The sequence below is a fragment of the Mycoplasma sp. AC157 genome, from assembly GCF_054343415.1.
Genome location: NZ_JBTGVE010000008.1, coordinates 1 through 40953, shown reverse-complemented (window position 1 = coordinate 40953; position 40953 = coordinate 1). Strand labels below are relative to the sequence as shown.

The 40953-nt window shown below is 23.5% G+C and carries 34 protein-coding genes and 2 tRNA genes; 12 read left to right on the top strand and 24 right to left on the bottom strand.

All coding sequences use genetic code 4. The features are described 5' to 3' along the window. Positions 1-273 precede the first annotated feature (273 nt). The gene (locus ACXX84_RS02135) at positions 274-1470 is read left to right on the top strand and encodes a phosphopentomutase (protein WP_436359133.1); all 1197 of its coding nucleotides are present in this window, start codon (positions 274-276) and stop codon (positions 1468-1470) included. A gap of 30 nt (positions 1471-1500) precedes the next feature. On the opposite strand, the gene ACXX84_RS02130 is transcribed toward ACXX84_RS02135, so the two are convergent. The 3 genes from ACXX84_RS02130 to ACXX84_RS02120 are packed head-to-tail and all read right to left on the bottom strand — an operon-like array spanning position 1501 to position 3023. Beyond that, positions 1501-1767, bottom strand: a complete 267-nt coding sequence (locus ACXX84_RS02130) for a DivIVA domain-containing protein (RefSeq protein WP_436359137.1) — start codon at positions 1765-1767, stop codon at positions 1501-1503. After that, positions 1760-2506, bottom strand: coding sequence for a TrmH family RNA methyltransferase (locus tag ACXX84_RS02125; protein WP_436359139.1), 747 nt, complete (start codon positions 2504-2506; stop codon positions 1760-1762). The genes ACXX84_RS02130 and ACXX84_RS02125 overlap by 8 nt, the downstream gene beginning before the upstream one ends. Next, on the bottom strand, positions 2496-3023 hold the full coding sequence (locus ACXX84_RS02120; RefSeq protein ID WP_436359140.1) for a tRNA (cytidine(34)-2'-O)-methyltransferase: 528 nt from the start codon (positions 3021-3023) through the stop codon (positions 2496-2498). The genes ACXX84_RS02125 and ACXX84_RS02120 overlap by 11 nt, the downstream gene beginning before the upstream one ends. Positions 3024-3167: 144 nt before the next feature. Here ACXX84_RS02120 and ACXX84_RS02115 point away from each other — a divergent pair, with 144 nt between their 5' ends. The 3 genes from ACXX84_RS02115 to ACXX84_RS02105 all read left to right on the top strand — a co-directional run bounded on the left by ACXX84_RS02115 (position 3168) and on the right by ACXX84_RS02105 (position 9585). Next, entirely contained in the window at positions 3168-7352 is a 4185-nt protein-coding gene (locus tag ACXX84_RS02115) for a hypothetical protein (RefSeq protein ID WP_458572808.1), read from the top strand. Between the two features lie 68 nt (positions 7353-7420). Continuing rightward, a complete protein-coding gene (locus tag ACXX84_RS02110) occupies positions 7421-8125 on the top strand; it encodes a pseudouridine synthase (RefSeq protein ID WP_436359142.1) in 705 nt (234 codons plus the stop codon). An 11-nt stretch (positions 8126-8136) separates the two neighbouring features. Continuing rightward, a complete protein-coding gene (locus ACXX84_RS02105) occupies positions 8137-9585 on the top strand; it encodes a DEAD/DEAH box helicase (RefSeq protein WP_458557668.1) in 1449 nt (482 codons plus the stop codon). 47 nt (positions 9586-9632) lie between these two features. On the opposite strand, the gene ACXX84_RS02100 is transcribed toward ACXX84_RS02105, so the two are convergent. Next, positions 9633-10502 carry a DegV family protein gene (locus ACXX84_RS02100; RefSeq protein ID WP_458557667.1) on the bottom strand — a complete coding sequence of 290 codons (870 nt, stop codon included), beginning with the start codon at positions 10500-10502 and terminating at the stop codon, positions 9633-9635. 70 nt (positions 10503-10572) lie between these two features. Here ACXX84_RS02100 and tyrS point away from each other — a divergent pair, with 70 nt between their 5' ends. Continuing rightward, positions 10573-11811 carry a tyrosine--tRNA ligase gene (gene tyrS / locus ACXX84_RS02095; protein ID WP_436359147.1) on the top strand — a complete coding sequence of 413 codons (1239 nt, stop codon included), beginning with the start codon at positions 10573-10575 and terminating at the stop codon, positions 11809-11811. Between the two features lie 7 nt (positions 11812-11818). Next, on the top strand, positions 11819-13948 hold the full coding sequence (locus ACXX84_RS02090; RefSeq protein WP_458559402.1) for a Tex-like N-terminal domain-containing protein: 2130 nt from the start codon (positions 11819-11821) through the stop codon (positions 13946-13948). 31 nt (positions 13949-13979) lie between these two features. Here ACXX84_RS02090 and ACXX84_RS02085 read toward each other — a convergent pair whose 3' ends face one another. The 19 genes from ACXX84_RS02085 to ACXX84_RS01995 all read right to left on the bottom strand — a co-directional run bounded on the left by ACXX84_RS02085 (position 13980) and on the right by ACXX84_RS01995 (position 32892). Next, the gene (locus tag ACXX84_RS02085; protein WP_458561078.1) at positions 13980-15179 is read right to left on the bottom strand and encodes a hypothetical protein; all 1200 of its coding nucleotides are present in this window, start codon (positions 15177-15179) and stop codon (positions 13980-13982) included. A 90-nt stretch (positions 15180-15269) separates the two neighbouring features. Beyond that, positions 15270-17090, bottom strand: coding sequence for a M3 family oligoendopeptidase (locus tag ACXX84_RS02080; protein ID WP_458572807.1), 1821 nt, complete (start codon positions 17088-17090; stop codon positions 15270-15272). After that, the gene (ptsP, locus tag ACXX84_RS02075; RefSeq protein WP_458561076.1) at positions 17077-18807 is read right to left on the bottom strand and encodes a phosphoenolpyruvate--protein phosphotransferase; all 1731 of its coding nucleotides are present in this window, start codon (positions 18805-18807) and stop codon (positions 17077-17079) included. Before ptsP ends, ACXX84_RS02080 begins: the two co-directional genes overlap by 14 nt. Positions 18808-18925: 118 nt before the next feature. After that, on the bottom strand, positions 18926-19189 hold the full coding sequence (locus ACXX84_RS02070; protein WP_436359152.1) for an HPr family phosphocarrier protein: 264 nt from the start codon (positions 19187-19189) through the stop codon (positions 18926-18928). 64 nt (positions 19190-19253) lie between these two features. Then, on the bottom strand, positions 19254-19823 hold the full coding sequence (locus tag ACXX84_RS02065) for a ribonuclease HII (RefSeq protein ID WP_458561080.1): 570 nt from the start codon (positions 19821-19823) through the stop codon (positions 19254-19256). Positions 19824-19875: 52 nt separating this feature from the next. Then, the gene (locus tag ACXX84_RS02060) at positions 19876-20427 is read right to left on the bottom strand and encodes an inorganic diphosphatase (protein WP_436359153.1); all 552 of its coding nucleotides are present in this window, start codon (positions 20425-20427) and stop codon (positions 19876-19878) included. Positions 20428-20456: 29 nt separating this feature from the next. Continuing rightward, positions 20457-21161: a PQ-loop domain-containing transporter gene (locus ACXX84_RS02055; RefSeq protein ID WP_436359154.1), complete on the bottom strand. Its 705-nt coding sequence runs from the start codon at positions 21159-21161 to the stop codon at positions 20457-20459. A 2-nt stretch (positions 21162-21163) separates the two neighbouring features. Further along, complete coding sequence (locus ACXX84_RS02050) at positions 21164-22561, bottom strand: MSC_0618 family F1-like ATPase beta subunit (RefSeq protein WP_458561074.1); 1398 nt, start codon at positions 22559-22561, stop codon at positions 21164-21166. A 1-nt stretch (position 22562) separates the two neighbouring features. Continuing rightward, entirely contained in the window at positions 22563-24080 is a 1518-nt protein-coding gene (locus tag ACXX84_RS02045; protein ID WP_458572806.1) for an MSC_0619 family F1-like ATPase alpha subunit, read from the bottom strand. A gap of 1 nt (position 24081) precedes the next feature. Continuing rightward, positions 24082-26430: a hypothetical protein gene (locus tag ACXX84_RS02040; RefSeq protein ID WP_458572805.1), complete on the bottom strand. Its 2349-nt coding sequence runs from the start codon at positions 26428-26430 to the stop codon at positions 24082-24084. Beyond that, positions 26414-26944: a hypothetical protein gene (locus tag ACXX84_RS02035; RefSeq protein WP_458559409.1), complete on the bottom strand. Its 531-nt coding sequence runs from the start codon at positions 26942-26944 to the stop codon at positions 26414-26416. Before ACXX84_RS02035 ends, ACXX84_RS02040 begins: the two co-directional genes overlap by 17 nt. Further along, the gene (locus tag ACXX84_RS02030) at positions 26934-27788 is read right to left on the bottom strand and encodes an MSC_0622 family F1-like ATPase gamma subunit (RefSeq protein WP_458559410.1); all 855 of its coding nucleotides are present in this window, start codon (positions 27786-27788) and stop codon (positions 26934-26936) included. Before ACXX84_RS02030 ends, ACXX84_RS02035 begins: the two co-directional genes overlap by 11 nt. Further along, positions 27778-28299, bottom strand: a complete 522-nt coding sequence (locus ACXX84_RS02025) for an MSC_0623 family F1-like ATPase-associated protein (protein ID WP_458559411.1) — start codon at positions 28297-28299, stop codon at positions 27778-27780. Before ACXX84_RS02025 ends, ACXX84_RS02030 begins: the two co-directional genes overlap by 11 nt. Positions 28300-29693: 1394 nt before the next feature. Continuing rightward, positions 29694-30947 (bottom strand): serine hydroxymethyltransferase, encoded by a 1254-nt coding sequence (gene glyA / locus ACXX84_RS02020; protein WP_458559413.1) that lies wholly within the window; start codon positions 30945-30947, stop codon positions 29694-29696. A gap of 125 nt (positions 30948-31072) precedes the next feature. After that, positions 31073-31267 (bottom strand): 50S ribosomal protein L32, encoded by a 195-nt coding sequence (rpmF, locus tag ACXX84_RS02015; protein WP_436359163.1) that lies wholly within the window; start codon positions 31265-31267, stop codon positions 31073-31075. Between the two features lie 86 nt (positions 31268-31353). Next, a complete protein-coding gene (locus ACXX84_RS02010; protein WP_458557616.1) occupies positions 31354-31779 on the bottom strand; it encodes a Dps family protein in 426 nt (141 codons plus the stop codon). A gap of 1 nt (position 31780) precedes the next feature. Beyond that, a complete protein-coding gene (locus tag ACXX84_RS02005; protein ID WP_458557615.1) occupies positions 31781-32554 on the bottom strand; it encodes a DeoR/GlpR family DNA-binding transcription regulator in 774 nt (257 codons plus the stop codon). A gap of 159 nt (positions 32555-32713) precedes the next feature. Continuing rightward, positions 32714-32799, bottom strand: a tRNA-Leu gene (locus tag ACXX84_RS02000). A gap of 2 nt (positions 32800-32801) precedes the next feature. Continuing rightward, positions 32802-32892 (bottom strand) — tRNA-Ser (locus ACXX84_RS01995). Positions 32893-33224: 332 nt separating this feature from the next. Between ACXX84_RS01995 and ACXX84_RS01990 the strand changes: the two genes are divergently transcribed. From ACXX84_RS01990 to ACXX84_RS01965, 6 genes are all read left to right on the top strand, one after another. Further along, positions 33225-34775: a hypothetical protein gene (locus ACXX84_RS01990; protein WP_458572804.1), complete on the top strand. Its 1551-nt coding sequence runs from the start codon at positions 33225-33227 to the stop codon at positions 34773-34775. 67 nt (positions 34776-34842) lie between these two features. Further along, complete coding sequence (ybeY, locus tag ACXX84_RS01985) at positions 34843-35298, top strand: rRNA maturation RNase YbeY (protein WP_458561071.1); 456 nt, start codon at positions 34843-34845, stop codon at positions 35296-35298. After that, positions 35298-35687, top strand: coding sequence for a cytidine deaminase (gene cdd, locus ACXX84_RS01980; protein ID WP_436359168.1), 390 nt, complete (start codon positions 35298-35300; stop codon positions 35685-35687). The genes ybeY and cdd overlap by 1 nt, the downstream gene beginning before the upstream one ends. Beyond that, positions 35687-36556, top strand: a complete 870-nt coding sequence (gene era / locus ACXX84_RS01975; RefSeq protein ID WP_458557613.1) for a GTPase Era — start codon at positions 35687-35689, stop codon at positions 36554-36556. Before cdd ends, era begins: the two co-directional genes overlap by 1 nt. 119 nt (positions 36557-36675) lie before the next feature. After that, positions 36676-39354 carry an N-6 DNA methylase gene (locus ACXX84_RS01970; RefSeq protein WP_458572803.1) on the top strand — a complete coding sequence of 893 codons (2679 nt, stop codon included), beginning with the start codon at positions 36676-36678 and terminating at the stop codon, positions 39352-39354. A gap of 10 nt (positions 39355-39364) precedes the next feature. After that, positions 39365-40585 carry a restriction endonuclease subunit S gene (locus ACXX84_RS01965; protein ID WP_458572802.1) on the top strand — a complete coding sequence of 407 codons (1221 nt, stop codon included), beginning with the start codon at positions 39365-39367 and terminating at the stop codon, positions 40583-40585. 186 nt (positions 40586-40771) lie between these two features. Here ACXX84_RS01965 and ACXX84_RS01960 read toward each other — a convergent pair. After that, positions 40772-40953, bottom strand: a 182-nt coding sequence (locus tag ACXX84_RS01960; RefSeq protein ID WP_458572801.1) for a hypothetical protein, incomplete at its 5' end; no start/stop codon positions are given.

Here is a 40953-nt window from a genome sequence, read left to right as displayed (position 1 = left end):
CATCCTCTTTTAACACGATGATGTATGAATTAAGAAAAATTAAAGTTACAAAATTTACAACAAGATATATAAGAAAAAATTCCCTTACTAAAAAGCAAAAGGAAATTTTCAATTTACTTGAAATAGATGTTAAAACAATGATCAAATATATAGATGAATTAAACAATAAAATTAACTAAGTATAGAAATTTAGTAAAAATTTAGGTTTAAAAAACAAAATAGTAATATAATTTAAAGGTAAAGTTAATTTAAAATTTTTATAAAAGGAAAAAAATGCAAAAAAAATTTAAAAGAATTTTTATGATCGTCACTGATTCATTGGGAATTGGTGATGATGGAAGACAAAAAGAGTTTGGTGATCAAGGTGCTGATACTCTATTCCATGTAAGTGAAAGTAATTTATTAGAAATTCCTACTTGAAAAAAATTAGGTATTGGAGAAATTACTAAACTTCATAATTATGGCAAAAAAAATAAAAATCATTTAGCATATATGGCAAGAATAGTAGAAAAATCTAATGCTAAAGACACTTTGGCTGGTCATTGAGAAATGATGGGAATTGAAACTAAAGTTCCTAATCCACAATTTGTGGAAAAAGGATTTCCACAAGAACTAATTAGCAAATTAGAAAAAGCTTTTGATGGTAGAAAAATCATCGGAAACAGGGAAGCTAGTGGAACAGTAATTTTAGCTGAATTAGGAAATGAAGAAATTGAAAAAGGTCACATCATTGTTTATACTTCTCCTGATTCAACATTACAAATTTGTGGTCATGAAAAATATACAGGACTTGAAAATTTATATAGATATGCAAAAGCAGCAAGAGAAATCTGTTCTTCTAATCCTGAATGAAATGTTGCTAGAGTAATAGCAAGACCATATGTTGGAGAAAATGGAGAATTTACAAGAACTTTTAATCGTCATGATTATGCTAATAAGCCACCAAAACAAACAATTTTAAATCAATTGCAAGCTAAAGGTATAAAAACAATTGCTGTTGGTAAAATTAATGATATTTTTGTTGGTCAAGGAATTGATGAAGTATTTCCACCAGCAAGTGATAACGAAAATATGGATGTAGCAATTGAAATTGCTTCTAAAAATACTGAAAATGAGTTTATCTTTGTTAATTTAGTTGAATTTGATTCACACTATGGACACAGAAGAAATCTTGAAGGATATGCTCATAATATTAATTCATTTGATATAAAATTAACAAAATTAATTAATGCAATGAATGAAGATGATTTATTAATAATTACATCAGATCACGGTAATGACCCTTCATTCCCAGGAAGTAATCACACAAGAGAAGCATTACCACTAACAATCTTTTCTAAATCATTTAAAGGTTCAGAAAGAAATCTTGGAATTTTAAGTGGTTTGGGAACTTCTGGAAATATTATAGCTAGAAATTTTGATTTAGAATTAGTTGAAACTGGTGAAGATATTTTTGACAAACTTATATAAATAAAATAAAAGGAACTATTGCAGTTCCTTTTATTCTTTTGGTTTTTTATCGCTAATTCCAGAAATATTTTTTAAATTATTAATTTCTAATTGAAGTATTTCAATTTGTTCTTGAAGTTCATTTTTTTCATTTTTTAAATTATTAATTTCTGTTTCAAGATTGTTTTGATTTTCGATGAAACTATCAAATTCTTCGTTAATTTGATCTAAAAATCAATCAACTTGTTCTGGATTGTATCCATTTAAAACTATGTCAAATTGTTGATTTAAAATTTTTTCTTTAATTCTTTTAATCATTGTTTTCCTTAAAGTGATTTAAAATTATACCATTTGCTATTGCTACATTTAATGATTCAAAATCAATTTTTATATAAATATTTTCATTTATAAAATTTTGAATTTCAGAACTTATTCCATTTCCTTCGTTTCCAAAAATTATTGCTATTTTTTCTTTATTTTTCTTTATATTAGATAATTCTACACTTTCTTTTTTTAACACCGTTCCATAAATTCAATACTTATTTTTGAGTTGATTTAAATAAAAAACTAAATCATTTGTTTGAATAATGTTTAAATAGAAAAATGCTCCTTGGGATGATCTTACAACCTTTTCATTATAAATATCTACACCTTTTACTATAATATCTTTAAAACCAAAAGCTTGACAATTTCTTAAAATGGTCCCTAAATTACCTGGATCTTGTATATTATCTAAAATAACAATTTTAGAAGAAAAATCATAATTATTAGTATTTTTTTTGCAAACAGCAATAATGTTTTGTGGTGTATCGGTAAAAGAAAGTTTTTTTATTATTTCTTCTGTAACTAAAAAAGATTTTATTTTTAATTTTGTAGAAAATTTTTCATATACTTCTTGTTGTGAAGTTACTATTTCTTCAATGAGATTTTGTTTTAGTGCTTCTTCTATTATTTTAGGATTTTCTATTAAATATAAGTTACTTTTATCTCTATATTTCTTTATTTTTAATTTGTTTAAATCAATAATTTTTTGATTTTTTAGCGAATTAATTATCATTAGAAATAAAATCTTTTCCCTTTTGAACTTCAAATAAAGAAAGGTTTTTAAAGTCTAATTGTCTCATCACTTCATATGCAACAAGAATTACAGAATTAGCTAGATTTATTGATCTGTTTTCAGCAACCATGGGTATTCTTAAACAAGATTGTAAATCTTTTTGTAATATTTTTTTAGGAATTCCTGTAGATTCAGTTCCGAACATTAAAAAAATATCTTGACCATTTTGATCAATTTCTTTAAAATTGACATCACTATATGTTTTTTGTCCATATCTTGTTATGTAATAAATTTTTTGATTTTTATATTTTTGATTAAATTCTTCATAATTATTATGAATTTCATGTCTAATATCACTTAGTCTTTTACCTGCTGCTGGTCTTTTTAATCATTTTGGTTCTAAAATAAAAGCTATGGGTCTGATTATATGTAATTTTGCTCCAAGAGCAAAACAAGTTCTTATTATATTTCCTGTGTTTGGACTTATTTCAGGTTGGTATAGGATAATATTGAGCATTTTTACCTCTTTAATTAATAATTTATTTATTATTAATTATACTAAATTGTATTTTATAAAAAAATTTTTATAACTATTTTAATTTTTAAATCATTTTAATTAAGAAAATGTATAATTAAAATATATAAATATTTGAGGAGAATTATGAAAAAGAAAATTTGAGCAATAAGTCCAATCATTTTATCAAGTACTTCTATATTAATAGTTTCATGTAATCAAACTAATGAAAGTAATACAGATACAATAAACAAACCTATTAATAAAGAAGAACTAAAAGATTATAAAATTTCAAATATAAAGGAAAATAGCATTAATTTGACTTTAAAAATAGAAAATTTAGATCAAAATAAAAACTACAATTTAAGTTTTAAATTTAAAAACGGATATTTAAAACAATTTCCAATAAATTCTAGTAAACTTCAATTTTCTTTTATTTTCAATAAATTAGAAAGCAATACTGAATATCAAATTTCAGAAATTTTTTTAAATGACTTAAATATTTTAAAGAATAAAACAATTTCTTTTAAAACCTTACACCAAACAAAACCATCAGATGAAATTAAAATTAAAGAAAAACCTGAATTTGATTTTAAAAATTCAATTTTTTCAATTGTAAGAAGGGACTATAATTTTGCTGAATTCAGTTTAATTTTCGATAGTAAAAATTTAAATAGTATTAAAACAGATGAAAATTTTAAAGTAACTTTAAATAATAATCAAACATATAAAGCAAGTTATGAATTTTTAGAAAATAACAAAATTAAAATAAAAGTAAATGCAAATAACTTATTAGAAAATACAAATTATTGAATAAAAAAGATTACTTTTAATACAGATGATAAAGACAATGTTATATTTACCAATAATGATAACAGCAATAATTTTTCTTTTAAAACATTCTTTTTAATTGATCAAGTAAATGAGTTAACTATAGCTAAAAAAGAAATTATTTTAGAAAATAATACAGAAAATACTTCAAATAATTTTGAGATAACATTAAATCAAGTTAAAGATTCTTTTGTAAACAAAAATTCAAGAATTTCCTTTATAAATAAAGAAAATAATAATAAAATTTATTCTTCTGAAATTAGTTTAAATTCATCAAATAATCATTATTATTTTATAATTAATAATATAGAAGCTGGAACCTATGAATTTAATTTTTTTGAAGTTGAAGTTAATAATCAATGAATTAAATTTAATAATAATTCAAATTTTTCAAAGGAATTTGTTGTCAAATTAAAAAATAATGATACAGAAACTTCAAATAATAATCCAAAGGAACCAGAACAAGGAATTGATGTAGAAGATGTTAATAAATCAATAGAAAATTATGGTAATATTTTTACACTTCAAAATGCTAATTTAATTCAAAATACAGAAATTAATGTGCATAATTCAACTAATTTTTCAGAAATAAGTAAAGATAGTTTATTAAACAAAAATAGTTATTACACTTCATACTTTTCTTATTTAAATAACACAGTAACTAAACCAATACAGAAAGAAACTTCAATTACAACTAATGAAGTTTCCAATATAGACATTTCTTCAATTGAAGTTTCTTCTAATTTAATAAATTTAAATATTATCAATAACACTTCTGAAAACATTTCTAGTGCTAAAGTTTTAGTAAAAAGTTTTGATCAATATAATCAATGAAGTAAATATATTGATTTAAACATAAACGGAAATAAATTGAGCTTTAATCCTAATCTATTAAGTAACTATCAAAATGAGTTCATAGTAACTGAATTAATCATAAATAACAATAAAAAATCTTCTTTCAATTTACAATCTAAATATAAATTTATAAAGGAAAATACTTTATTTAATGATTTAACTATAGAAAATTTTGATATTTATAAAAATGAAAATTCTAAAGAAATATATGCAACATCTTCTTTTAATTGAAGTCAAAATCAATTAGCAGTTTTAAGCGACAAAATATTTGTTTTTTATTTTGAAGTTGAGAAAAAAGTTTATAAAGAAAAGAAAAAGAAACCAACTTTTCCTTTTGATCCAGAAATTGTAATAAATGAAGATGAAAATTTTGATGCTTCTAATTCTGTTCCTTCTATTAAAAAAATCTACATTCCTTTTAGTGAATTAAGTAAGTTTTCAATCGCAGGTTTTCAAGAAAAAATAAAATATAAACTTAAATATATTGATATTGTCAATAATCATAGTTTTATAAATTTTCTACCAAGAAAAGATGTATCTAATAAAAACATTAGTTTTTCTTATAATTTTAATTGAAATAATTCAGAAAAATTAAAAAATCAATTATTTATCAACAATGAAAACCTAGTAGAGAATAATTCACAAATAAACAACGGTTTAAAAATTGCAAAGCATGATTTGCTTTTAGAAAGTCAAAAAAATACTGATAAGAAAACCAATATTAATTTTTCAGTAGAAAACTTTAATACTTTATTAGATTATAATTTTGATTTTTATAATTTAGAAAAAAGATATCCAAATAGAAAAATAAAAAATAAAAATACAGATTTTAAGTTACAAAAAAATAATATAAATCAAAAAATGCATTGATTTAAAACAAGGGAATATTTAAAAGATTCTATTTTTAAAATTAATGAAAATAAAAATAATGCCTATATTATTGAAGATTTAAATTCAATTATTATTCCAAATGATTTTCCTGCAGAAAATGTCCTTTTTTGATTTGTTTTTGAACTAGATTTAAATCCAAGAGAATTTAAAGATTCAAATGAGTTTAATGATATTCATTCAAGAGTTAGAGTGCCTGTATCTTTAAAAAATATTAAAGAAAATAAAACTTTAGAAAATGTTGATTTTCTTTTTGATTATGTATCTGAAAATCCTGAATTTCAACAAGAGATCTTTTCTAAAATTAAAAGTAATATTAAGTTTAGTCTATCTTTAGAAAATAATAAATTAAAATTAAGTTTAGACACTAAAAATAATCAAATTAAATTTAATAATATTTTATCAGTTCATAATCACTCAAATAATCGCTCTGCCTTTATAAATCGAAGTGAGTTTTTTGTTAATTGAATACAAAATGAAAGTGAAAAAGATGAGAAAATATCTTTTCATCAACAACAAAAAATAGATAATAATTCTATTTTAAGCACATCAACAGGATATAAAAATACTTATGATTTAAAAACTGAAGACAAGGTAATTAATGCTGAGTCTAGAAAAAATATATTAATAGATGCACCTAATGCTAACGACCGTTCTCGCCGTTTATACAGCGAAAATACAGTAAAACCTATTGAAGAAGGAAGAAATCGTGTGTTTAGTTTAAATTCCGATGCTGATGGAACGTGAAATATTTTTGCAAAAGTAAATGACAATTCTAACGATTATAGATTTTATGCTTTTGTTAATTTCCACGTTTGAAATACAAACAGAAAATCCGGAATAGGAACACTCGATAAAAATTTACAAGGATATGAAAGAATAACTGTTCAACACCCGCAATTAATAGCTTCTACAAATATTGCAAGACCATCTACTAATCCAGAAACAAATAAATATTTCCCTATTTACACAAATAAAGAGCATCCTGAATTACAACCAGATGGAAATATATTCGATTTTGAAATCCCTCAAGATCAACAAGGAATAACTTTTGATTTATTTTTAGATTTTAGTAATTCTGTAGCAAATTATTACGGTGATTTTAAAAACAATAATGGAGAAGTAGTCCATAGAAATACTTATGATAATTTAGATGCTATTATAGCAATTGTTGATTTTAAACCAATATTTACTACTTTTGAAAATCAAGATTTAGATCATTATCAATATAAAAATCGTTCACTAAATGAAAAAGAAAAAAATGCTATACGTCACTTCTTAAATTTTAAAAAACTAAAACCTTTAGAAATTTCAGATTTATCTTTATATTTAAGTTCCTTTAACAATTTGAATTTTTATATGGCTACATTACCAAAAGTTCAAACTTTAGGAAATAGTGATAGTTATCCAGGATTAAGATATAGAGAATATTTAATAGGAAATAATCCTATAAAATTTTCAAATTCATCACAAGGTGGTGTTAATGCAATAAGACCAGCTATATGAGGTGAAGTTCAAGATTATGACTGATATAGCGGTTCTTCAGGTAGTGGAGTCTATGATAGTGATGCAAAAGTAGTTGGTTTAGACGCACAAGGTGGCAATTGAAGTGCAAGCAACTTTTTAATTTTTGATACACAAAAATATTCATTTTTAAAAAATAGAGAATTATCTTATAATCCAATTGCTTTTGATGAAATTATTAAAAAAATGTCTTATTTATATCCCGACAAATTCAAAGATATATTTTCAAAATAAATTATCAGTCCTTTGCAAGGATTGATTTTTTATTTAATAAAAAGCGAAAATAATATATAATTTTGTTTATGAAAATAGAAAGAGTTCAAAAACTCATATCACAAGCAGGGATTGCTTCACGTCGAAAAGCAGAAGAATTAATTCAAGCACAAAAAGTTACAATTAACGGAAAAATTGCAAATTTAGGTGATAAAGCAAGTTTTAAAGATAAAATTTTGGTAGATGGTATACCGCTTTTTAAACAAGAAAATGTTTACTATATAATGAATAAACCAGAAAAAGTAATTTGTTCATTAAATGATCCACAAAAAAGAACCGTTATTACTGATTTAATACAGGAAAATAAGTTTATTTTCCCTGTTGGAAGATTAGATTATAATACCACCGGAACAATTCTTTTAACTAATGATGGTGAATTAACTCAAAGATTATTACATCCAAAATATAATATATTAAGAATTTATAGAGTTAGATTGAATGAACCGTTAACAAAACAGCAATTAGATTTTTTAAATGGAAATAATGTCTTTATTGATGGGATAAATTCAAAACAAGAAGTAAAACAAGTAGATACTAAATCTTATTTAGTAACTTTAAGTGTGGGGACTTATCACCATGTTAAAAAATTATTTGAAATTTTCAATTTAAAAGTTCAATCATTAAATAGAATTGAATTTGCTGGACTCAGTCATATTGGATTAAAAAAAGGCGAATATAGAAAACTAAATATAAAGGAAATTAGGTGATTAAAATCACTTGTAAAAATAATATAAAAAGGGAAAAAATGGGATTTAAAAAATTTAATTTAATAAATAAATTAGAAACAGCAATAGAAGAAATGGGTTATGATCAACCAACACCAATACAGGATGCTGTTATAGAATTAGCATTAATGGGAAATGATATTATTGGTCAGGCACAAACAGGAACAGGTAAAACTGCAGCTTTTGCTATACCAATAATTCAAAATACAGACGAAAAAAATAAAAGTATACAACATTTAATTTTAGCTCCAACAAGAGAATTAGCTACACAAATTTATACAACATTTGAAAGTCTTACTAAAAATTTTGCAATCAAAAATGCATTAATTTTAGGTGGGATTTCATATGATAAACAAAAACAAGCAATAAAAGAAAAACCACAAATCATTATTTCAACTCCAGGAAGATTAATTGATTTGTTAAAAGGAGAAAAATTTAAGTTAAATATAGATTTTTCTGCCTTAAAATCCTTTACTTTAGATGAGGCTGATGAATTATTAAAAGTAGGATTTTACGAAGAAATTAAAGAAATTTTAAACTTTATTCCAAAGCAAAGACAAAATTTCTTTTTTACAGCAACATTTGATAAAAAAACTAAGAATTTAAGTGAAATGATTACAACTGATGCAAAAGTAATTTCTATTTCACAAGGTTTAACTACAAGTTCTACAATAAAGCAAGAATATGTTTTAATGAAAGAATCAAGTAAATTAAATAACTTAATAAAATTTCTTGAATTATATAAACCTAAATCAGTTGTTATATTTGGAAGAACTAAAAAAAGAGTTGATGAACTTAGTGATGCATTAAGAGAATATGGTTTTAAAGCATCTGGTATTCAAGGTGATATGCAACAAAGAGAAAGAAATTTTGTAATGGATAAATTCAGAAAACAAGATATTTCAATTTTAGTTGCAACAGATGTTATGGCAAGAGGGATTGATGTAGATCACGTTGAGTGAGTTGTTAATTTTGATTTACCTCAGGAAATTGAATATTATACACATAGAATTGGTAGAACCGGAAGAGCTGGTAGAACCGGATATTCTTTATCTTTTGTAAAACATAATGAGATTTTACACATTGAAAGAATTGCAAATGAAACTAACTCTGAAATTGAAGAAATCCTTGTTCCGAGTGATGAAAAATTAAAATCTGTTTGAGAAAAAAGAATATTTGAAGAATGTGAACTAATATTAGAAAAAAATAAATATGCAAAATACACAAACATCAAAGATAAATTATTAGAAACTTTTAATACAGAAGAATTAGCTATAATTTTAGCTGAATTTATTGCAAACACTAAAAACAACAAAAGAGAAATTAAACTAAATCCTGAACCAAGTGTTATTATTAAAGAAAAGTATAGAAAAGAATCTAAAAATGGAAAAAGAAAAGAAAAATTCTTAGATAAAAAAATTAATAATATTTCTCACAGCAGAGAAAAAAGAAAAAGAAGAAGACATTAAAATAAAGGAAAAATAAAGAAAAATGAAGCAACGAACTTCATTTTTTATTACTTTTTAGCAAAAATATTTTTAATTAAATCCAATGATTCATCGCTAATATTAATGATTCCAAAAGCAACAGCTTCTAAACCAGTGTGGATAGCGATAACATTAGGAATATCAAAAAGTTCAATTTTAGAATTTGAATAATTTTCAAATTCTTGTTTAATTTCTTCTATTTCACTATTTCCAGAATGAATAATAACAGTTTTAGTATCTTTAGTTTTAGGTAAATTATCTCAATTTTCTTTATAATAATTGAATAAAGTTTTTCTAAAAATTCTTCCTTTACCTTCTTTTTGCAACATCCCATTTTCTAATTTTATTACAGGAACTATTTTTAATAATTTAGCAATTGAAGCAGCAGAAGGAGATAATCTTCCACCTCTAACTAAGGCATCATTGTATTTAGGAATTAATAAAAATTTTCCAACAAAATCCTCTTCTAATTTAGCAACAGCTAAGTTGAAATCAACACCATTTTTTATATTGTTTTTAAAATTAATGATATCAATTATAGATAGAAGAGTTACTTTATTAGATTCAACAACATAAACTTTTTCTTCATTTTTAAATGAAGTTTTAAAGTTAGAGTATTGAGATGATAAACCTTTACTAATTGGATAAATAATGATTTTATCGTATTTATCTTTAATTTTGTCTACAAGTTCATGTGCAAGACCTAATGGAGTTGCTGAAGTAGAAACTTTTGATTTAAGATTTACATATTTTAAAATTTCACCAGATTCTAAATCTATTCCATCAGCAAATTCTTTTTCATCCACTTGAATGTAAAGTGGTAAAAAATATAAATCCATTGCTTCTGCTTTTTTCTGACTTAATCCTGTAGCGGAATCTATTATAATTGCGATTTTCATACAAAATATTATATAATATTTTTAAAATATTAGTTTATTTTATTTTGTAAAATATTAATAAAGGAGAAAAATGAAAAAAAAATTGGTAGATGATTTGAAAAAACGTGGTATTTTGAAAGATATTACTAATGAAGAAAAATTCATTAATATGAAAGACGATGAATTTATTTATGCTGGTTTTGATCCAACAGCAATTTCCTTACATTTAGGTAACTATATTCAAATTTGTACCCTTTTAAGATTTCAAAAAGCAGGAGTTAAAGTCTTAGCGGTGGTAGGAGGAGCTACAGGAATGATTGGAGATCCTTCCTTTAGATCATCAGATAGAGTTCTTTTATCTGATGATGAAGTTAAAAAAAATAAAGAATCAATAATTAATCAGTTAAAAAAATTCAATTTAGAAGTTTTTGATAATTTAGAAATTTACCAAAACATGAATATTCTAACTTTTTTAAGTACAGTTGGTAAATATTTAAATATAAATTATATGATTTCAAAAGATTCAGTTGCTGATAGATTAGAAAACGGTTTGAGTTTTACAGAATTTTCATACCAATTAATTCAAGGATGAGACTTTAAATATTTATATGAAAATTACAATGTTAAAGGACAATTAGGTGGATCTGATCAATGAGGAAACATCACAACAGGGATAGAAGTTATTAGAAAAGCTTTTGGAGATAACAACAATGCCTTTGGAATAACTACAAATTTACTTACTGATAAAAACAATAAAAAATTTGGAAAATCTACTGGTGGTGGATCATTATGGTTAAAACCTGAATTAACTTCTGCTTATAGTTTATATCAATTTTTACTTGCTTCTGATGATTTAGAAGTCGAAAAATTTTTAAAATGATTAACTTTTTTAAGTTTGGAACAACTTGAAGAAGTAATTCAAAAGCACAATGAAAATAAATCATTCAAATTAGCTCAAAAAACTTTAGCTTTTGAAGTTGTAAAAAATATTCATGGCGAAACTGAAGCAAATAATGCTGTTAAAATAACTAATATTCTCTTTAATAAAGGTGATTTTAAAGAATTGACAATTGAACATATAAATCAATTAAGAAATTCAATTCCTTTTTTCTTACAAACTAAAGATAAGACTATTTCTGATTTATTGATTGAGACTAAAATTTTTAATTCTAAAAGGGAAATGAGAGAATTTATTGCACAGGGAGCTTTAATATTTAATGATAAAAAGATTATGAGCGAAGACGAAAATATAGATTTTTCCCTTTTTGATGGAAAATTTATTTTAATAAAAAAAGGAAAAAAACATTACTTTGTAATTGAGTTTAACTAAGGAAAAAATGAACGAAAAAATTATTAATCAATTAGAAAAAAAACTAAATATTGACTCTAAATATATAAAAAGAGTTCTTGAACTTCTTGAACAGGAAAATACCATTGCTTTTATTTCTAGATATCGTAAAGATTATACAAACGGTTTAGATGAAGTTGAAATAAAAGAAATATACGATTTATATAACTACAATTTAAAACTTGAAGCAAGAAAAGAAAGTATTATAAAAACCTTAACTGAAAAAGAAATTTTAACCGACCAATTAAAAGAAAGTATATTAAAATGCGAAAAAATGGTGGAGTTAGAAAATCTTTATAAACCATACTCAACAGGTAAAAAAACAAAAGCAAATATTGCTATAAGCAAAGGATTAAAGGGATTTGCAACCTTTTTATTATCTTTAAATAGAAAAGTTAATTTTACTAAAGAAGCAGAAAAATATATAAACCCTCAAAAAGAAGTTAATAATGTTACAGATGTAATTGAAGGTGCTAAAGACATAATTGCTGATATTGTAAATAATGATGTTGAAATAAGACAAAAATGAGTAGATTTAATTTATAAATATTCCAAAATAGTAACTAAACTTAAAAATAGAGAAAATGATATAGAAAATAAATATCAAATTTATTACAGTTTTAATAAACCAATTAAATATCTTTTAAGTTACCAAATAATGGCAATAGATAGAGCTACAGAAAAGAAAGTTATTACTAATTCTTTTGAATACAAAAATGATTTTATAACTGAATTCATAGTTAATAAATACACTAAAAAAGTGGAATGAGAAGGAAAACAATATATTGAAGAAGCTGTTAAAAGCGGACTTAAAAGACTTTTGATTCCGAGTGTTGAAAATCAAGTGTATTCCGAATTATTATTAAAATCACAAGAAACAAGTGCAAATATTTTTGCTAAAAATTTAACAAAACTTTTATTACAAAAACCTATTAAAAATAAAATTATTTTAGGTTGAGATCCAGGTTTTGTAAGTGGTTGCAAATTAGCTGTAGTAGATGCTAATAACAAAGTTTTATCAATTGATGTTATTTATCCAACTAAACCAAAAAATAATCAAGATTTAGTTGAAGCAGAAAATAAAATATTGCAATTAATAAAGGATTTTAAGGTAGATTTGATCGCAGTTGGAAACGGAACTGCAAGTTGAGAAAGCATCAACTTTATTTCAAAGTTAATAACAAAACATTCTTTAGAAATAAAATTTATTATAACTTCTGAAGCTGGGGCATCTGTTTATTCTGCATCTAAAGCCGGAATAAAAGAATTTCCAGATTTATCTGTAGAGCAAAGATCAGCAATAAGCATTGCAAGAAGAAATATCGATCCTTTATCTGAATTGATAAAAATTGAAGCAAAAAGTATTGGTGTAGGGCAGTATCAACACGATATACCAGTTAAACTTTTAAATGAGAAAGTTGATTTTGCAATTTCTCAGTGTGTTAATAGTGTTGGTGTAGATATAAATACTGCTTCTGTTGATTTACTTGTGCATATTTCTGGATTAAACCTCAAAACAGCTAAAAATATTGTTTCTTATATTGAAAAAAATAAAAAAATTAACTCTAGACAAGAAATTTTAAAAATTTCTGGAATTAATGAGAAGATTTTTGAACAAGCTGCTGGTTTTTTAAGAGTTAATGAATCAAGTGAATTTTTAGATAAAACTTCAATTCACCCTGATATGTATCAAAAAGCATATAAAATTATGGAATTATATGGTTTATCTATTTTTAATTATGATAAATTCAAAGATCTAAATAATGAACAAGAAATTAATAATATTAAAATTAAATTAAATTTAGAATATTTTGAAATAAAATTAATTCTAGAAAATCTTTCTAATCCTCTTCGTGATTTTAGAGATGACTTAGATGATCCTATTTTAAGAAATAATATAGTTAATAAAGATGAGTTAGAAAAAGGTATGATTTTTAAAGGAATAATTAGAAACATTACTGAATTTGGTGCTTTTATTGAGATAGGATTAAAAGATGATGTTTTCTTACATTCTTCTAAATATCAAGAAAATCAAATTAATATCAATCAAGTTGTAGAAGTGGAAATTAGTGATATTAATCAGGAAAATGGCAATGTTGCTGTAAATTTAGTAAATTAAAATTCAAGTAATTAAACTTGAATTTTTTATTTTAGTTGATAAATACGTCTTCAATAATAGTGTTATTAGCATTTCTGAAAATTGTTAAAGGTTCTTCTTTATTATCTGTTGTTACTTTAACAAATTTAACAATTATATAGGATTTTCCTTTTTCTGGGATATCGTTAAATACAAATAAGAAACGATTTAAATTGTTTTCACTTGCTGTAACGCTTGAAGTGTATTCAACATAATTTTCTTGCTCACTACCTTCTTTTTTAACTAATTTAAATTTACCTGATGTTCTATCATATTCTCTAATGGTTAATTTATAAGTTGAACCATTTTCAATAGATGTAACATTAGAAGCGATTGTAAATGGTTTTTTAACTTGATCACTATTTTCAACTTCACTTGAAGCAACTCTTTGAGCACTAATTAAACGTGATGTAGTGGTTAATTGCTTAATTAAACTTTCTGATTCAAAAGATAATTTAGTCGCTTTTGATTTATCACTTTCGTTTTGTTCACTAACTAATAAATCTGAAATTAAATAAGTTTTTTGACCTTGTAATTTATCAAATTCAAAAGTTAAAGGTTTTGAAGTATCTGAATAAAATTGTGATTTAGTTTCTATTTCTTTTGTTTGTTTATAACCTGTAGAACCTAATGAAATTTCACTTAATACAACTCAAACTTTCTTATCTTTTATTTGTTCAGGTTTACTAAAAGTTAATGATACTTGTGTAGATGTAGCTGTTTTATTTGGTGTTAAAATAAAGTCACCACTTGAAATATCTGGAGTTTTGGTTGTTGTGAATGCATAGAGTTTATTTTCATTTTCTGTGCTTAATTCTACTTGTTGAAATTCACTATATGAATTTTCTCCAGTTTTAGTAGCTCTTGAAAATTTAAATAAATAATTGGTTTCTGGTTCTAAGTTTTTTAATGTAACTATTGCTTTATTTTTATAACCTTCTACTACTCTAAAATCTTCGTTAGCTAAAGTGCTGAAATCTGCATCTGCTTCTTTTTTGTATTCAAATTTATACTTATATTTAGATTCATCAAAATTTAAATCTGTATTTTTTGATTCAAAGTTAAATTCTGCTGAAGTAGAAAATAAATTAGTTTGACTTACATATAAAAAGTTTTTTTCTTCTTTTTTGTCTGAACAAGAAATCAAAGTAATAACTGAAGCAGAAACTGTGCTTAGTGCTAAAATAGGCTTTAATAATTTATGTTTTTTCATTTTATCCTTTACAATCTTTATAATTACTAAATTTTTGTTAAATTAATATATGTTTAATTATATAATAAAAATGCAAAAAAACCTTAATTTTTATGATACTTTAAAGATTTTTTTACCTAATTTTATGTATTCTTCAATATTTTTGCTTAAAATTTGAAAACTATTAATGTATAAATCATCATTTTTTAGATTGATTCCAGCTTCTTGTAGAATTATAGATGGTTTATCTTTTCCACCTGCTGATAAGAAATTATGAATATAATTTTCTAATGATTTTGGTCCATTAATTTTGTAATCATTAAAGAAATAATTTGCAACTAAAAAACCAATTGCATATTTATAAACATAGAAATCTAAATAAAAATGAGGAACAATTGTTGCAAAAATTAAACTTTTTTCATTTTTAAAACCAGAAGCAAAATATTCTTTATATGTGTTAGAATAAATTTTTGCTAAATCATCAAATGTAGAAATTTCTTGATTTTTGTCTATTGCATTATAAACGTGATACTCATAATTTGATCAAAAGGTTTGTTTAACAACAGTGGAAATAAAATCTTGAATATTTTTTCTTAATATTTGTAACTTGGCTAAATCATTTTTAGCATTTTCTTTTAAATAGTCACTAACTACTAATTCATTAAATATTGATGCAATTTCAGCTAATAAAATAGGATATTCTGCATTGTTTTGATCTTGATTTTTATTGGAGTAATATGTGTGCATTGAATGTCCCATTTCATGAGCAAGAGTTAAAACAGACTCTAAAGTGTAATCTCAATTCATTGAGATAAATATCTTATCTAAACCATAAGCATTACTAATTGAATATGCACCAGAAGTTTTTCCATCACAATTCATATAATCAATTCATCTTTCATTAAAAGCTTTTTGAGAAACATCGTTATATTCTTGTCCCATTATGCTTAAAGATTTTTTATAAATTTCTTGTGCTTCTTCTACTGAATATATTTCTTTTTTATCAACTAAATCAACAAATGAGTCGTAATATTCTTTCTTTTGATTGAATTTAGCTTTGAAAAATAAAGAATCATATTTTTGAAATTTCTTTAATAATGGTTTTAATTTTTTAACATTATTAAAGAGAGTTTGAAGCATATTTTCTTCAATATAATCTTCACTTATAAAGGATTCTACGGAAGAATTGTATTTTCTTTTAAGAGCAAAAGTAGAAATTCTTGAAAAATGCTGGATTAAAAGTTTTGCATAAGTGTTTTTATTTTTAAAATAAGAATTAAGATAACTATTAAAAGTAGTTTTTCTTAAATTTCTGTCTTTGTTTTTCATTAACAAAGAATAATTACTGTGAGTAATTTTAATTTTTTTGTTTTTTGAAGTTATTCCATAACCTAAATCAGTTTCAACATCACTTAAAACTTGAAAAATTTCAGAAAAATCAGGATTTGCTTTATTAATATCTAAAAGAAAATTTTCGATTTCATCGCTTAATTTGTGTTTTTGGAAATCTAAAATTTGTGTTAACTCATATTTAAATGATTTTAGTCTTTCATCCTTTATTCATTCTTTGACTTTGTCAATATTTTTGTATAAACGGTTTATTTCAGAACCATTTTGTTTATTAAATTCATCTAGATCATTTTCAAATTTTACTTGAATTTTACTTATGATTGGGTCCACAGAGTTTATAGATAGTTTATTAGATAAATAGTTAATTATTTTGTTTAATTTTAGCTCATTTTTATTTTCTAGTTCTTTAAAATAAATAAAAGATTCAATATTTTCATATTTTGAATCTTTATATTTTAATTCTTCATTTTTACTTATTCAATATTCTTGAATAATATCTTCGATTTTTTTATTTTCAAGAAGACTTTCTAAATCGAAACGATATTTTTTTGGAATATCAGAATATTTTTTATATGATTTCATTTTCTTTTTTAAATGTTTCAAGTAATAATCTTACTTCTTCTTCTGTATCACATTTAATTGCTTGATGTGATAAAGTATGAGCTTTTTTATAATCTATTTTAGAAATTAATTTTTTTGCTTCTAATAAACTTGTTGCTGACATTGAAAATTCATCAAGACCCATTCCTAATAATAAAGGAATTGCGTTTAAATCTCCAGCCATTTCTCCACACATCCCTGCTCATTTACCAGCTTTGTGTGCTCCGTCAATTGTCATTTTAATTAATTTTAAAATTGAAGGATTTAATGGTTGGTATAAGTAAGAAACTTTTTCATTCATTCTATCGGCAGCCATGGTGTATTGCATTAAATCATTTGTTCCTATTGAAACAAAATCTGCATATTTACAAAATTGTTCACTTAAAACTGCTGCTGCTGGTATTTCCACCATCATTCCTACTTCTATTTTGTCAGATACTTTATGACCTTCTGCTTTAACTTGTTCCAACACTTTTAAGTAGATTTCTTTTGCTTGTTTGAATTCATCAACTGTTGCAATCATAGGGAACATAATTGCTAAATTTCCGTAATAAGAAGCTCTGATTAAAGCTCTTAATTGTGTTATAAAAGTTTCTTGTTTATCAAGAGAAAGTCTAATCGCTCTGTAACCTAAAAATGGATTCATTTCTTCAGGGAATTTAAAGTATTTTAAAGTTTTATCCCCACCAATGTCAAGAGTTCTTACAACCACTTGTTTTCCTTGCATTTTTTCTAAAACTGCTTTGTAAGAGTTAAATTGTTCTTCTTCAGAAGGTCAATTTTCTGCATCCATATATAGAAATTCACTCCTAAATAATCCAATAGCATCGGAGTTATATTTCAATGCTCCTTCTGTATCTTGAACTGAACCGATATTAGTTGCTAGAGTAACTTCTCTACCATCTTTTGATAAAGATTTTTTAGTTAAAAAGTTTTCTAATTCCTTTTTATTTTCCATAAATTTTTTAAATTCTAATTCGAATTCTTTTATTTCTTCTAATGATGGGTTTATAATAACAACACCTTTTTCACCATTCATTGCTACAACATCTTTATTTTTTACTATTTCTGTAATATTTCCTAAACCTAAAATTGCCGGAATTTCTAGACTTCTAGCCATAATTGCAGAGTGAGAGGTTCTACCACCAATATTAGTTAAAAATCCTTTTACAAATTTCTTATTTAATTGTGCAGTATCTGATGGTGTTAAATCTTCTGCTACAATAATAGTTTCTTCGTTAATTGCTGATAAATCAACAATTTCAATACCTAAAATATTTTTAATAATTCTTGTAGCGACATCTTTAATGTCTGCTGCTCTTTCTTTCATATATGGATCATCGAAATTTGAAAACATTTCAATAAATTTTTTAGTTACATTTTCTGTCGCAAAAGCTGCATTCAATTTTTCATTTTTAATTAAGTTTTGCACTTCATCCATAATTGCTGGATCATTTGCTACTTGTATATGAGCATCAAAAACAGCAACTTCTTCTTCGTTTAGTGTTTTAGATGCTTTTTCTTTAATTGATTCTATTTGTTTTATAGTTTTATTTATTGCTATATTAAAAAGATTTAATTCTGCTTCAACATTTTCAATTTTTGAATTTGTTAATTCAATTTTTTGCTCTTCAATTTTGAATATTTTTGCAATTGAAATACCATTTGAAGCTCCTATCCCTGTAATTTTTTTAGACATATTTCCCCCTTGTTTTTAATCTTTTGTAGTAATAAAATTATATAATTTTTTTATGAAAATAAAAAACAAATTAGTCTATTTTTAACTAATTTGTTAATTATAATTACAAAAACAATTTTTAGATTAAATTATTTTCGACCATTGTAGTTTTTAAAGCTTCCATAGCTTCTTTTTCATCTTCACCTTCTGCTTCAATTGAAATTTCTTGTCCTTGTTTAATAGCTAAAGACATAATATTCATAATTGATTTAGCGTTTGCAGAAGCTGCAGATGTAATGATTTTAATATCTGATTTGAATTTTGAAGAAACAGAAACAATTTTTGAAGCTGGTCTTGCGTGTAATCCAATTGGATCAGATATAACAACAGTTATTTTTTCCATAATACCTTTCTAAAATATTATTTATTTTTTGTCTATATTTAAATTTTAACACAACAAAATGAAATTATTTAAAAATTTTTATTTTGTTGTGCATACTTTTGATAGGTTCAAAACTTTTTCGATGAATTGAACAAAAACCAAATTTTTTTAATGCTTCTTTGTGTTCTTTTGTTAAATAACCTGAATTTTGACTAAAATTATATACTGGAAAATCTTTGGAAATTTCTTTCATAAAGGAATCTCGCGTATATTTAGCAATTAAAGAAGCAGCAGCAATTGATAACGATTTAGAATCACCTTTGGTAATATTTTCTTGATTGATATTAGAATCAATTTTAACAAAATCAGTTAAAACTAAATCAATTTTTGTGTTAAATTTTTCAATTGACTTTTTCATTGCTTCTTTTGTTGCGTTTAAAATGTTAATTTCATCTATTGTTTGAGAGTCTATAAAAATTGTGTGATATTCTAATGAATTTTCTATAATTAAGTCTACAAGTTCTTTATGTTTGTTTTTAGGAATTTTTTTAGAATCAGTTATTTGATTGCTATCAAATTCAGTTTTTAAAATAACACAGGTTGCAACAACTGGTCCTGCTACACAACCACGACCAACTTCATCGCAACCTGCAATTATTTTTACTTTATTATTTAAAAAACTATCATCAAAGTTTTTTAATGTGCTTTTATTCGTATTTTTCAGGATGTTTTTCTTTCATTAATTTAATAAATTCTTCTTTTGGTAAATGAGAATATTCATTCATTAATTCAACACATTCATTGTATTCTTGAATAGCATATTCAATTCCTTCAAAACCATTTACAGAAGTAATTCCTGATCTTTTTCAATTTTTGTATGTGCTAAAAAATAATTCTACTTCTCTTAATCATCATTTTGGTAAATCTTCTAATTTTTGAATGTGATCTAAACGGTAATCATCTTCATGAACAGCTATTAATTTTGTATCTGTTTCACCATCATCAATCATTTTCATAGCTCCAATTATTCTTGCATTTAATACAGAACCACTAAAAAATGATTCATCTGAATAAACTAATACGTCTAATTCATCTCCGTCTCAATCTAGCGCTTCTCTTAAAGAACCATAATTAGCTGGATATCTAAAACCATCTCTTAAAATTCTATCTACTATAATTTGATTGGTTTTTCTATCATATTCATATTTTATATTTGATCCTTTTGGGATTTCTATATTTACTTGTACTATCTTTTTCATAATAAAAAATTTTATCATTTTTTCTCAATTTAGTTTGAAATATGTTCATTTTTGCTATGTTTTTTATTTTTTATTAAAATCATCAAAATCACTAATGAATTAGTAATAATTGCAAAACTGGATCAAATTAATAGTTGAATCATTTCTGTAATACTTATAGCAATGCCACCGTCTAAATTATAAATTGTAATCAATCCAGCAATTAATCAATAGGTAAATCATAAAATTTCCACAGTTAAAACAAGTGATTTATAAAATAATGATAACCCTTTCATTTTTTTGAAAAATAATCCTTTAATTAATTGTGGCAATGATGCAAATGAAATGCAAAAACTTGCAGCATTTATTAAAATTGAATTTACTATATTGTTATTGAATGAGATTATTTTAAGACTACTTAAAATAGTTAAAATAATTACTAAAATATAGGAAAACGACAGAAAAATGGCAATATAAATGTAATTTAGTTTTTTGGAATATTTGTAAAATAATACAATCAGTAAACTTAATAAACTTAAATCTACAAATGAAGCTATGAAAATGAAAATAGAAATTTCATTTTTAAAAATTGAATAAAAAATTCAAAAAATATAACTTAATCACAATACTCAAAAAGTTGTAAAACTCACTACACCAACGTGTTTAGTTTTAAAAGTTTTATAAAGTTGTGGAACAGTTGAAAAAGGCGTAATAATAATAGCTAATATTCCTACTATTATTTGAGTTAAAATCATATTTAGTTTAACCTTTCTAATTTTAAATCAATTTCTTCTGTTGAATTAATGTATAAAAACTCTTTTGGATGGATATTTAAATAAGTTCCTGAAACAATTTTTTCTACTGAACTAATAGTTTTTTCAATAGAGATAAATTCTCCTTTTTCTTTTGTAAAATTACTTGCTGTTCTTAATTTTTGACTAAAAAAATTAATTAATTGCATAGCTTTTCTTGCTATTATTCAGTTTTCATTATCCAGTTGCTCTAAACCTAAAATAAGGATAATATCTTTTAATTCTTCATATTTTTGAAGAATTTTTTTAGTTTCTGTAAGTGCATCAAAATGTCTTTTTCCAATATTTTCAATTGTTAATAAACTTGAATTAGATTTTAGTGGATCAAAAGCTGGAAAGATACCATTAGATGCTATTTCTCTTGATAAAACTAAAACAGAATCTAAATGACTAAAAACAGCAATGGAACCTGGATCATTTATATCATCCATAGGTAAAAAAACTGTTTGAAAAGAAGTTATTCCACCATTTTCATTTTCATTAAGTCTTTCTTCAATATAAGAAACTTCGGAATTTAGTGTTGGTTGATAACCTACAGCTGACGGTTTTTTTCCAAGTGAAGAAGATAACTCATTACCTGCTTGAATAAATCTATAAATATTATCAATAAAAAGTAAAACATCTTCTTTTTCAACATCTCTTAAATATTCAGCTGCAGTTATTCCCATAGGAACTATTTTATTTCTTGAACCAGCTGTTTCATTCATTTGTGAAATGAAAATTATAGATTTTTCCAGTAAATTAGATTCTTTTAATTCATCTAGTAATTCTTGACCTTCTCTTGTTCTTTCACCAGAACCTATAAAAATAGAAGTCAATTTATTATTAAGTTTTTGTGAAGATAAGTTAAAGATTAATTCTTTCATTAAAACTGTTTTCCCTACTCCAGCTCCTCCTAAAATTCCAAGTTTAGTTCCTTTGAAAATAGGAATAAAAAAATCAATACATTTTACTCCTGTTTCTAAAAATAACTTGTTTTTAGTTTCAAATTTAACTTTTGTAATTGTTGAATCCAAATCTATCATTTTGAATTTTGATTTAGGTTGATTTAAAGACTCTCCTTTAATATTAAAAATGTTTCCTTTAGTTTTTAAACCTACAGGAACTTGGAGTTTTTTATCTTGCAATATAACTTCTTGATTAATAAATAACTTAGTTGGATTGTGAATGATAATTGCTCTAACAACAGAATTGGAAATTATTTTTTCAACAAGTAAAATATTTTCTTCTTTTAAATCACTAATTATTTTTCCAATTTCTAGATTATTATTTGAAAAATCGTTTTCAATATCAAATTGAATTTCTACTGCATCTGTTAAAATTTTTGAAATTTTTCCATTCATTTTATTCACCTAAATACTCTTTCATTTCATTTTCATTTATTTTTTTAAAATTTATTTCTTGACTAATTTTCTTTGTTATTCCTTTATAATTGTAAAAATCATTAATTGCATTAATTATAAAATTTTTAAAATGAAATTCATCTACAAATTCTGAACAAATGAGTTTATTATAAATTTTATTAGCTCATTTGTTTTTTTGTAAAAAACTGAAAATAAATTCAAATAAGTCTTGATTGTCTTCATTAGCATCTAAAATGTTTCAAATTACTAGTTTTGAAAATAAAATAATTTCCCCTGTGTTTAGATAATTATTAAAACCTTTTTGAGTTAATATTTTTTCAATATTTTTACCTTGATTTAAAGTTTTAGTAAAGGTATCTGAAAGATTAAATTTAATATCATTAAGATTGTGATTTTTTATATAGTTATTATAGACTTTAGTCAACTCTTTTGATAATTCAGAAACTTGTTTATTTTGAACTGAACTTCCTGTTCTAGAAACAGAAATTGGATAATTTATAGCCGGAATAATTCCTGAATTAAATAGTTCACTACTTATTACAATTTGCCCATCGGTAATTGAAATTATATTGGAAGATATAAAAGAAGTAATATCGCCAGAATTTGTTTCCACAATAGGAAAAACAGTTATAGAACCTTCATCTTTAAAATTTCCACCTCTTTCTAATAATTTAGAATGAGTAAAAAAGACATCTCCAGGAAATGCTTCTCTACCTGCTGGTTTATTCAATAATAAAGAAATTTCCCTATAAATATTTGCGTGCTTAGTTAAATCATCTAATATTAAAATAACATCAAAATTATTTTTAGATAAATTTTCAGCATGAACCATTGCAACATATGGTAATAAAAATTGATCATAAGAATTATCTGATTCAGCGTGTATAATGATACTTTTATCTAAGCAACCATTATTTTTTAAAATTTCATAAATTTCTGAAATAGAACTATTTTTTTGTCCAATGGAAGCATAAATAAATCTTATGTTATTATCAGAGCAATTGTTGATAATGGAAGAGAGAGTTAAATGGGTTTTTCCCGTTTTTCGATCACCAACAATTAGTTGTCTTTGACCTCTTCCTATTGGAGTAAATAAATCAATTCCAAAATATCCTGTAAATAAAGGTTGATTTATTTTTTTTCTTTCATTAATTCCTCTTGCAGTTTTAAAAATTTCAGATTTTCCAAAAGAAATAATATTGTTATTTTCTTTATAATTTTTATTTAAAATTTCACCTTTTATATTAATTATTTTTCCAAAAAAACCACTATTTGTTTCTATTTTGTCAAATAAAATAGGTTCTATTTCTTTATTTAACTCAATTTTAGTGTTAGGATTAGAAATAATTAAATCAGCTCTATCTTGACTTGCAGAAAGTAAAAAACCATAAAGATCTTTATTGATTTTAAAAAATTGATTTTGTTCGTAATTAAAATCACCTTCAACTTTAATTAAAAAGTTATTTATCGATTTTACAATTGGATTATTTTTTTTCATTTTACCTCATCAATTCTAATAATATATAAATCACAAAAACAAGAGTTGAACTACCTAAAACACCAGAAGAAAGTAGTAAAGTTAATTTTTGTTTTATTTTTTTATTTCTTTTAAAAATTAAAAATAAAATAGTCATTAAACTTGCAAGAGAAACAATAGAACCTACAGTTACTATAGATCATAAAATACCGAGTTCTACAGAGTTTTTAACCTTTTTAATTTCTAAAGGATTTAAATTTTTAATAAAATTTGCTGCATTATCTGCAAGGATTTTTTTAGTTTGATCATCAATTTGTTCAACTATATTTTTAATTTTTTCGTCAAAAATTGGATCAGGTTCTTTTTTAAGAATATCTTTAATTTCGTTTTTTTGTAATTCAAGTTTGTCTAAAATAGATTTTGCAATTTCAGAGTCAATTTTATTATTATTTTCCAGAATATTTTTTATTTTTTCTGCTTTGCCATCAATAGCAGCTCCTATAGCTGTATCTAAAAGATTTTTATTGTTTTCAAATAACTCTTTGTAATCATTTTTTAAAATTTCTTCTATTTTTTCTGTTTTTTCTTGTTTAGTTAAGTTTGAAAAATCAGGATTATTTTCAACTTCTTCTATAACATTAGAAATATTATTTTTTATATTATTTTCAGAAAAAAGAAATGCAGAAGCAAATAATGCTGCTTTTTGCTCTTCTGTTAAATTATGTAAATCTTCTTTATTTAAAAAATTATTAAAAATATCAACATTTTCTTTAAACATATTATTATAAATGTTATCTTTGTCTTCTTGAGTAAATTCAGGATTATCAGGGTTAATATGTTTTTCTTCCTTTTTAAATCCGGTTACTTCTGTAAAATAATTTTTTGTTTCTTCTCCATTGCTTATTTGAACTTCTGCAATCCCTATTGTTCCATCACTATCAGCTTTTTTTACTATTTTTTTAATTTTGTAATCAAAACCTTTAGTATCACCTGAAACATAAGCAATTTGTTCTAAAGGACTATAGAATCTTGCGTTAGAAGCTGTTATTTCTTTTCCTTTATCTGTTAAATTTAAAGGTAATTCATCAGCTAAATTAATATCTTGAACTTTATTTAATAAAATATTTTCATAAAGGAATTTCCCTTTTTTTTGGAATAAATAATGCTGATTTGGAGCAATAATTTCAAAAGAATTAGTATCAATTTTACTTGTTAATGTAAAATTGATTAAAACATCTTTTCTTTCTGATTCCAAAATATGTTTTTCTATTGAATTTATTTCAAAATTAAATTTATCATTTGGATCAAAACTATAAAAATCACTAGCGGTTATTTCATCGAAATTTTTATTTTTTGATGTATCTTTTAAGTATATTCTTTTTTGTTCAATTAAATTATTGTAATAGTTATTTAATAATAAATTTTCATATTCAAAAAATGAGTATTTAAATTCGAAATGTTCATCAAAAAATAGAAAAACGTTATTTAAATTAATTTTTGCTCTTATGTCAATAGTTCTACCGTTATTTGATTGTGTAATTTCAGGATCTTTTACAATAAATTCATCAGTATATTTAAATTCTGGATTAGGCTTTTCAATATAAATATCATTTTTCTTTAAATTGAATGCACTTTTTTCAAGAGCTTCTGGTTTAATTTTTATTATTCCTAATTTATTTTCATTTCTAGCTTGCATTAAGATATTTCTATCTCTATAAATATGTTCTCTTAGCTTTTCTTGAATATTATATGCAATAAAATCTGTACCATTGAAATTTCTAACTTGATTTTCTAAATTAAAGATAATACTATTAATTTTAGTTTTTTCAACATCAGTTATTTCTTTATCATCTAAGTTGAAATCGTAACCATAAATAGGGAAATTACCGGGATTAGTTAATCAATTGGAATCACTAATATAAACATTATTTATTCTATTTAAAAAAGAAGATAAAATGTTTAATCTTTCATCTTTTGAGAGAGTATTGATGATTTTGGATTCTTCGTTTGAAATGGAATTTCTAGACAGATAAGTTTCTTGTTTTAGAAAATCAAAGTCATTATTAATATAACTTTTAAGAGAATTTTCGATAATAGAAAAATTATTATTAAGAATTTGGTAATATCTATTTTTTTCATATTCCGCTTTAGTTGGAAAAGAATTTTTTAATTCTTGTAAGCTTTGAGTATATAATTTAGCAATTTTATTTTTTAAAGTAGAAAGGATATGATCAACTTGTTCTGTTTTGTAATTATCTATTTCATCAATTTCATTGTTGCTTAATAAAGAAATTGATGAAAATACAGGAATTATGGGCAAAGTTGATATTAATAATCTTCTAAAAAATTTAAATTTATTTCGTTTTTTCATCTTTAAAATATATCTTCGATCCTTTCATTATTTTTAAAATTTCATATTCTTCAACAACCTTATATTTTGTTAGAATATCATTAATATCCATACCTACTTTACTTTGTCTAAAAACCTTTTTATACTTTTTTTTAGCTTGTTTATATTTAATTTTAATTTCTTTTAATTTAATTTTATCATTTTTAATAGAAAAAAGTTGCTTAATATAATTAAAAACTATTACTTCTAAAGTTTTGGAATTTTTATCATTTTTAATTATTGTTTTATCTACTAAAAATAGCTTAATAATATTTTCTTTATTTCTAATTTTTATAATTGCATTATCTAAAGAACAAAAAACATTTTCTTTAAATGAAAAATAGTTTTTTTCTTTTGGAATATAAATGTTAATATTGCTTTCAGAAAACATTTCTATAATTTTATTACTTTTAATAATATTTACATTAAAAAAAGACTTCTTTTTTTTAAAAATAAGATTTTTTGATCATAAACTGGTTAAAACTTTACTCTTCATAATTTTCCTTTGGTAATTGTGATAATAACACAATTTCTTCCGTTAAGTTCTGTCTTTTTAATTCCCTTGTTTTAATTTTGATATTTTCTATATTTTTTTCAATTTCTTTTAATATTCTTGTTTCGTGAATTAATTGTTGTTTTAACTTAAAAAAAGATGATTCATAAATTAAAGCAGGAACAATAGAGTTTAAATAAATTAAAAAAAGATTTTTAATAAAATTGAAAATATCAGGAAAAATTAAATGTTCATTTGTAAAAGAAATTTGCTGGAAATTAGTTGAATTATTTAAATCAAAATTAAATTTATCAATAGGTAAAATTGTGATGGAATTATCTTTAATTCTATTGGAATTTAAAACAAAAATTACTTCTGAGACAATTTTATTTCCATAAATTTCAGAAATAATTTTTTCCAGTTCATAAATTTGTTGTTCATTTGTATTTTCAGTTTGAAAAATAGGAATAATTTTATTTTTGTTTGCAAAATTTATAGCTTCAATACCAATTGTAATTAAAAAATCCTTCTTAAAGTTAAACTTTTTTAATAGTTCATCATTTATGTTGTTATAGTTTAGATAATTTAATTCTATTTTTTCAGAAACATAAATTCAAAGTTTGGAATTATTTTTTTCTTTATTAGATTTTTTAAAGAAAAAAGAGTTTAATTTATATCTATTTTCAATTGAAAAAAGAATGTTTTTTACATTAATTGAAGAAAAAACTTTTTCTTCAAAACCTTTATTAATATTAGAAATTTTTAAAATTGTGTTTAATCTACTAATTTTAGTTGTTGCATGAAGATTTTCAAAAACTTTAAGTGAATTTGAGTTGTTAGATTTCATTTTTTACTCTTTTAATTTGTTTTTCATTGTAAAATAATTCAAAGTTTTCATCTTTGTTAAAATAAATAATAATTCCATCAATTAAAACTAACTTTTTTTCTTTTTGAATTACATCAATAACATATTCAGTAAAAATGTTCTGAATATTTTTAAAAATTTCATTGTTTGAAAAATCTAATTTTTCTTGTAAAAAAATGTTATCTTTTTTTATTGTTGGGAAAATAAATTTATCGTTTTTCATTCATATAATTGAAAAAAGACCAAAATCAATTTCTTTTTTTTCAAAAAAACTTTTTTCATAAATTTTAAAAAAAGAATCAAAGTTTTCAATTTCTTCTTTTGAATTTAAAAGCAGTTTTATATTGTTTAAAATGTCTTTTAAATGCACTGTTTGATTATCATTTATAAATTTATTGTAATTTTCTAAAATTCAAAAATAATCGTTATTTTTCTTTAGTTCACTACGGATTTTTTTAAATTCTCTTTCTTCTTTTTTTAAAAAATTAAACATTTTTAACTCCTTTTTTTGTTGATTTTAAAATTAATAAATTGTAAAAAGATAACAACAAAATATTAAATAGTATATAAAAAATTATAATAGAATAAAATAAAACTTCAATATTTAAAAACTCATTAATTAAATAAAATAAATTGTTATTTTTTAAATAAAAGACAATTGTAATTATTAAAGTAAAAAAGTTAACAAATAATCTAACAAATAACCTTTTAAATAAATCTCACTTTCTATGCTTTAAACAAAATAAAACTAAGATTAAAAAGTTAGAAATACCATTTATAAAAAGATTTATATCAGTAATTTGAATTCCAGAAACATTTTTAGATGAATTAAAATCAAAAAGAATTCTTATTAAATAAAATAACATTCATAAAAGAAATATTGAGCATAAAGTAAAAATTTTTATTATTTGATCTGTTTTAAAAATGTTTTTAAAATTTAAGACTAAAAAATAGTAAATTAAAATTATTACAATACTAAAACCTAAATAAATATAATTTCACGCTTTGAAATGGAAATGAGTAGCAAACTGAATGAAAAATAAAAGCAAGGTTAAAAACATTGAAATTATTGAAATTCATAAAAATAGCTTATTAAAATCTTTATTTTTTGCTTTTATTTCCCAAAAATTGAAAAAACTATAAACAAAAGGAAAAAGAGTTATACATAAACCAATAATTAATAAAGTTTTTAAAACAAAATCTGATATTTTTCAATCATTTATTAAAAAGTGGAAAAAAGGATAATTTGCGATATTACTTATTCCAGTTTTTTCTACATATAGAGAAAAGTTAATATAAAAAATTAAAAAAGCAAAATAATAAATAAATTTACTTACGTAAGAATAAATAGTTCATTTATATTTAAGTTTTAGTTTTACATCATTTTTTTTAAAAATAAAGTAGTTGTAAAAATTGTAAGCACAATTTAAAACTATTACATATAAAAGTAAATAAACTGCTAAATTTAAATTAAAGGTAAACTTCTCTTTACTGAAAGTATCAACATTAATGTATAAAAATAAAGATAAACCAAAAAATGCAATAGAAGTTAGAAGAAACAAAGAAGCAAATATAAAATAATACTTAATTTTTCACAAATGTAATTGTACACCAGTGTAAATTTTAAATAAGTATAAATAAGATACAAAACTAAAAAATCAATAAGTCACTGAAAACAGAACTTTGCTTTCTAAATTGATATGACTATAATTATTGAGTTTTATAAAATTATTAAAAAATACATAGTTTATTGTAAAATAAATTGAATATAATATCAAGACAAAAATTTTAAAAAATAAAATAATTTTGCTTTGTTTTTTGAATAAAATTTCTTTTCAATCTATTTTAAATGAGTTAAAAATTAAATAATTTTTCTTTGGTTTCATTTTAGTTTCAATAAGATTTTTTTATAGGAAAATCTTTAGTTAATTTTATTACTTCTTGTTTTAATGCTTCTAACTCTTTTTGGTTTTCACTATTTAACAAAGCTTTATTTATAATATTGGCTAATTGCTTAAATTCTTTTTCTTTAAAACCTCTAGAAGTCATTGCAGCAGTTCCTAGTCTAACTCCTGAAGTTACAAAAGGAGATTCATCATCATTTGGAATTGTGTTTTTATTAACGGTAATATTGATTTTTTGCAAAATAGAAGAAGCTGATTTACCTGTTGTTTTATAAGATTTTTTAACATTTATAGTAAATAAGTGATTATCAGTTCCGCCAGAAATTATTTCTACTCCATTTTTTTGAAATTCTTCCGAAAAAGCCCTTGAATTCTTTATAATCTGTTTGCAATAGTCTTTAAAAAAAGGTTGTAGTGCTTCATTAAAAGCAACCGCTTTTCCTGCGATGCTATGAAATAAAGGACCACCTTGATAACCGGGAAAAACTCATCTATCGATTTTTTTAGCAATTTCTTCATTATTTGTCATTATGATACCACCACGAGCACCTCTTAATGTTTTGTGAGTTGTCGAAGTAATTATGTCTGCATATTCTACAGGTGATGGATGTAAATCTGAAGCAATAAGTCCAGCTATATGTGCAATGTCAGCCATTAAGTAAGCACCTACTTCATCTGCAATTTTTCTAAATTTAGAAAAGTCTATTGTTCTTGAATATGCTGAATAACCGCATATAATTAAATTGGGTTTAACTTCTTTTGCTACTTTTAAAATTTGCTCATAATCTAACAAACCATTAGAATCAACATCATAAGAAAATGATTGATAAAATTTTCCAGAAAAATTTATGTTATATCCATGTGTCAAGTGACCACCAGAGCTTAGTGACATTCCTAAAACTTTCCCTCCTGGTTCTACAATTGAAGCAATAGCAGCTGCATTTGCTGTCGAACCAGAATAAGGTTGAACATTAGCAAATTTTACTTTGAATAATTTCTTGAGTCTTTCAATAGCTAAATTTTCTACTTCATCCACATTTTCACAACCATCGTAATATCTTTTTCCTGGATACCCTTCACCATATTTGTTAGTTAAAATGCTTCCTGTTGCTTTTAATACATCTTCTGAAACATAATTTTCAGAAGCTATTAATTCAATGTGTTCTTCTTGTCTTTGAAGTTCTTTATTTATTGCATTAGCAATTTCTTTATCTTTTAACTCTATGTTTTTATACATTTTTAACCTCATTTAATTTTACTATTATAATTTTACTTCAAATAGAAAAAAATCAAAGCTTAAAGCCTTGATTTTAAATTAAAATATATTAGTTTTTATACGTTATTAATAAATTTGATTAATAATTATTTGTCGTTTAAAGCTGTAAAACCTTGAACTTTTTGTCCTTTATAAAAACCACAAAATCTACATACTCTATGTTGTTGGATACCATTTGAACAGTTTGTACATTTAATTAAGTTTTGTACAACTAAAGCATCATGAGTTCTTCTTTTATGTTTACGTTGTTTAGAAGTTTTTCTCTTTGGAACTATAGCCATTTTTCCCCCTCTGTATATCTAAGATAATTTTATTATAGATTTATATTTTATAATTTTACATTAAAAAGAAAAAAAATAAAGAATATTTATTTAATTTCTTTTAACATTGCTGAAAATTGTCATAATCATTTATCAAATGATAATAAAATTTCATCAAAAATTGGTTGAACTCTTGCACTTCATTCAAAACTTTCACTTTCTTTTAATAAAGTTTCTAAATCCAAAACAAGAAGTTGTAAAGCTGTTTTATAGTCAAATTCTTTTGTTGATTCTTCTTTGATAAATGAAAGTTCTAAAATTTCTTTAAAACTTCCAATTGCTTGTGATTTTTTCATCACTACTTTTTCAGCAATTTCATCAATAAATCCTAAAACTTCTGCTTTTAATTTATCTGTTTCTTCGTGAATTTCAAAAAATTCAATCCCTTTAATATTTCAATGTATATTGTTAGTTTTTTGATAAAAAACTTGTAAGCTTGCTTGTATTTCTTTTAATTTTTTAAGCTCTTGCATTTTAATATTCATCCTTAGTTCTAATTAAATTCAATCCTTCAAATTCTTTTTCTTTTTTATAATTTGTAACTACTAAAACTAATTTGTCAGATGGTGTAAAATCATAGAATGTTCCAAATCCAAATTTTTCTTCGGTCGCTAAAACAACAACAAGTTCAGAATGTTGAGCTACAAAGTTTTTCATTTTCCCATCACCTATTTCTGTTGTTGTTAGTTTTCCATTTTCGTCAATACCACTAACACCTAAAAATGCTATTTGGAATTTAAAATTTTCAATAGCTGATAAATCATGAGAATTTGTTGAAAGACTTTTATGTTTTATTTTTCCACCTACTACATAAATATTTTTGAATCCCATTTCAACAGCTTTCATAGCATTATGGATAGAATTTGTAAAAATATTAACATCAGTATCTAAATATTCAAGTAAATAATAACAAGTAGAACCTGCATCTAAATAAATGTTTAAGTAATCTTTCGCTAAAACAGCAGCTGTTCTAGCAATGCTCCTTTTTGCCTCTACATTTACTTTAATTTCGTCAATAACAATTTTATCTAAATAATTTCTTTTTTCGTTATAAACAATTTCACCAAAAGGTCTTTTAACATAACCTTCTTCTTCAAGTTTAAGAAGGTATCTTCTTGCAGTACTTTTTGTTAATTGGAATTTTTGTTCAATTTCAATAGGTTTTAAAATCTTTTTAGTTCTTATGTATTCGTTTATTTCCTTTTGTTTTGCAAAAGACATAATTTTTTTATTTTTTGAATCTTCCACATTACTCCTTTCTGATTTTATCATTAAACTTATTATAGATAAAAACAAACAAATTATATCATTTTAAAGTATTTTTCAATATATTTAATTCAAAAATTTTCATTTTTTTTCAAAAGTAAAAGAAAATCCGCAAAAGCGGATTAAAAGGTCTTTTTGATATGGTGCTCAAGACGGGACTTGAACCCGAACGCGATTTCTCGCACTAGAACCTCAATCTAGCGTGTCTACCATTTCACCACCTGAGCAATGGCGGAATAGACAGGATTTGAACCTGCGCGAGAGTTGCCTCTCCTAATACGTTTCCAACGTATCCCCTTCAGCCTCTTGGGTACTATTCCATATACTTTATAATTATATAAAAAATTCCTTTTTTTATTACAAAATATACTTAAATTTTCTTATTTATTTATTTTTTAAAACTAAAAAACTTCAAAAAAAGCGTAAAAAACTCAGTTTTTGCCTTTTTTAATATAAATTATATTTATTTTTGTAACTTAAGAGTTATAATTGAAATATATTTATTTAAGTTCTTTTTAATTAAATTGTTAGTAAGTTACTAACTGCTATATATATATATATATATATAGAAGCACTCTTTATTTTCTTATGTATTTCTATATATTATGTAAATTAATAATTTAATTTAAATAAATTAGAAAAAAGGAGAAAAATGAGTAAAAAAATTAAAAAGGTATTTCCAAAATTGGCTTTAACCAGTCCATTATTACCAATAAGTATGGTAATTTCATGTAATGATACAACAGAAACTAAACCTAGCGAACCTAAAAATCCTGGATCGGGAACAACACAAACTGAACCAGTTAAAGAAAATCCAAACCCTGTAATAACACCAATTGCAGAACTACCAGGAAACGATGTTAAAGTTTCTGATCCTGAGAAAATAAAAGACAAAAACAAATCTCAAAATCCAAGTAATTCACAACCAAAAGACGATAATAAAACACAAGCTGTTCAAAAAGATAAAGATAAAGCACCTGAAAATGGTTTTATTGATCAAAAAACTAAAAATCCAAAACTAAATAACAATTCAGACAAAACTAAAACTGATTCACAAAATCCAGATACTGCAACAACAAATCCAAAATCTCAAACACAAGATTCTGAAGTTGTTTTTGACAGAAAATTTCAAGTCTTACACGTTTCAAAAGAAGAAGAAAAACAAATTCTTGATGATCAATTTAATAAAATCGATAAAACTAAAGATAATAATAGTACAGTAGAAGGACAAGACAATTCAACTAGTGAACCTTCAGAACCAAAAAAACCACAAATTCCTTTAACTAAGCAACAAAAAGAAATTTTAAATGAACAATATTTAAAACAAGATTTAAATAATACATCAACTACGATAGGTAACGTTGAACCTGTAGTTTTTGACAGAAAATTTAAAAAATTAGAGGTTACTAAAGAGCAAGAAAAAGAAATTGTTGATGAGCAAATTAAGAAGATTGATAAAACAAAAGATAACAATAGTGTAGTTGAAGGACAAGATAATAACAATACTGACAGTAAATCAGAAAAACCTAAAACACCACAAATTCCTTTAACTTCTGAACAAAAACAACAACTTAGTGATCAACTAAAAAATCAAGATCTAAAAAACACTTGAACAACTATTGGTGATGATAACTCACAAAGTTTTAACAGAAAATTTACAAAATTAGATGTTACTAAAAAAGAAGAAAAACAAATTCTTGACGATCAACTTAATAAAATTGATAAAACTAAAGATAACAACAGCACAGTAGAAGGACAAGACAATTCAACTATCGAACCAGTTCAACCAAAAACTCCACAAGTAGAGTTAACACCAGATCAAAAACAAAAACTTCATGATCAATTAGAAAATCAAGATCCTGAAAATACTTGAACTACAATCGGAGATGAAATACCAAAACAATTTGATAGAAAATTCAGTGTTATTTCAGTTTCTAAAGAACAAGAAGACCAAGAATTAAAAGAGCAAGCTGCTAAATCACAAGATAGTGAAATCGATATTGTTGATGATTCTGAACCAAAAGATACTCCTGTTGAAGAACCTAAAGCAAACAAAGATAAGCAACAAGAACAACCAAAAGTTGAACTTAAAAAATCAAATGATTATAAAGTTATTGAATTAACAAAAGCACAAGAAGATGAGCAATTAAGCAAACAACAACAAAATGCAGAAGAAAACGAAATCGAAATAGATTTAGACTAAAAATAGATATTCTCAAATTTTAGAGAATATTTTTTTAATATTATAAAAAAATATTATAATTTTAAATATGATAAAGGAAAATAAATTGAATTTTTCAAATAACACAAACTATCAATTTCGTTACTTGAAAGAATTTAAAGAGATTTTAAATCTTGCACATCAAGAATTTAAAGCTAGAAAAAAAATTGTTGTTGATTTTTTACTCACGGATAATGAACAAATTAAAATAATTTCCAAAGAATATAGAAAAAAAGATAAAGTTACAGATATTCTTTCTTTTGGAACTAATTGAAGTGATTTTGATTTTTTAGATTTTTTACCACTTGGAGAAATAATTATTTCTTATCAAAAAGTTAAAGAACAAGCTAAAGAATATGGTCACACACTAAAAAGAGAATATTGCTATCTTTTTGCTCATGGTTTAGCTCATTTATTTGGATTTGATCATCTAACAAAAGAAGATGAAGATAAAATGAATTATCACGTTGATAAAATAATGAAGAAAATGGAGATTAGTAGATAATGTACATAAAATTAAAAAAACTTTTAGATAACTCTTATTCACCTTATTCAAATTTTGCAGTTGCTGCAATTTTAAAAAATAAAGACGGAAAAGAATGAAATGGTGTTAATGTAGAAAATGCTGCATATCCTTCTGGAATGTGTGCAGAAAGAAGCGCTCTTTTTGGAGCTATTTCTTACGGATTTAAACCAAGAGAAATTACCGAAATTCATATAATATCAAGGAAAAATGAATTCATCTCTCCTTGTGCAGGTTGTAGGCAAGTTATGAGTGAATTAATGCCACTTGATGGTAAAATATTTCAATATTCTAATGATGGTACTTGCAGAGTAAATACTGTTCTTGAAATGGTTCCTTTCCCTATTTTAAGTGAGGATATTAAAGTTTAATGAAAGTGTGTTTTGTTGCAATTATAGGTAGACCAAATGTTGGAAAATCATCTTTACTTAATGCTATCTTACAATATGATTTATCAATAGTAAGTGCAAAACCACAAACCACAAGAGATCAAATAAACGGAATTTATAATGAAGAAGGATATCAAATTGTTTTTATTGATACTCCTGGTATTCACAAAAGCAAGCAAAAATTAGGTGATTCATTAAACAATAGTTCTTATGAATCTTTAAAAAATGCAGACTTAATTTTATTTTTACAACCTGCTGACCAAGAAATTGGAACAGGTGATTTTATGATTTTAGAAAAAATCAAAAATTTTAAAAATAAAATTGCTCTGATTACAAAAGTGGATCTTGTTTCTGATAAAGAAATGCTTAAAAGAAAAGCAGAACAACTCAAATCCAAAGGATTTTCCCTTGTATTAGGAACATCCATCACTTATGAACAAACAATTCAAGAATTAATTAATGAAATTAAAAAGTATAGCTATGAATCTGAACCTTTTTATCCAGTTGAAGATATAACAGATAAAAGTATGCGTTTTCTTGCTAAAGAAATTGTTCGTAAAAACGCTATTAATCTTTTAGAAGATGAAGTGCCTCATAACATTGCTGTTATAGTTAATGATTTTATTGAAAAAGAACATTCAATGCAAATAGATGTAACAATATATGTTTCAAGAGATTCACAAAAAGGAATTGTTATTGGTAAAAACGGAGCAATGATTAAACAAATAGGAATAAATTCAAGAAAAGAACTTGAAGAACTTTTTAATAGTAAAATTTTTCTCTCTACCAATGTGAAAGTAAGTAAAAATTGAGTAAATAACGAAAAAGTAATTAAAAAAATGGGATATTAATTAATAATTAATCTAATTTTATAATTAGATTTTTTATTTTTATAACTATAAATAAAAAACGAATTTTAAAATATAATTATAATAGTAGAAACTTATTTTAAAATTCAAAGGAGTATAAAATGGAACAAAAACAAAATAAAATCAAAGCAGTATCTTTTTGAACAACTCAAATTGATTATTTCATAAAAAATTGAAATATTTTTAGAAAATTAACAGCAACTGATTTTTACAAATTCAAACATCTAACCTTATATTTTGCTTTTTACAAATATCTTTCAAGAAAACAAGAAGTTTTTATGAAACAAAATTTAAAGATAGATGAAAATGCATTCAAGTATTTTGATTATTCTTATTTTAAATATAAATCATTATTCAGAAAAACTAAATATTTTAACTCTTTTGAAGAAATTAAAAACATTTACAAAACAGTTCAAAATGAACTTGGTTACTTCATTTTTAACGATAATTTATTTAGTACTTTATATAAAGAATATATGGCAAGTCATAGTTCAAATATTACTTTTGAAAAAATACTTGAGAGATTTGAACTCTTTCATAATCATATTAAAAAAAATGATAAATATACCTATTTATTTAGTGATATATTTTATATTTCTAAAAATGAAATTGAAAAAAACTGAAAAAATAAAAAAGATTTAAAAATTCTAATAGAAGAAGCAATATCTGTTGTTGAACTAATAAATATTGATTATCAAAACGATCATTTTATTTTTAAAGAGATATTTGAATTTTTAATTAGTGAATTTTCTGAAGAAAATAAAAATGCAAATGAAGGTTTTTATACACCTAATGATGCTTCAATTATAGTTTCAAAAATAGTTTTAGAAGATGTTAAAAATAAAGATGAACTTAAGATTTATGATCCAACAGCCGGAACTTCTTCTTTAATGTTAAATGTAGGTAAAACCTTTGAAAAATATAAAAATGAATCAGATTTAGTTCAATATAATGCAATTGAAATTGATAGTTGAAATTACAACATAAGTAGAATGAATTTTATAATTAATAATGTTGATTTTAAAAATTGAAAAATCAAAAATGCTGATTCATTTACCAGTTATTCACCAAATGATTTATATAAAACAAATAATCCTAAAGCAGATGTAGTATTATCACATATTCCTAATTCTAAAAGTTGAAATTCAGAAATATCTAAAAATTTCAACCCTTATTTTAAAGAATATGGTACACCACCTAAAACCAAAGCAGATTGAGCTTTTATTTTACAAGGTTTATACAATTTAGATGATGAAGGAATTATGGTTATTTTAGCACCAGAATCAATCTTAACAAGTGCTTCAGTAGAAAAAGAGATTAGAAAAAAACTTGTGCTTGAAAATCATTTAGACTCAATTATTTATTTACAAAATAAATTATTTTCTGGAACTTCCAACACTGATGTTTTATTAATCTTTAAAAAGAATAAAATAAATAAAGATATTTTTATGATTAATGCAACTAATTTATTTGTAAAATTAAACAATGATATTTGCAAATTAAGTCCTGATAACATTGAGAATATTTTAAATACTTATAAAGATAAAAAAGAAATCAAAGGATTTTCAAAACAGGTTTCTATCCAAGAAATTACCTCTAATAATTTTGATCTTCAAATTTCTAAATACATAACAAAAGAAGATGTTAACTCTTCCAATCAAGAATTTAATAAAATTCATAATTTACTAACAGTAGAAGACTTTAGACCTGTACAAAAATATTTTGATGAAATTAGTGGTTTACAAGATCAAATAGCAATTAAAGTAAATAATTCAGGTTATAAAATAGTTAATGCTGAAAAAATAACATTATTAGTTTTAGAGTCCAAAATAATTAAAAAAATAGAAACTAAAATGGAAAAAGTTAGAGAAAAAATCGTTGACTACTTTATTCCTTTTTTCACTGAAATCGATGAATTTCCAGAAAATTGAGAAGAAATTATTAAAAGTGAAATAGATAGATTTGCTAACGCTTCAATTAAAAACATTCCTTTTTTAGATAAGGAAAAATTAATGTTTGAATTACAAAAAGCAGTAGATGAATTTATTATTCCTGAAATATCTGTATTTAAAGAAAAAAGAAAAATGAATTTTGATAGATTAATGGATAGTTATATAAGAAAATTTTCAGAAGGAGAAAAAGAATCAGATCTTATTAATTTCTTATTAGTTATTTCTGTAGAAGCAGATGAAAATGCTGAAGATTTAATTCATATGAAAGAACTAAGAGACAAAATAGAAGAGCGAATGAACTCATTACTCTTAGAAATTTCTACTTATCCAGAATGTCAAACTTTATTTAAATCAAGTAAAATTAAAACAAGTGATTTAGAAAGAATTAAAAAACTTTTAAATCCTGCAAGCACTCAAACTGAAACAGAAAAAGAAATTAAATTCAAAATAGCTGAAGTTTATGATTATTTAAATTATCTAAGAAGACTTGACAACAATATTAGTTCTTTAGAAGAAACAATATTTCAAACTACTCTTGATTCTTTAAATGAAATTAAAAACTATCAAGAATTAATAAATTATCTTGCTTTTCAATGAGCTAATTATTTAACTGATTTAACAGTAAAAACAGAAAGTTATTTAACTCATGCAATAATTGAAGACTTAGAATTATTTGTTTCTAATAACAATGACAAATCTTTAAATTTTTTAGATAAAGATTATAAATGAGTCTTACCTAACTTAATACAAACAATGAAATTTCTCTCAACTATGCATGTACAAAAAGAAAAACTGGAATTTATTACAAAAATATTAAATAAACAATAAAAGGAGAAAAATGTCAAATAATACAAAAAATAATTTAGTCCCTTCTTTGAGATTCAAAGAATTTACTCACGCTTGAGAACAGGAAGTTTTGGGGAATTTATTAATTTCTTATAGAAATAAAAATAAATCTAATTTATCATTAGAAAGTTATTCAATAACAAATTCTTCTGGTTTTGTAAATCAAAAAGATTTTTTTCAAAATGGCGGAAAAGCTGTAACAGCAAATAAAAGAAATTCTTTGATAGTTGAACCTTTTTCATTTGCTTATAATCCTGCAAGAATTGATATCGGTTCGATTGGATACTATAATAAAGGTAAAAACGTATTGATTAGTCCTTTATACGAAGTTTTTAAAACAGTTAATTATATAGAAGATAATTGAATGTTTTTATGATTTAAATCCAAAAATTTTAAAGAAATAATTAACAAAAACAAAGAAGGTAGTGTTAGATTGTGTTTATATATTGATAAACTTGATGAAGAAAAAATAATACTACCAAAAATAGAAGAGCAAGAAAAAAATAGTAAACTCATTTTATTAATAGACTCTCTCCTTTCACTTCACAAGCGTAAGTATAATTTTCTAAAAAACATTAAAAACACATTACTTGACAAGATGTTTCCATCTCAAAATTCAAACATTCCAAGTATAAGATTCAAAGAATTTACTCACGCTTGAGAACAGGACATTTTGGGGAATATTTCCTATTTTGAAAATGGTGATTCTTATGAAAAATATGCAAAAGAATCAGGAAAATACAAAATAATAAACTTAAACAGTGTTAGTATAGAAGGAAAATTACAGGAAAATGGAAAAAGAACTGATTTTGCTAAACAATTTTTAAGAAAAGATGATTTAGTAATGATTTTGTCTGATATAGGAGAAGGAAAATTAATTGGAAAAACTGCAATTATCCCTGAAAATTCTTTATATGTGTTAAATCAAAGAGTTGCATTAGTTAGAATTAATGAACAATACAAAAGTAATTTCTTTTCCAATCAAATAAATTCAAAACAATATTTATTTAGACAAAAATCAGGTGGTTCAGCTCAATTGAATTTATCTAAAAATGAAATTCTTAATTTTGAAATATTTTTCCCTACTTTCAATGAACAAAATAAAATATGCACTTTGTTTGATAATTTAGATTCTCTAATCTCACTTCACAAGCGTAAGTTAACAGCATTAGAAAATATAAAAGCAAAACTCTTAGAAAAAATGTTTGTTTAATACAAAAACTTAAAAAAGAATAAATTTATTTTTCTTATTTTATTAAAATGTACTATATCTTAAATAACATTAGTCCCTTAGAAAAAGGGATTTTTATTTTAAATTTACAAATTTTATTCTGTTTTATTTATTAATAATATTAATATCAATAAAACAATTAAGATTATTATATTTTTCATATTTATTCTATCTTTTTATCAAAAATATAGATACATTTATTAAAACTATATTTAATTTTTTAGAAATATTTAGATTTATAAGCATTTTTACACTATTTTTACAAAATCATTTTACCTTTTTAATCAATAGTCTTTTACGCTTGTGAAGTGAAAGGAGAGAGTCAAGATGTGTAAATAAATTGGCTATTT